Genomic DNA, 44,507 nt, shown 5'->3' with positions numbered 1-44,507 from the left:
CTGTTTTCGCTGCTGACCTCTAATAACCATGCGGGTTTCAGTGTCGATTTCGCCAAAACTCTTGTGGTGGCACGTTTTTGACCATAAAACCGTTATTTGACATGCACTATATGCCTGATAAAGTGACGGCATGTTTGTCAAAGTCACCAAGTCCGGCAGCCGCCGTTACGTTCAACTGGTCGAGTCTTACCGGGGGGAGGATGGGCGCGTCAAAAAACGCACCGTCGCCACCCTCGGACGGCTTGACCAGATTGGCTCGGAGCTCGAGTCCGTCATTTCCGGCTTACTGCGCCTGACCGGTCGTTCCATGCCTGACCATGTCGCACCGACCTTCGAATCGGCCCGTGCACTGGGTGACGTTTGGGCGTTGACCGAGCTTTGGGAAGAACTGGGCTTTGGTCAGCTGCGCAAAGCCTTCCGCCGTACCCGCCACAGCATCGACATAGAAGCCTTGGTTCGGGTGATGGTGCTTAATCGACTGTGCGACCCCGACTCCAAGCTCGGTGTGCTGCGCTGGCTGGAAACCGTCAGCCTGCCTGGCATCGTTGCCGAAGCCATCGAGCACCAGCACCTGCTGCGTGCGATGGATGCCTTGATCGTGCATCAAGACGCCGTCGACCAGGTCGTGTCTGCGTTGCTACGTCCGCTGCTCGATCAGGAACTGGCAGTGGTGTTCTATGACATGACCACCATCCGTGCCGAAGGCCTGTCGCAGCAGGATGGCGATGTGCGCAAATTCGGCATGGCCAAGGAAGGCGTGATCGCCCGCCAGTTCATGCTCGGCGTGGTGCAGACTGCCGACGGCATTCCGCTCTACCACGAAGTGTTCGATGGTAATACCGCCGAAGTCACGACGCTCAAGCCGACCATCGAGAAGGTGATCCAGCGTTTCCCGATCCGGCGTGTGATCGCCGTCGCCGACCGTGGGCTGCTGTCCACCGACAACCTGGCCGAATTGCAGGCGATCAGCCTGCCGAGCGGTCAGCCGCTCGAATTCATCCTGGCGGTGCCGGGGCGCCGCTACTCCGACTTCGTCGAGTTACTGACACCGTTTCAGCAGGCGGATTGCCTGAATGCAACCCAGGAAGTCACCGGTGAGCTTGAATGGGAAGGCTTGCGCCTGATCATCGCGCATAACCCGGAAACCGCCGCTGAGCAAGGCGCACAGCGCGACCGTCTGATCGCCGAGCTGGAGCGGAAGGCAGCCGAATGGACCGGCAAACTCGATGCGCAAGATGCCGGCAAACGTAGCCGAGGCCGTAAGCTATCGGATGGTGGCGCGCGGGCGCGTTTCTACCATGAGGTATGCGAAGCACACTTGGCGCGCATCGTCCGCGTCAATCTCAAGAGTGAGCTGTTCAGCTACGACATCGACGCACAGGCGCTGGCGCATGCACGGCTGATGGACGGCAAACTCCTGCTGGTGACCAATACCGCTGATCTGAAGCCCGACGAAGTCATCGAGCGCTATAAGTCACTCGCGGATATCGAACGCGGCTTCCGCGTGCTGAAGTCGGAAATCGAAATCGGACCGGTCTACCACCGGCTGCCGGACCGTATCCGTGCCCACGCCATGATCTGCTTCATGGCTTTGGTTCTGTATCGAGTAATGCGCCAGCGCCTTGCTGCCAGTGAAAGTAGCCTGTCGCCCGAACGGGCGCTATCACTGCTGCGTCGGATTCAACACCACCGCGTGACCTTGAACAACACTCAGCCAATCTCGGGGATCTCATCGATTAGCCAGGAACAAACCAGCATCCTGTCTGCTTTGCAGGTCAAGAAACCGACCGCCAGCAAGCAGTTGCCCCTTCTGTAGGGTAGCGTTTCAAAACTCACCCTATAAGAATCAATGGTTTGCGCGTTTAACTGTCGAACTCGGGTAACCAAGACACGCGGCGCACGCCCGTGCTTCCTGGGCAGCTTTCGTAGTGGTGTTGGTAGCGTGCCACTGTCAGCCTTACAAGGCTGCCTTTTCCTTGGCATGGGTCGCGGCTGCTTCACGCTTGGCCTGCCACTCTGTTTCCTGAGTAATCAACACGTTGCTGCATTTCCCTGATCTCTGCGTAGGGGCGCCATAGGCATTCGCGCAAATTTAAATAGGTATCGTTATCGTTCTTGTTTGTATTTAGTTCTGCATATGAACAAAGTAGCTTGACTTAAATATTTGGATGATCATTAATTAGTTCATGGACCGAACTAAATAACAACCGACGAGGGCACAAGAAAACATGAGCGGGATACTGTCAGAGTCGGCGCTCGGGCGCCAAGTCAATGGCCAAATGGTTATGGACTGCATCATCCAACACGGGCCGATATCGAGAGCTCAGGTTGCCAAAATGACCGGTTTGTCCAAGCAGACCGTTTCCGAATTGGTATCGATGCTTGAGGAGTGCGATTGGGTACGTCAGGTGGGAAGCGTGCAAGGACGTCTCGGACGAACTGCCGTTACCTATGAACTCAATCCCTGCGCAGGGTATGTGGCCGTAGTCGACCTGGGGGGAACCCAGCTCAAGCTCGGCATTGCCGACATGGCCGGTGAATTTCTGGAGGAAATCCGGGCGCCCCTGACAGATGGTGGAGCTCATGTGGTCGAGCAGTTGCTGTCGAACCTGGCTGAGCTGCTGGAAAAGCACGACATCCCGCGTAGCAAGCTGTTGCAAGTGGTGGTGGGCGTGCCGGGTATCGTCGACCGAAAAACGCGCAGTGTGCATCACGCCCCCAACCTCCCCGCTCTTCCAGGGGGGGGGCTGGAAACGGTATTGCGCGGGATACTCGCCGTACCGGTTCTGCTGGAAAACGAAGTGAATCTGGCGGCCATCGGGGAGTCTTGGCGCGGCAAGGGGCAAGGTCAGGGCAGTTTCATTTTTGTCGCCGTCGGTACCGGCATCGGCATGGGGGTCATGCTCGATGGGATGCTGTGGCGTGGAGCGCGTGGCGGTGCAGGAGAAATCGGCTACATGCCGGTGTTGACGGACGAAGAAATGGACGAAGCAGCGAGACGCCATGGTGCGTTGGAAAGCGTGGCGAGTGGCCAAGCCATCCTTCGACTCTATGGCGAGGCTAGTCAAAACCCCTGTATCGATCTGCCGCAGGTCTTTGATCTAGCGGCTTCTGGAGACGAGCTAGCCCTGCGGGCAATCGACAGAGTTGCAAGAAGTTGCGCCAGGGCGATCGGTGCAAGCGCCAGCGTGTTGGACCCGGAGTTATGCATTCTGGGAGGCAGCATTGGAGGGCGCCCAGAGATGCTGGAGCGGGTGCGTTACTGGCTGGCCGAGATGATGGAAGATCCGCTGCCGGTCGATGCCAGTTCACTGGGCAAACGGGCAGGCTTGCTTGGCGCGCTCGCGCTGGCCCTGCGAGAAGTGAATGGCCGTCATTTTTCACCGCAACTGCCTGAAAGCATCAAACATTCCGAAACTTATTTGAACATGGAATCAGTCATTCAAATGGATTGAATCCCCGTGATTCATGCCATGAGAAATGGCTCGAGGTCGAGCCGCCGCTAATCTCACCCAACCAAGAGAGGCAATATGGCAACGATACGTATTGGCATCAACCCGATTACCTGGACCAATGACGATGTGCCGGAATTGGGGGGCGACACGCCGCTGGAAGTGTGTTTGAGCGAAACCAGACAGGCCGGCTATGCCGGTAGCGAACTGGGGGGCAAATTTCCGCGGCAAGCGGATATCCTGCGCCCGATCGTGAAAGCCCATGGGCTGGAGATTGTCTCTGGGTGGTATGACGGAAGGATTGCCGAGAAGGATGTGGATGAAGAATTTGAGGCGATCTTGCCGCACCTTACCTTGCTCAAGGAGATGGGCAGCAAGGTGGTCGTGTATGCCGACACAAGTTTCGGCCGTCACGGCGCTATCCATGACCCGGCTTCAGTCCGCCCCGAGTTGCCACATGGAGATTGGGCTGGCTATGGCCGGAAAGTAACCAAATTGGCAGAGAAAATGGCCGATTTCGGGGTGCGCATGGGATATCACCATCATATGGGGACGGTTGTCCAGACCGATCAGGAAGTTGATCAGTTGATGCGCTATACGGGCGAGGCTGTCGGTTTGTTGTTTGATACAGGCCATTGTCTCTATGCCGGCGGCGACCCTTATGCACTGGTGCTCAAACATGCCAAGCGTATCAATCATGTCCATTTAAAAGATGTTCGTAAGCCGGAACTCGATAAAGCACTGAAAGAAGACTTGAGCTTTATGGAGGCTGTCATGAACGGCATCTTCACCGTTACCGGCGATGGCATGGTCGATTACGACAATATCTTGAGGGTGCTGGCCGAGCACGATTACAACGGTTGGCTAGTGGTGGAGGCCGAGCAGGACCCCGCTAAAGCCAATCCACTGCAATACGCGACGATGGGATATCGCAATACCAAGGAGCTGGCTGAAGGCGCTGGGTTCACCGTTCAAGCATGAGATTTACGATATAGCAGCAGATTCAGCAGCACAATTTAGAAAAGAGGCAAGGATATGCAAAAGAAATTGCGTGTTGGTGTCTTGGGGGCTGGATTGATTGCTCAACTCGAGCATATTCCCAATATTCTGAAATTGAGTGGTCTGTATCAACTGGTCGGAATTGCCGATGCTTCGGCAACGGTCCGTGAGTTTTTCAAAGACAGGAATTTGCCAGTTTTCGAATCTCACCAGAAGTTGCTGAGCCAGGCAGAGCCGGAAGTCGTTTTTGTTTGTTCGCCGGATTGTTATCACGCGGACATGGTGATTGATGCTTTGAACGCCGGTTGCCATGTGTTTACCGAGAAGCCGATCTGTTACAGCCTGGAGGACGTCGCCCGCATCAAACAGGCGCGCGATGCCAACGGCAAGATTGTGCAGGTCGGTTATATGAAGCGTTTTGACCCGTCTTACCAGTTGCTGCACGACATGTTGCCCGACGATGGCGCAAAACTGCGTATGGTGAGCGTCGAAGTGTGCGACCCGGATTCCTGGCCTTTCCGGGAGCATCAGGGTGAACTGGTGTTTGCCAATGATATTTCCCCGGCCATGCGCGATGACTTCAAGGCGCGCCAGAATGCCCAGATTGCCCAGGCGCTCAATGGACAACCCGACGAAAACAGTTATCGAGGCTTTGCCGGCGCCTTTTGCTCGAGCCTGGTGCACGACATCAATGTCGTCCACGGCTTGCTGCAAAAGATGAATGTCGACACGGAGTGGATCGAAGGAGCGTCATTCTTTGCCAACGGCGATGGCGGGCAGGCCTCCGTACGGCTGAATACGCAAACCGCCCTATGGCAGATGATGCACCTGACCGTGCCGCAGGTAGCCGAGTACCACGAGCGTATCACCCTGTATTTCGACGATGCGGTGTATCACCTCGAATTTCCATCACCCTATCTGAACCATTTCCCCGCTCGGCTCACCGTATGGAAGTCGGACGGGATGCATTCCCAAAAAACCGAGCACCGGGCCAACTACAAGGAGGCCTTCGTCGAGGAGCTCAAGTATCTCTGGGAGACGATCGTCAACCACAGCCAGCCGCTCAATACCCTGGAAGATGCCGAGCGGGACACCCGACTGCTTGTGGCAATGGGACGTGCAGCATTGACCAATGAAACCCGTGCGATTTGAGGGGGAGATATGAAAAAGCTAAAAGTGGCGGTAATTGGTGCCGGCGTGATTGGAAAGATGCACATCGCCAATCTAGCCAAGGGGATTCCCGGGGCGGAACTGGTTGCGGTGGCCTCACCGTCGATTGCTAAGCACCAGGAGTGGCTGTCCGGCCAAGGGGTCGCCAATCAATTTGCCGACTACAAGGAAATGTTGACTAAGGTCGAAGTCGACGCCGTGTGCATTTGTTCGGCAACGACAACTCATCTTGAAATCGTCAAGCATGTGGCCACGCTCGGCAAGGCGATGTTCTGCGAAAAACCGCTGGATGTCGATTATCATCGCAGCAAGGAAATTGCCGAAATCGCCAAGCAGGCCGGCGTGCCGTTCCAGGTCGGATTCAACCGACGCTTTGACACGCAGTTCCGCCAACTGCACCAAGTCGTGAGCAACGGAGAAATCGGCACGCCGCAAGTGGTCAAGATCACCTCGCGCGAAGCTGAACTGCCGCCGCGCGGCGCACTGAAGACGGCCGGCAATGTGTTCATCGACATCCATGTGCACGATTTCGATATGGCCCAGCACCTGATGGGTGACACCATCGAGCGTGTTTATGTCGAAGGCGGCGCAATTGCCGATCCGTCGCGGGCCGATGAAGAGGGGTTCGTCGATACCACTGTGATCACCCTCAAGTTCGGCCGGGGTGGGGTCGGCGTGATCGATTGCTCGCTTCTCGCCGTGTACGGCCACGACCAATTGGCCGAAGTGCTTGGCTCCAAGGGCCTAGCCAAAATCCATAACACGACTCCAACGACGGTCGAAACCTTCACAGAAGATGGCGTGAAGCGAGACAAACCGCATTTTTCCTGTCTCGATCGTTATCCAGCATCGTATGCCAGTGAATTAACTGCTTTCGTGGATTGCGTACTGAATAACAAGCCCATTCCGGTCGGGGCAAAAGAGTGCCTGAACGCCGAGCGTGTAGCACTCGCGGCCGACATCTCTTATCGGGAGCAACGCCCAGTTTACGTCAGAGAAGTTAACTGAGGGTTCTTTCTGTTTGCTTGAAGTCTGGGAAGTCCAATAAAAGGAGGAGATGCATCATGAAGTCACGTGCTAAGAGCTTTCTGTTTCGCGGTGTGCTGGCTGCCTTGTTTGCTTCGTCGGCTGTCATGACGGCTCAGGCGGCTTCTGCTGATAAACCGATTCGTATTGCCTTCGTCACCCACGGTCAGGCCGGCGACTCTTACTGGAATGCTCTGAAAAAGGGGATGGAGGACGCGGCAAAGGAGACTGGAGCCAAGGTCTCTTACCAGGCCCCCGAAACATTTGATCCTATTGCCATGGCACGCATGATCGATGCAGCCGTCGCTTCGAAAGTCAACGGACTGGTCGTGACGGTGCCTGATGCCAACGCATTGCAGAAGTCGATCAAAGCGGCTGATGCAGCAGGCATTCCCGTGATCGTGGTTGACTCAGGTGAGGGCGATGTCAAAAAGGTCGGTGCCAAGTTTTATGTCGGGAGCGCTGCCGAGTACGAAGCAGGCAAACTGGCAGGCGAGCGTTTCAAGGCCGCAGGCGCAAAAAATCCGATTTGCCTCAACCATGAAGTCGGCAACGTAGCGATCGATGACCGCTGCCGTGGCTTCAAGGATGGCATGGGCGGCAATGCACCGGTCGTGGCCATGACCATGGACCCGACCGATGTCACCTCGCGCGTTGGTGCCTATCTGGCCAGCCATCCGAACACCGACGGCATCCTGGCAACCAGCTCCAGCGTGGCCAATGTCCTGATTGGCGATCTGCGCAAGAAGGGAACCCTGAAGAAGTACAAATTCGCCAGCTTCGACGTCTCGCCAGAGCTGCTCGATGGTGTGGCGAAGGGGGATGTCTTTTTTGCCCTCGATGCCCAGCAATACATGATGGGCTACCTGCCCGTAGTCATGCTCAACAAGCAAGCAAAATATGGCTTGCTGCCGCTCAACAATGTCTACACCGGGCCTCTGTTCGTGAACAACAAGCGCGAAGCTGAACAGGTCCTCAAGCTCAGCAAGATGGGCTATCGCTGATTTTATTTCGGTGTTGACCATCACGATGGACAGGTTGCCTGAGTGCCCAGGCAAGGGGGGACTGTTTTCTCAGTTGGGATCTGTTCGTCGTGCGGTCGCAATGACAAGGGGCATGAAATGAGCAAGATGGTTAAGGTTGGTATTGTGGGTTTGGGCCGCATCGGCAAGAACCATGCGCGCAATCTTGCGCGGCGAGTCCGCGGGGCGGAATTGCTGGCTGGCGCGAGCCCGGTGGCCGAAGAGCGTAGCTGGGCGCAACAGGAGCTTGGCGTAAGCCGGCTGTATGCAAACATGGAAGCGCTGCTGGCTGATCCGGACGTGGATGCGGTATGGCTGGCCACGCCGACTTCGTTGCATGCCGAGCAGATCGTCTCGGCGCTGGAAGCAGGCAAGCACGTGTTCTGCGAAAAACCGTTGGCCCTCACCCCGGATGAGTGCGAACGGGTGCTGCAGGCGGCCGAAAAGCATTCCCGTCAGACGGTGATGATCGGCTTCATGCGTCGCTACGACCCGACGTATGTCGAAGCCAAGCGGCTGCTGGACAGTGGTGAGTTGGGGCGGCTGTTCCGGCTGCATTGTGCTTCCCTCGATGCTATCGACACCAACGGTTTCTTTGTGCAGTTCGCGCCGACTTCCGGCGGGCTGTTTCTCGACTGCAGCATTCACGATATCGACGTCGCCCTGTGGATGACCAATGGCGCCAAGCCAGTATCGGTTTCGGCAACGGGCATCCGCGCCATGTACCCCGGCTTGGCGGCCTGCAACGATGTGGATACGGCCACGGCCACGGTGCTGTTCGAGAACGATATTCTCGCCACTTTCCATGCTTCACGTACATCACATCATGGTGATGAAACGTCGCTGCAACTAGTGGGGACCGACAGCTCACTATCTCTCGGTGTCGGTGGCACGCCGACCAGCGAGGTCAATGTTCAGAAAGGCAATGCCAATCACTGTGGCATGGTGGTGGATTTCTTTGCCCGCTTTGAACAGGCCTTCGTGCTGGAGGCGCAGGCCTTTATCGATGCGATCCAGCGCGGAGATACCCTGCGAGAGCGTTTGCTTGAGGCAAGGGAAGCGACCCGAATCGGGGTCGCCATGCGAGAAGCGCTGGAACAGCAAAAGATCATCACTCTCGATCACTAAAGAACGGTTTGCCGCTGTGACTAGCGTCCGCTCCTGGCCGGGTCGGCTAGGAGTGGTCCGCTGCGATGCGACACAGGTATTTCTAAATACCGTGCGGGCCGTACTTCAAAGGAGAAGCAAATGAGCGAAGCAAGTGCTGAATCGTCCAAAGCCATTCGGATCGAAAAAAAGGGGGCAGGCAGCGACGCTAGTCGACTAGCCAAGCAGTCTTGGTTTTCCCACGTGATGCATCGTCCGGAATCGGGGGCCGTATCTGGACTGGTGTTCGTCTATGTCTTCTTTGTCTTGTTTGCTAACGGCAGCGGCATGTTCAGTGCCGAAGGCCTGATGAACATTTTCAAGGTGTCTGCTGAGCTCGGCATTTTGGCGGTGTCGGTATCCTTGCTCATGATTGCCGGCGAATTCGACTTGTCGATCGGTTCAATGGTGGCGCTGGCCGGTCTGATCATCGGTGTCGGGGTCGCCAAGCTGGGATTATCGCTCCCTGTCGCGGTCATGATCGCCTTTGTATTCAGCCTGCTGATTGGCGCTTTCAATGGCTATCTCGTGGTCCGCACCAAACTGCCTTCGTTCATTGTTTCCTTGGCAACCATGTTCATCTTGCGCGGGGTTGCCGTCGCAGCGACGCGGATGTTGACTGGGAAAACGCAGATTTCATACGTCGTCAACGAACTTAACCAAAATTCGTGGGTGGTTTCTCTCTTTTCAGGACATCTGTTCACCGGGCTGTTCCAGACCTTGGCCGAACATGGCGTGATTGATATGCGCCCGGATGGTTTGCCGGCAGTGCAGGGCATCCCGATGTCCATTCTGTGGTGGCTGGCCATTTCCGCCCTGGCCACTTGGATGCTGCTGCGCACCCGCTTGGGGAACTGGATCTTTGCAACCGGTGGCGATCTGAATGCTGCCCGCAACATGGGGGTGCCGGTCGATAAGGTCAGAATCCTGCTGTTCATGTTCTCCGCAGTGAGTGCCACCTTGTTCGCCACCATCCAAGTGCTGGAATCGGGTTCGGCCGATACCTTGCGCGGTATCCAGAAAGAGTTTGAAGCCATCATCGCTGCCGTGATTGGTGGGTCTCTCCTGACAGGGGGCTATGGTTCTGCGATTGGATCGATGTTCGGTGCGCTGATATTCGGTACGGTGCAGATCGGTATGTTCTACACCGGCATCGATACCGACTGGTTCAAGGTTTTCCTGGGGGTGATGGTGCTGTTGGCAGTGCTGTTCAACGATTACATCCGCAAAATGGCCACGAGTAGCCGTTAATCGCGACGGGAGACAAAAAATGGTTCCAGTAATTGAGCTTGCCAAAGTCAGAAAAACGTTCGGCTCTGTGATTGCTCTTGATGGGGTGTCATTCGATGTCTATCCGGGTGAAGTGCATTGCCTGCTTGGAGACAACGGTGCGGGTAAGTCGACCTTGATCAAAGTGTTGTCCGGTGTGCATCAGCCCACCCAGGGCACGATCCGCATCGATGGTCAGGATGTGCAATTCAAGAGCCCGCGTGATGCTTATAAGGCGGGTGTGGCAACCGTCTTCCAAGATCTGGCGATGTTGCCGCTCATGAGCATTACCCGCAATTTCTTCCTCGGGCGTGAACCGACCAAAGGGCGTGGCATATTCCGACGCTTTGACGCCAAATTTGCCGATGTGGTGACGCGCAAGGAAATGGTGCGGATTGGCATCGATATCCGCGACCCGGGGCAGGCGGTGGGAACCTTGTCCGGGGGGGAGCGCCAGGGGTTGGCGATTGCCCGTGCCACCTATTTTGGCGCCAAGGTACTGATCCTGGATGAACCGACATCAGCACTTGGCGTACACCAGGCCAGCATGGTGCTCAAATATATCGACCAAGCCAGGAAAAACGGCATCGGAGTTGTGTTCATTACCCACAACATTAATCACGCGTATCCGATCGGCGACCGGTTCACCCTGCTCAATCGGGGCACCAGTCACGGCACCTTCAAGAAGGCGGAGATTTCTCGTGAGGAGATTCTGCGCGTGATGGCAGGTGGTGAAGACCTGGATGCACTGATGGAACAGTTGCCGGGCGTTGAGGCGTAGTGATTGGGATGGGCTGCCAATGAAAAATTCGATGACATTTGCGCAAGATCGCCCGTTGGATCTGATATGTCTTGGGCGGCTGCTGGTTGACCTTTATGCCACCGATATCGGTGCACGTCTGGAGGATGTGACGCATTTTGCAAAATACTTGGGGGGATCATCGGGCAATGTAGCATTTGGTACGGCCCGACTTGGACTGAAATCGGCCATGTTGAGTCGGGTCGGAAGCGACCAGATGGGGCAGTTTCTGATCGACACTCTGTCGGCAGAGGGATGTAATACCTCACAGCTAAAGCGCGACCCTGCGAATCTGACGGGCTTGGTGCTGCTCGGGATCAAGGATCGCAACAGTTTCCCCTTGCTGTTCTACCGCGACCATTGTGCCGACATGGCTTTGTCGGTCGATGATATCGACGAATCGTTCATCGCTTCGAGCAAGGCACTGGCCATCACCGGCACGCATTTTTCCCGTCCGGGGGTGCATGCCGCTGCCAGTCGGGCGCTTGAGTATGCACGCAGCCACAACGTGCGCACTGTGCTCGACATCGACTATCGTCCGGTACTGTGGGGCCTTACTGGGAAGGGGGATGGCGAGACCCGTTTTATCGCCGATGACGGTGTTACCGCACATTTGCAAGCGATCTTGCCGCAGTTTGACTTGATTGTCGGCACAGAAGAGGAGTTTCAGATCGCCGGCGGTTGCGACGACCTGATCGAATGTCTGCGCACCGTTCGGCGGCTGTCCGATGCGACCCTGGTGGTGAAACTCGGCGCCCGCGGATGTGTGGTGCTGGACGGCGCCATCCCGCAGCAGATCGAAGATGCTGCAGTACAACGCGGCATTCAGGTCGAGGTGCTCAATGTTTTGGGGGCCGGCGATGCCTTCCTGTCGGGGTTCCTGTACGGCTGGCTCCGCGGTGAGGATTATGCAAGCTGCTGCCGTTACGGCAATGCCTGTGGCGCGTTGGTGGTCAGCCGGCATGGCTGTGCTCCGGCCATGCCGACACCGGCTGAACTGGACTATTTTCTCGAGACCAAGCCGAAGCGCCCGGCCGAGGATGCCTGTCTCAACCATCTGCACCGGGTGACCGTAGCGCGCCCGCAATGGAATGAGCTGCTGGTATTCGCCTTCGACCACCGCATGCAATTGCTGGAGCTCGCTCAGCAAACCGGCCAGGCGGAGGAGCGTATTGGCCACCTCAAGCAACTGCTGGTCGAGGCTGTGGCCGAGGTTGAGCGAGACTACGGCTTGGCCGGCAAGATCGGCATCCTGGCTGACGATTGCTATGGCCAGGATGCGTTGAATGCCGCTACCGGCCGAGGCTGGTGGGTCGGGCGGCCGGTTGAATTGCCATTTTCCAACCCGCTCAAATTCGAGTGGGGGCGATCGATCGGCTCGCATTTGCTCAGCTGGCCGAAGGAGCACGTGATCAAGTGCCTGGTGCAGTACCACCCGGATGATCGGCCCGACAACCGACAGGAGCAGGAAGCGCAACTGCTGGCCCTGTATCAAGCTGCCCAGGTTTCCGGCCACGAGCTGTTGCTCGAGGTGATACCGCCCAAGCATCTGCCGCAAGAGCCGGATACCGTCTACCGTGCTTTGCAGCGATTGTACGATCTTGGCATCTATCCCGAATGGTGGAAGCTGGAACAACCCGCAGAAGCCATCTGGCCGGCCATTGATGAACTGATCACATTACGCGATCCACACTGCCACGGCGTGGTGATACTTGGGCTCAATGCGCCGGTTGAAACGTTGCGCCGGGGATTCCGCGCCGCCCGTGCGGCTAAGACTTGCCGCGGTTTTACCGTGGGGCGCACCCTCTTTTACGAACCTACCCGCAAATGGTTTACCGGGGAACTCGACGATGCAGGGTTGCGGCGTGAAGCGGCCGCCAACTTCGTGGCGTTGATCCAGGCCTGGCGCGAAGAAACCGGGAGGGCTGCCTGATGTCTACCATCCGACTGACCATGGCCCAAGCGCTGGTGCGCTACCTGGCCGCCCAGCATATCGAGATAGACGGTGAACGTCTGCCGTTATTCGCGGGATGCTTTGCCATCTTCGGGCATGGCAATGTTGCGGGCATGGGCGAGGCGCTCAGCCAACAGCGTGCCCGGTTCCCGACCTATCGGGCGCATAACGAGCAGGGCATGGCGCATGCTGCCATCGCTTACGCCAAGGCGCACTTCCGCCGTCGCATGATGGCGGTGACCACAAGCATCGGGCCTGGCGCTACCAATATGGTGACGGCCGCGGCACTGGCACACGTGAACCGCCTACCGTTGCTGCTACTGCCGGGGGACGTGTTCGTCTCGCGTGCACCGGACCCGGTCCTGCAGCAGATCGAGGATGGGACAGACGGCAGCGTATCGGCCAACGACTGCTTCCGTCCTGTATCGCGCTATTTTGACCGGATCATGCGACCGGAGCAGTTGCTGACGGCGTTGCCGCGCGCCATTGCCATTCTGACCGACCCGGCGCAATGCGGTCCGGTCACCCTCGCCTTGCCACAGGATGTGCAAACCGAGGCCTACGATTACCCTGAAGCCTTTTTCGAGGATCGCCTCGTGCGCATCCGCAGCATGCCGGCGGATGTGGAAGAACTGGAACTGGCGGTGGCCGCCATCCGTGAGGCGAAGCGCCCATTGATCGTGTCGGGAGGGGGCGTCCTGTACGCCAATGCCAGTGCCGCATTGTGCGCTTTTGCCGAAGCCTTCGGCGTTCCGGTGTGCGAGACCCAAGCCGGCAAAAGTGCCTTGCCCTGGCATCATCCGCTGCAGATGGGGGCCGTGGGGGTCACTGGCTCGCCCGTGGCCAACGAGCTGGCGCGTGATGCCGATCTGGTCCTGGCGATCGGAACCCGGTTGCAGGATTTCACTACCGGTTCGCACAGCTTGTTCGGCCAGGCCAAATTGCTGTCGATCAACGTCAATGCGCTTGATGCACTCAAATGGCGTGGCCAGTCGCTGATGGCAGACGCGAATTGGGCATTAATGCAATTGAATGCGCAGCTCGAAGGTACTTGGCTGGCCGATGCATCCTGGAGCGAACGTGCGCGCCGGCTGGCGCATGGCTGGCGCGAAACGGTGCAGAGCATTACCAACCGGCGCACGCCGCCCGGCCCGGATTACCTGCCCTACGATGGAGAGGTCATCGGTGCCGTGCAACGCTCGCATCCGGACTCCCCTCGGCACGATATCGTGGTCTGCGCCGCCGGTACCTTGCCTGCAGAGTTGCACAAGCTGTGGCGCGCTGGAGTGCCCGGTGGTTACCACATGGAATACGGTTTTTCCTGCATGGGGTATGAAGTGGCCGGTGGGCTGGGCGTGAAGATGGCCCATCCGGAGCGAGAGGTGATCGTCATGGTGGGGGACGGCTCCTATCTGATGATGAACTCCGAGTTGACTACTTCGGTGATGCTGGGTCACAAGCTGATCGTCGTGCTGCTCGATAACCGTGGCTACGGCTGTATCAACCGCCTGCAACAGGCGTGTGGCGGTGAACCATTCAACAACATGTTCGACAGTTGTCTGACCGGACCTGAAGGGGCACCCGAGATCGACTTTGCCAAGCATGCTGAAGCGTTGGGTGCAGTGGCCGAACATGTTGGGGACATCACTGCCTTGGAGACGGCCATGCTGCGTGCCCGGCAGAGCCAGCGCAGCTACGTGATCGTGATCGATACCGATGCACGGCGGACGACGCAAGAAGGCGGCTGCTGGTGGGAGGTCGCCGTGCCGGAAGTCTCGGAACGACCGCAAGTGCAGATGGCCCGAGCAGCCTACGAGGAAAAGCTACAGGCACAACGCCGCTAACTGACGTGCGGGCACCAGCAATAGCCGTGTTTGCATGGCGCACGCATGCAACAAGTTGAGGGCTTTACCATGAGTCTACTAATCAAGGCGGCCAAGAGCGGGCGTGACCGAGTCGAAGTTACATCCGAGTCGGCCGGCTGGCAGCATGTCGGTTTCGCAGTCAAGCGGTTGTCTACCGGTGAGTCGTTTCAATTGCTGGAAACGGCGCGTGAGACTTGTGTGGTCCTGCTTTCCGGGGTCGTATCCATCTGGGCCGGGGAACACCATTGGCCGGAAGTGGGGGGGCGAAGTGGGCCGTTCGACGAGCGGGCTCCGCATGCCGTGTATATCCCCCCTAGGCTGAAGGCCGAAATTTCCGCGTTGGGAGACGCAGAGATCGCCTTGTGCAGCGCGCCTGCACAAGGGACATTGCCGGCCCGACTGATCAAGCCTGACGACATCCAGCGATCGGTGCGGGGCGTGGGGGCCAACACGCGTTATATCACCGATATTTTGCCGGCCAGTGCCGTGGCTGAGTCGTTGCTGGTCGTAGAAGTGAGAACGCCCCAGGGACACAGTTCGAGCTACCCACCGCACAAGCACGATACGGATGCCCTTCCTCACGAAAGTGTGCTGGAGGAAACCTACTACCACCGCATCCATCCGGCCCAGGGGTTTGTTTTCCAGCGTGTCTATACCGATGACCGCAGTCTGGACGAAAGCATGGCGGTCGAGGATGGGGATGTGGTACTGGTGCCGCGTGGTTATCACCCGGTGGTGGTGCCTTATGGCTATGAAAGCTACTACCTGAATGTGATGGCTGGCCCAGTGCGTGAATGGTGCTTCAAAAACGATCCAGCTCACGAATGGTTGCTGATGCAGGAGCCAGCAAAGCAGAATGCCGCGACAGCGGGCTAACCATGAGCATGACAGACGTTGTAGCGTGCCTCGTGAATGGCGTGGGCAAGGTATCGCCTGCATCGAGACTCGACTTGTAGCAGCACACTGCCTAATGCAAGGAATCAACGAAATGAGCAAAATTCTGACTCACTGGATTGGAGGCCAGCCGGCCGAAGGCCGTTCCGGCCGCTTTGCCGACGTTTACAACCCGGCGCTCGGTGAAATCACTGCCCGTCTGCCGCTGGCCAGCGATGAAGAAGTGAACGCCACGGTGACAGCGGCACAAGCCGCCTTCCCGGCTTGGGCAGCTACTCCACCACTGCGACGCGCACGCGTGATGTTCAAGTTCAAGGAGTTGCTCGAGGCGAACGCCGACGAACTGATCGCCGCGATCGCGCAGGAGCATGGCAAGGTCAAGGACGACGCAGCCGGCGAATTGATTCGCGGCATCGAGGTGGTCGAGTTCGCCTGCGGTGCGCCGCACCTGCTCAAGGGCGAGATGGCGGAGAACGTCGGCACCAATGTCGACAGCTACTCGCTGCGCCAGCCACTCGGCGTGGTGGCCGGCATCACCCCGTTCAACTTCCCAGCCATGGTGCCGATGTGGATGTTCCCGATTGCGCTGGTGGCCGGCAACTGTTTCATCCTCAAGCCGTCCGAGAAGGTGCCGAGCGCTTCGCTCCTGATTGCAAAGCTGCTCAAGGAAGCCGGTCTGCCGGATGGTGTGTTCAACGTGCTGAACGGTGACAAGAGTGCGGTAGACGCTATCCTGGCGCATCGCGGCATCGCGGCATCGCGGCATTGCCGCAGTCAGCTTCGTCGGCTCCACTCCGATTGCGCGCCACATCTATACCACCGGCACCGCCAACGGTAAGCGTGTGCAGGCGCTTGGCGGGGCAAAGAACCACATGGTGGTGTTGCCCGATGCTGATCTTGACCAGGCCGTTGACGCGCTGATGGGGGCTGCCTACGGCTCGGCGGGCGAGCGCTGCATGGCGATCTCAGTGGCGGTAGCGGTGGGCGACGATACCGCTGATGCGCTGATTGCCCAGCTGGAGCCGAAGATCCGTGCACTCAAGATTGGTGCTTGGGACCAACCGGGTATCGAGATGGGCCCGCTGGTGACGCGTGAGCACCGCGACAAGGTGAAGGGCTATATCGACCTCGGCGTGGAAGAGGGCGCAAAGCTAGTGGTGGACGGGCGCGGTTTAGTCGTCGCCGGCAACAAGACGGGCTTCTTCCTTGGCGGTACATTGTTCGACCATGTGACCCCAGTCATGCGTATCTACCAGGAAGAAATCTTCGGGCCGGTGCTGGCAGTGGTGCGTGTGCCGAGCTACGAAGAGGCGGTCAAGCTGATCAATGAGCATGCCTTTGGGAATGGCACCGCCATCTTCACCCGTGATGGTGATGCGGCACGCAATTTTGTGCATCGTATCCAGGTCGGCATGGTGGGCGTCAACGTACCGATTCCGGTGCCTGTGGCATTCATGAGCTTCGGCGGCTGGAAGCAGTCGCTGTTCGGCGATCATCATGCCTATGGTGCGGAGGGCATCCGCTTCTACACGCGACTGAAGACCGTGACCGAACGCTGGACGCAGAGCTGCCGCAGTGGAGCTGAGTTTGTGATGCCGACCATGAAATGATGTTGTTGTGTTCTCTCCAGGGCACGTTTTGCCACCCTTGGGGGTGGCTTTTTACTTGGCGCGTGGGAGCGACCAGCACCAGGCCGAGCAGCAGGCGCGCCACGACCAGGAGCAGGCGCAGCGGCAGCAGCGTGAGCAGCGCGAGTTGCTGCAGCAGAAGGTGGCGTTACAGGAACAGCTCGAACAGCTCCAGCAGCAGCGGGAGGCCGAACGGCAGCAAGGAGCGGCGGCAGCGCAGGCGGCGCTGGGCACCGTGCAGCTCGAGCTCGAGCGCGCCGCCTGCTGGACGCACTGCTGCAGCGGCTGCCGCCGGCCAGCGCCTCCACGCCGTGATCGGTCAATTTTTAGGCAGGGCCAAGGGAAGGCGTGTCACGGCGGGGTTTGCCGTTCAAGAGGGGATGGTTATCCCCCGGCTTATCCACCGCGGTGGGGGATAAGGGGGGCGATCGAGCGCTGCCGGATGTTCGTGAAGCGGTGCGGCTTAGTGCCGCTAACAAAACCTACTTGATGCCGACAGCGTAAAGCCCCATCTTGGCAAACATGAAACGCCGTGTCGTCAGTCAGCAGCGCTGGACATCGTTGCAGCCGCGGTTGCCAACCGCGCCTCACTCACGCAAAGGTGGCTGGTCGACTGGGGCGCGATGTTTCAGGCGAATAGCATCAAAGCGTTCTTGCTAGGTTAGCTAAGCTGACCTGCCCTCAACGTGTCACCTTCTATCCTAAAGGGGTTCGGTATGACCACTAATGTCCTCAAGGCCGTGTGCATCGGCAACTACAGCTACGCTCCGGACGAGTTCGAAATATTCGCCCGTGCGAAAGCCTCACGTTTTGGCTTGCAAGGCGCCGAAGCGGACAGCTTCTGCCGCGAGCTTCACGAGGAAAAAGAGGCTTCGGGCAATCTGTACCGGGCGCTGGTGGAGCTGGGCACAAAGCTGGCGCTACACCCCCTTGGCACCGTGACTCAGCGGGACGGATTTGGGCATGCCTATGCCCTGGTGCCGACAGCACAGGAGGGGGTGGCCGCGCTCGTGATGATATTCGGCAGCGGTGCTGACGAAATGCGGTGTTTCGATGATATCGAGGGCCAAAGCGCTGACGATTTGCAGCAATATGCGGAGGCGGTTGCTGCCGTGTCCAATGCACTGACCCTGCGTACCGAGCCTTTGCCGCCAGCGCAGTTTGAGGTCCTGACGGATGAGACGCCCGAGCCTGAAGAACTGGTCGCGCTGTGAAGTGTAATCCGATGCCTCGGGGTTGGATGAGCAGCGATTTCATGCTCATCCAAGTTCCGATGGGTGACTTACCAGGGGGCTGATGTCTAGCGAGGAACTGGCCAAGACCCTGAGGGGAAAGACGAATGGCATTTGATGTAATCGGCGACGTGCATGGCCATGTCGAGGCGCTGGATGCACTGCTGTATAAGCTGGGATACCGTGAACAGCACGGTGCCTGGCGCCACCCTGACCGCACCGCAGTGTTTGTCGGCGACCTGATTGATCGAGGTCCAGGTCAATTGCGTACGCTGGATCGAGTACGGCGGATGGTGGATGCCGGCAGTGCCTTGATGACAATGGGCAACCATGAGTTCAATGCCTTGGCCTGGGCTACGCCTGACCCCGATATGGCAGGCGAGTTCTTGCGTCCGCACAACCACAAGAATCGTCATCAACATGCCGCTTTTCTGAGTGAAATGGCCAGTCAGCCTCAGCTGCTGGCCGAAACGCTCGACTGGTTTATGAGCCTGCCGCTGTGGCTGGAGCTACCCGGTTTACGCGTCGTACATGCCTGTTGGCATCCCGAGGCGCTGGCGGTCCTGCGGGGTAGACTCACTCCCGAACGCACGTTGACAACCGCGACCCTGGTCGAGGCGGCTCGCCGCCCCCATCCTGATGCCCCAGCCAGTGAGCGTCTACTGTTTGATGCGGTGGAATCCGTGCTCAAAGGCCTGGAAGCCACCTTGCCAGATGGACTGCAGTTTTACGACAAGGATGGCCGTGCGCGCCGCCAGGTGCGGATCCGTTGGTGGGATTCGGAAGCCACCACCTGGCAACAGGCGGTGGAAGTCGATGCCACCACCCGTGCGCAGCTTCCGGCCACGCCGCTGCCGGCATCAATGCGGCTGACGTACACCGATCCCGTTCCGGTGCTATTCGGCCATTACTGGCAGCGGGGCACCCCGGCCGTGCACGCCAATGGCTTGGCGGCCTGTCTGGACTATAGCGTGGCCAGAGGTGGCCAGCTGATGGCTTACCGCTGGGAAGGCGAGCCTCGGCTCGATGCGGCCCACTTCGTTAGCGTCCCGGCTCTGGGTTGATGCCGGCGGGACGGACGGGATCGGGAAGGGCGCCACCTTAAAACCCCCGAGCCATCGCTCAGGCGGGAAAGCTGGTGCATGCCTATCAAACTCAGCCCGCGGAAGTCATCCCTGAGGATGGCAGGCATCCCAGTGTCATGCTTATGGCATATCAACAGGGGGTGGCGAGAACGATGGCGAGCCAGGGATGCTGGGGGGCTCGCCGCATGAGTCCGCTTTCCTCAAGCACCGCATTTTCGTTCGGTCTCTTATCCTTAATTTGACCCGGTGCGCGGCAAGCCTCGGCCTTCAGGCCGGGGAAGGGTGTCAAGATTTGTACAATGACTTTGTGGCCTTCTCGTCGCGCCCGTTTACAGCATCAGGGCACTTCCTTTCCGGCGCCGGCTTCCCGGATTCGGTACCAGTCTTCTGCGTCGAGTCGGACCATTAGTGCCGCAACTGCATCCCGGATGGCCTCGATGCGTCCCGACCCGGTAATGGGCCAAGGAGCGGATGGGTGGCGCAAGATCCACGCATAAGCCAGTGTGGTAACGCTGACCCCGTATTTGTGTGCCAGCGCTGCCAAGACGGTGCGAACTCGCACCGACTGCACATTGCTCTCCGTAAACAGGCGGCCGCCGGCCAGCGGAGACCAGACCATCGGCCGCACTCCGAGGTCCAGACACTGGTCCAAGGTGCCGTCGTGCAGCGCGTCAAGGTGCAATGGTGATAGCTCGATCTGGTTGGTCGTTAATGGATAGCGGCCGTGGAGCAACTTGAACTGCGACGGCCTGTGATTGGACACGCCGAAGTGCCGCACCTTGCCTGCCCGCCTGAGCGCGTCAAAAGTCCCGGCCAGTTCCTGCGGGTCCATCAGCGCGTCGGGGCGGTGGATCAGCAGTAGGTCGATGTGATCGGTGTGCAGCGCTTTCAGCGAATGATCCACCGATGCGATGACGTGTGCCCTCGAGGTGTCGTATGACTTGATGGTGTGTTCCGGGCGGTTGCCGGAAACCAGCTTGATGCCGCACTTGGTGACGAGCTGCATGCGATCGCGCAAGCCCGGCGCGGTTGCGAGCGCTTCGCCGAACAGACTTTCCACCCGGTAATCGCCATAGATGTCCGCGTGATCAAAACTGGAAACACCCAGTTCGAAGCATTCTTCAATCCAGCGGATGCGTGCGGCGACGTCCATGTTCCACTCGGCCATGCGCCAGGTACCAGCGATGATGGGGGAAAGACAGGGCCCACCGGCGGACGGCGAGGTGGGGGTAAGGAGGGTGTCCATTTCAAAATCCTTGTCTCGAGTTGTGCACCGTCACACAGGGGGCGGCCGTTCCTCACGGATCTGCCGTCCCCCGCCTATCGGCTTAGCTGGGTGGCTCAGACCCTGACCGGTTCGCCCGAGCGGGCGCTGGCGTAGATCGCGTCGAGGATTTCCATCACGATCAGTCCTTCCTCGCCGGGCGCGGGGTGAGGGTGTCCGGACAGGATGGCCTCGGCGTACTCGTACATCGCTGACGGCGCCTTGATGGTGGGCGGGTGAAGGAGCATGTCAAATTGGGCGCCGTTCTGCTCCATGAACACGTGCGCATCGAAGGTGTAGCCCTCATTCAGGTTCTTTTGTAGCAGGCCCGCCTTCGTGCCCAAGAGGCGTGTCTCCATCAGTTCTGCTTCCTGGATGTTGGCCGCCCACGACGCCTCGAGCGCCAGCGTCGCGCCGTTGTCGAAGCGGATGTGGGCTGCGGCCAGGTCCTCGACGTCGAAGGCCTTGCCCGACTGTTCGGCCAACCCGCGGGCGATCGGGTCGTAGGTGCTGCCCATCACCCAGGTCGGTTTCGGGTAGCCCATCAGCCACAGTGCCAGGTCGAGCCGGTGTACGCCCAGGTCGATCAGCGGACCGCCGCCGGCTAGTGCCTTGGTGCCAAACCAGCCACCGAAGCCTGGCATGCCGCGCCGGCGGTGCCATACGGTGCGGCCGAAATAGAAGTCGCCGAACAGGCCGGCGTCGACCTGCGCCTTCAGCGCCCGCGACTGAGCGGAAAAACGGTAAGAAAAATTGATCATCAGCCGCTTGCCGGCGCGTTGCGCGGCAGCGAGCATCGCCCGGCCTTCGTCGGCGTTCATCGCCATCGGCTTTTCGCACAGCACGTGACAGCCGACCTCGAGCGCAGCCAGCGTCAGCGCCTTGTGATACTTGTTGGGCGTGCACACGCTCACCACGTCGAGCGCTTCGGTGGCCAGCATCGCCTCGGCACGGTCGTAGCGCGCCTTGATGCCGTACTGCTCGCCTACCCGGGCGAGCCGCTCGAGGTCGGGGTCGGCGATCGCCACCACATCTGCGTTCGGGTGCTGCTGCCAGCCCTCGATGTGCAAGCGCCCGATCCCGAGGCCGATCACACCGACGCGCAACCGCCTACCGTACGCTTCGGCCAGCGCTTCCTTCACTTCCACTTGGTAATCGCCGTTCATTCGATCTCTCCCTTGCCCTGCGGCACACCCACTTTTGCAAATGTCACATTCTTCTTGCTGAGTTTCTCCAACGGTGGCGTCTCCGGGCAGCGGTCGACGAGGTTCACGCGCGGCGCGGCCCACTGTACTGCGTTGGCCAGCACGCGCTGGACGTTAGAGTCGTAATAGGTCGGATAGGCCTCGTGGCCGGGGCGGAAGTAGAAGATACGACCGTGACCGCGCTCCCAGCAGCAGCCCGAGCGGAACACTTCGCCACCTTCAAACCACGAGATGAACACGGTACTATCGGGTTGCGGGATATCGAAACGCTCGCCATACATTTCCTCGTACGGCAGCTCGAAATACTCCGGCAGACCGGCGGCGATCGAATGGGCTGGTTCCACCACCCACAGCCGCTCTTTCTCGTCCGCCTCGCGCCATTTTAGTGAGCAGTGAGTGCCCATCAGGCGGCGAAAGATCTTGGAAAAGTGACCGGAGTGCAACACGATCAGCCCCATGCCTTCCAGCACGCGGCGCTGCACGCGCTCGACCACCACATCGCTCACTTCGGCATGGGCCTTGTGGCCCCACCAGATCAGCACGTCACAACCGGCCAGACGCTCTTCGCTCAGGCCATGTTCCGGATCATCCAGCGTGGAGGTGGAAATTTCTAGCGGCAGCGCCCCTGGGTTGAGCGCCGGGGTTTCCTTCAGTGCAGCGGCGATCACCGCATGCAGGCCGTCCGGATAGATAGTACGAACAGCCTGGTTCTCGCGCTCATGGCGGAACTCGTTCCACACAATGACAGAAATCTTGTTTTTCACAGCTATCCTCTTGAGAGTGGTGGACGGCGCCGATCTAGCGCCGAGATGCCGGTTACTGCTGCAACCAGCCCCGCTAGCAATTAAGATGCTAGTGGCTACCTGGCTACCGTCTCAATTGGATTCGCTGCGACAAAACTGCAAACAATGCTAAAAAACCTGGATACTCGCCTACATGCCGCTGATGCCCACGGCCAAGTGAACAAAGCCCGCTTATCTGCGCCGGATTTGGCGCACCACATGCGTAGGGACTTGGCCAATGCGCTGCATGATCTGGCCGTAGGCAAGCCGCCGGTGAAGCAACCGGTGGCGGAAGGCGAATGGGTGGAACGCGGTGCTGGCCACTTCCATCTGGCGCCGGAACTGTTCGTGCAACTTTCCGGCTGGAGCCTGTTCCGCTTCCCGCAAGGCGAACTGCGGTTGCAGGCCGGCGAGCTGTTGTTGTTACCACCCAAGTTACAACATATGGAACAAATCGGCAGCGAGGAAGAAACGCCATTCAGTAACTTGGTAATCTATGCCGAGCACAGCGCCTTCTCCTGCCATTTGGCAAATGAGAAGGCTCCGGGCGAACCCGGCATCCTTCATCTGGAGGCCGGTCACCATCCGGAGGCACAGCACATCCAGCATTGGCTGACCGACGCGGCTAGACTCGGACGGCAGCTCCGCAGCATTGAACAAGCAGGCTGGCGCGCTGCGCAGATACGTGCGTTGGTTTTGGCGGCGGGTGCCGGGGTGATTCGCGCGCTGGATGATCTGGCGGCAGAGCCCCGGCTGGAGCCGCCACTGATAGCACGGTTGCGCGTCCTGATCCACAACCAGTTGGGCGACCACCAATTGAGTGTACGTGGCCTAGCTACCCAACTTGGCTGTACAGCCGATTATCTGTCGCACTTGTTCCGCCAGCACGGCGGCGAGGCGCTGGCCGGCTATATCAACCGGCAGCGAATGGAACGCGCCGCCCATCTCTTGTGCGAAACGCGACTGGCGATCAAGGAAGTAGCCTGGAGCTGCGGTTTCGACGCGCCGAGCTACTTCATCCGCATCTTCCGCAGCCACTACGGGATGACGCCGAAGACGTGGCGCGAGGGCAGGAGGGCGGATGGGCGGTAGTGAGGGGGCAGTGACGACTATCTGGCGCTGTTCTCTTCTCCCTCGTCATCCATGTATTTGAGCACCATCAAATCCACCTTGCCCTTACCGTCCACCACGTTGATGCCGACATCGCTTTCTTCATCAAATTGTACGGGATACCCCTGCCTTCAGGTCGGGAAGGGATAGCGCGCCGTGGGTACTCGAGCGCCTGCAGGTCAAAGCGCACCAGCTCGCTGGACAGTGCCGTCACTGGGGCCCAGCGCTGCAGGCGCTTTACCACGCCAAGGTGGTATCGACACGGTATTGCAGCGACGGTGCCAGCCAGCCAGCCAGCCTGTCGGGCGGGAAACCGCAGCCCGGATCGCCTGTGCAGTGAACGGTGCAGCAAGGCCGTCAGCAGCAGGATCCCGCCGAAGTGACTCAGGGTCGGCTCCATGCCGCGACTGAGCGCCGTAGGAATCTCCACCCTTTAGGGAGGGGAGGATGTCAACGAAAACGCCATGACGAAAGACTCGTACGGCGCCAAGCTCACCCGCTCATCCAAGCGGTGGCGTAGCGAGTAGTTACCGATCAACCCCTGGCCCTCTATACCGGTCAACTCTGTCGGCAGGTCCAGTTCCACCGGCTGAGCGCTGAAGTTATTGAGCACCAACAATCTCTGCTCACCGAGACGGCGCTGATAGGCGAACACCTGCGGATGCTCCTCCAGCAGCTGCTGATAATCGCCATACACCATCACCTCCGATTCCTTGCGCAGGCTGATCAGGCGCTGGTAATGGAAGAAGATGGAGTCCGGGTCGGCCAACGCCGCCTCCGCATTGACTTGGCGGTAATTGGGATTGAGCTTTAGCCATGGTGTACCGTCCGAAAAACCGGCGTTGAAACTATCATCCCACTGCATCGGTGTGCGCGCGTTATCGCGGCCGTTGGCGTAGATCCCTTCCATCATGTCGACGTGCGGCACGCCGGCGTCAGTGCGCTCGCGATAGAAATTGAGCGATTCGATGTCCTGATAGTCATCGATCGAATCGAAACGCACATTGGTCATGCCGATCTCTTCGCCCTGGTAGATATAGGGCGTGCCCTTGAGGCAATGCAAGGCGGTGGCCAGCATCTTGGCCGACTCCACCCGGAACCGGCCTGGATCGCCATATTTGGACACAGCACGCGGCAGGTCGTGATTATTCCAGAACAGCGAATTCCAGCCGCTATCGGCCAACTCGGTCTGCCATTTGGCGATGATTCGCTTGAATTCGACCAAGTCGAACGGGCGCGGCTTCCATTTGCCGTGCTCGGGGTCCCACGTCTGCGTGACGTGCTCGAACTGGAACACCATCGACAGTTCCTCGCGCGCCGGGTCGGAATACATCCTGGCGATCTGCGGCGTGGCGCTCCAGGTTTCGCCCACTGTCAGCACGTTGCGCGGACCGAAGCTGGCGCGGTGCATTTCCTGCAGCAGTGGGTGCAGACGCGGACCGTTGGTGAGGATCTTATCGTCCACCTGCTTGCCGATCAGATCGATCACGTCCATGCGGAAACCGCCGATACCCTTGTCCAGCCACCAGTTCATCATCTGGTGCACTTCCTGCTGCACCGCCGGATTTTCCCAGTTGAGGTCGGGCTGGCGTTTCGAAAACAGGTGGAAGAAATACTCGCCGCTGGCTTCATCGAATTCCCAGGCGCTGCCGCCGAAGAAAGAACGCTGATCGTCCGGTGGCGAGCCATCCGCCTGCGGCTTGCGCCAGATGTAGTAGTCGCGGTAGGGGCTGTTCGGCGAGGACTTGGCGGCGAGGAACCAGGGATGCTCGTCCGAAGTATGGTTGACCACCAGATCCATCAGGATGCGGATATCGCGTTTGGCCGCCTCGGCGATCAACCGCTCTATTTCGGCCAGGGTACCGAATTCGGCGGCTATATCCTGATAATCGGCAATATCGTAGCCATTGTCGTCCATCGGCGATTTATATACTGGCGACAGCCAGATCAGGTCGATGCCGAGCTTTTGCAGGTAATCCAGCTTGCCGATGATGCCGGCCAGATCTCCGATGCCGTCGCCGTTAGCATCGCAAAAACTACGTGGGTAGATCTGGTACACCACGGCGTCGTGCCACCATTGTTTGTTCAAAGTAGTAGAAACCTTGGTATTCACAGTCTTTTTCTCTCCTATTCGCCGGTGTATCAATCATCTTCCTGGATAACCCGTATCAACGAGAAAATGCTAGCGCCAGACGAGCGGCAGGCTCAATGAAAATTGCTGCGAAAAAACTGCAAATAATAATAAAAAACCTGGATTTATGATTTTTACCAAAAACAGCATTAGGCGCCGCAATACGCCATATGGTGGCGGACCAGTTGCAGAAGAATTCTTCCGTTCCATTGAACATTTGCCCGCGTATTCCCCCTCCTAGCCGCTTCCTCCTGAGCGCCGCGAAATCGAGAGGAGGGGGTCAAGCGGGCGGGATGGTTTGGCCTTTACATGGTCACCGACCCAACCTGTCGCTCATGGTTAAACCCTCGCCGAAACCCGGCTTGTGTCCTGATTCTTTGTCGCTCTCTTTTCTCCCTCCTAGTGGTCCGCTGTCGAATGTTTCGATTGTTAATGCCGGTGCGGGTTTTCGAAATTCCGGGTTAACAAGCAAGCGGTTTGATGGCAGCGCCAGATAGGGCGCATGCCCTGCTGCGTTGGCTACTCGGTTTGGCGACATGGCGGTCCTAAAACAACAAAAGACCACAATTGCAAGGACATGGAGATAGAGAATGGAACTGAAGTTGGCTTGTATCGCACTCGCTGGCCTGTGCTCCAGCGCGGCTTTCGCCGATGTTTCGATCACAGGCAAGATTTCCGGTGCCTACGCCTGGAGCAAGAGCGTGAACGGCACCTCACTCAACGGCGTGAAGGATGCCGAGTCGGAAATCGACTTCGCCGGCCGCGAGGATCTTGGCAATGGCCTGAAGGCCATCTGGCAGATGAACAACAATGTGCATATCGCAGACTCACCGCTTGGCACCAGCGCTAGTAACGATACCTTTGCTTCTGGCGATACCTGGCTCGGCCTGTCCGGGGGATTCGGCGCTGTCAAGCTCGGCCATGGTGTCAACGCTTATGGCGATGGCTATTGGAACGGTTATTTCTATGATCTGGGTGACCACGGCCCGGACAAGGGCGTAGGTGGAGTGATCGGAAAAGGCGATGCCGGCGGCCAGAAGGGCGCGATCAAGTATGAAACGCCCGCGTTTGGCCATGTCAATGCCGCAGTCAGCTATGCGACAGCGGAGAATGCTGGCTCCAGCAACGGTAATGCCTGGGCGCTAGGGGCCAACTGGGAAGAGGCCATGTTCGGCGTGCATGTCGGTTATACCCGTCAGGCGCTGGTGGATGGAAGCCAGAACGATGCCGGCCACGTAACCGACTGGGTGTTGGCGGGCAAGGTGATGCCGTTTGCCGGCCTTATCCTGAGCGCGGAAAATGATCACTCAATCCTGTCCAGCAATGCACTGACCGGCTCGGTGTTGTCCTTTGCCGTGCCATCCAGCAAGGGAGCGCAAAACAGCCTGTCCCTACGTGCCGAATACAAGCCGAAGCGGCTGGCGCTACGTGCAGGTTACATCCACACCCACAACTACGAGTATGACTGCAATGTGAAGCACAACGAGTATCTGCTCGGCGTTAGCTACGACCTGTCCAAGCACTCCAGCATGTTTGCCGAATACTTGCACAGCAAGGTGGACAGCAACGCCCAAGCCAGCGAAGGAATGGAACTCGGCCTGCGGGTTACCTTCTAAGCGCCATCCATTTCAAGGTGGTCATCCCCACAGCGATAACCTCCCTGCTGCATCAATGCACGAGAAGGACAGAAGGGATGTGACAGGAATTGCTGAAAAGGTTTGAGCGGCAGGCGCCAGCGAGCGTGATGGCACCGCATGGTGCTGGAGTAGACGCTACCCCCACACTGGATTGATGGGTGTTAGAGGCTAGCCGCCAGCGTCAGTACCTGCTCGAGTGGCTGATGTCCACCGTAGTGGAGTTGATGTTGTTGGTGACACTGGCGCCGTGTCCATCGCTGCACGCGGCCGTGCGCAAGATGCAGAGCAGTTGCCGGTCTCGCTGACGGCTCGTACGAGAAGGTCAATCGAACCGAGCCTTAGATACTGCGTGCGCTGGTGTAAGGCAACGCCGCGCGCCTGGTGCCGCGAGGACATCGGGGTGCAGCCATACCGGGGCACACGCTGGTGGTCTGCGACCCCGACCGCACCCTGGCCACCGACATCCTGGCCTGCGAGGATGCGCACGAGAGCGAACGCGCGGCCCGGCAAGCAGTGGACCGCCGACCGTCGCTTCTGCACCAGGGCGCTGAATTCAGCGTGCACGAGCATGCGACAAGCCATCCCGCCGTGCTGCATGAGCAGCCGTGGCACGAGGCAGGCCGCTGCGACACGGGCGCACTCCAGGAGTAGGCCATTGGGGTTGACGAAGCCCCTGCCTAGGGGCGCATCCGGCTGCAGCTGGACACGCCCCACACGCCCCCTGAGTCGGACGAGACCCACATCACGCTGTGGGGCAACCTGCCAGAGGCGGTCACGGCTGTGCAGACTGCCCAGCTGTACCGCAAGCACTGGCGCATCGAGGGGCTGTTCGGGCGCCTGGAGTCGGTACTCAACAGCGAGATCCGCATTCTGGCCATCCCAGGGCTGCCTTGCTGGGCTTTGCCACTGCGGTGCTGGCACTGTTCGAGCACTTCGTCCAGAAGGCCCAGCGCGAGGAGGCACCGGAGCTTGATGTTATAGACCTGTCACTTAGCGGTGCATGTCGCCGGCGGCTATAAGGGCAAGCTCACTGCGCTGTCACCGCAGGCGGGGCTGCCGTGGCCCGAGGCAACGCCCCAACACGTGGCGCACGAGCTACTTTGCTTGGCCCAAGCCATCTCATCGCGCAGCGTCGCCACGTCCAAGCGTGGTCCCAAGAGGGACAAGCCCAAGGACTACGTCGATACCGCCCTCGTGCGTAAGTAGGTCTCCATGGCCCGGCTACCAAGCAGCGCGAAGGCTCAAACACCTTGAAAGGGATGATTCTAAGCCCGCGGTCAGACGTCTGTTTTCCCGGTGAAGTTTGTGCCAGATCCTGGCGGCCAGGCGGTTGTTCTCGATCCCCTGTCGGTTTTGTTTCAATTGTTAACGGCGGCAGTTGTTTTTGAAATTCGCGGTTAATCCGGCGGAGGTGTCATCGAAGGGCGACAAAGCCGGAGAGGCAACATGGATACCTTGTATATTGTGCTGACTGAATGAGAGCGGCTGATCGATGACACCCGGCAGATGGCCATGCTGATGCTAGGGGGAGCACGTGATGGCCTGGTGCTAGCGGACTACGCCGGTTTCGTTCGCAATCGCTCCTAAATCAGTAAAATTACAAATAAAACGCTGAGAACGTCAACGCACAAGGAGAGACTGGGCCGTGGGGGAGAAACATCGCATTCTGATTCTGGATGATGATCTGGATGTACGCGAATGGCTGCAAGGTGTCTTCGAAGAGGCCGGCTTTGCAGTGTCCGTCGTGGCGGACGGCAAGGCTATGCAGGAGAAGCTGCGTTCCGCGCCGCACTCGCTGGCCGTGCTCGACCTCAAGCTCAAAGGGGAGGATGGCTTGGCCATTGCGCGCGAGCTGCGAAGGAGTTCGGCCATCCCGATCATCATGATCAGCGGCCAGGGCGACGAGACCGACCGGGTGCTAGGCCTGGAACTGGCCGCCGACGATTTTATCAACAAGCCATTTTCCGCGCGTGAGTTACTAGCACGGGTGCGCGCCCAACTGCGCCGCACCACAGAGCTGTCGATTCCGCGTCCGGCCTCGACCTCCGGAGGCGGGCCGCGCTTCAGTTTCGACGATTGGGTGCTAGATCTGAGCGCTCGCACGCTGACGCGAGGCGGCGGTGAGCACTGTCCGCTGACACAGGGGGAGTTCGCCTTGCTCGCTGCCATGGTGCAGTATCCTTGCCGCATCTGGTCGCGCGATCAGTTGCTGGAGCAAACGCGCGGCTTCGATGCCGATGTGTACGACCGCACCATCGACGTGCTCATCCTGCGGCTGCGCCGCAAGATCGAGCCCAATCCCCAGCAACCCTCCTATATCCGTACCGAGCGCGGCATGGGTTACGTTTTTGCCGCTCCGGTTACCCGATTGTGAAACGCCTGACGCGCTTTTTTTCCTTACTCGGCCTAGTCAGTGTGCGCAGCCGGCTGATCGCCACCTTTTTATTGCTGTTCAGTATCACGCTTGGCGTGGTGGCGGTTGGCGTGCTCGGCCTGCGGGCCAACCAGAAGGCGCTGGACGAGTACGAGGCCTATGTGGTGCCGGAAATCGCGCGCGTGCTCGAATTATCGGAGAAAGTAGCGCAACTGGCGGCGGTGGCACCCGGGATGACCCTGACCGAGAATTCCACCTTGCTGCATGATGATACTGCCTTGCTGAAGGGCTTATTGGGCGATATCCGCCGGCTGTCGCTCGACCTGACCGACAAGGGGGGGCAGCGGCTGGCGATTTCGGAAGAGCTCGACGGCATCGACAATGACCTGACCCGCTTTCTGGTGTTGTCTGGCAAGCAGCGCCAACTCAGGGCTGAAATGGGCGATCTGGGCAATGCGGCGGAACAGATTGGGGCCGGCATCTACCGGCGCCGGGCCGAGATTGCGCAAACCGCCCCGACGCTGCTGAACGTGTGGGTCAATACCACGCTCGGACTGCAAGCGGGCGACCGTGCGGCGCTCGGTATGGCCGAAGGCGATAACGAGGCCCTGTGGCTGCAGGTGACCGCTCGGGGCGAGCAACTGCGCCAGCCACAGTTGGCGGCGGCGCTGAGACAGCTCGATGAAGGCCCGCGCAATGTGTTCGACTTGCGTCGGGAATTCCTGTCGACCGAGGATCAGATCAGCTATCTGGTGGCCCTGATGCGCAGCCATGCCGAGCACCTTAGCAGCAACGCCGCCCATTATGTGGACGAGTTGCGTAGCGTGGCGCGGCAACGGCGCGAGGCCATGCGCCAGGTGGCCATTTCCAGCCAGTACGGGCTGTGGGTGCTGGCCATGGCCGGTGTAGCGCTGGCGTTGGCCGGCATCATCTACGTCGGCCGGGTGCTGCACAAGATTCAAGCGATGACGCGTATCATGGCGCGCCTGGCTTCCGGCGATACCTCGCACCGGATTCCGTCGACCGACCGACCGGACGAGATCGGCGAGCTAGCTCGTGCCTTCGAGGTGTTCCGCAGCAATTTGCTGGAAAAGCATCAGCTGGCGCAGTGGTTGGAGGCACAACGCCGACAGCAGGAAACGGTGTTCAATTCGATGAACGATGGGGTGTCGGTGCACGATGCCCAGGGTTGCCTGGTGGCGTGGAACCCGACCTTCGTCAAATTGCTCGGGCTGCCGGACTCGGCGTTGTGCGTCGGCATGTGTCTGGCCGAACTGCGCCGGGCGGTACCAGCGCCGGCTCGCTGGCGGGCGGTGTCCAGACAGACGGCTACCCGTATCGCCGGAGGCGCAACGCGTATCGCCAGTTCGGCCGAGCTGCACTTGGCCGACCAGCGCATTCTGGAGTTTCATTGCCAGCGCTTGCCAGGGGGCGGATGGGTGGCAGTATCTCGCGACCTGACCAGCCGCCGGGCGGTAGAAGCAGAACTGCGCCAAGCGCAAAAAATGGACGTGCTCGGCCAATTGACCGGCGGCGTGGCGCACGACTTCAACAATTTCCTGGTGGCCATCCTGGGCAATCTGGAGTTGCTGCAGCCTCGCTTGGTGGATAGTCCGGAACTACAGGTCATGGCCGAGCGGGCGCGCCGGGCTGCGGAACGCGCCAGCCGACTGACCCGGCGCCTGTTGGCCTTTGCCCGCCGCCAGCCGTTGCAGGCCGAGGATATTTCGGTTCCGGAGATGCTGGCCGAGATGCTCGATCTGGTCGAATATGCGGCCGGCACAAATATCGAGGTGGTGCTCGCGCCTTGCTGCGAGCCACTGTGGGTCCACGTCGACCGTGGGCAGTTGGAAAACGCCATTCTCAATCTCTCACTCAATAGTGCCGCTGCGATGCCGGCCGGTGGAAGGCTTACGCTGGCGGCCGAATGGGTGGAGGCGCCACCATGCTTGCCTGGGGTGGAGCGCGCGGTAGTGTTAAGCGTGAGCGACACCGGCACCGGCATCCCGCCCATGCTGCTCGACAAGGTGATGGAGCCGTTCTTTACCACTAAGGCGCCGGGCGAAGGCAGCGGGCTCGGTCTGAGCAGCGTATATGGCTTCGTGCGCCAGAGCGGCGGTGATATGCAGATTCACAGCACGTTAGGGCAGGGGACGAGGGTAGAGCTATGGCTTCCGGCTGTTAGCCTGCCGGCCGTTCTGTCTCCGGTCCGACCTAAGCTGCAGGCGCCACCACCACCGGGCGCCCGCGTGCTAGTGGTGGAGGACGATCCAGAGGTGCGCGATACCACGCTGAGCCAGCTTGCCGCACTCGGCGTCGCGGCACAGGCAGTCGACAGCAGCACGGCAGCGCTGGAATGGCTGAGCGCATATGGCCCGGTTGCCTTGGTGTTGTCGGATATTTCGCTCGGCGCTGGCGGCAATGGCATCGCCTTGGCGGCGCAGGTCCGCCGGAGTTGGCCGGGCCAGCGTGTCGTACTGACTTCGGGCTTACCGCAGGAGGTGCACCAGAGCCATCCCGACTGGCGCCAGGACCAGCTTTTCTTGGCCAAGCCGTTCGATCTGGCGGCGCTTGCCGGTTTGCTGAGCTGAGTGTGTGGCACCGCTAGCGGAGAAGTGTTTCAAATGTTAATGCATCCCGGATTTTTCGAAATTGCCGGTTAACTCGCCTGCGGTTTGATGAGATGGCCTGATTGGCCAATTTCAACCGCTCGTGCGGGCCGTCCCCCAGTGTACGCCTGCGTTAACGAGATAAGAGGAGAATCAAGGGATGAAGATCAAGAATGGCATACTGGCGGTAATCGCAGCACTGGCGGCGGGTCATGTTTCGGCGGCAACCCTGCGACTCGAATGCGGTGCGCCGGGGCCGGGCCAGGATGTGTGCATGACCTCGGCCAAGGAATGGGCCAAGAAGACCGGCAACGAAGTGCAGTTCGTCGCCACCCCGAACGATTCGAACGAACAGCTGGCGCTGCTGCAGCAATTGCTCGGCAGCGGCTCGGACAAGATCGACGTACTGCAGATCGACGTGGTGTGGCCCGGTATCCTAGCCAACCAACTGCTGGATCTGAAGCCCTACAGCAAGGGGGCGGAAAAGCAGCACTTTGCCAGCATCGTCGCCAACGACACCGTGGGCGGCAAGCTGCTGGCCATGCCGTGGTACATCGATACCGGCATGATGTACTACCGCAAGGACCTGCTCGATAAATACCACCTGAAGGCGCCGACCACCTGGGACGAGATGACCGCCGCCGCCAAGAAGATGCAGGACGCGGAGCGCACGGCCGGCAACGACAAGCTGTGGGGCTACGTCTGGCAAGGGCGTGCCTATGAAGGCCTGACCTGCGACGCGCTCGAGTGGGTGTCGAGCTTCAATGGCGGCACCATCGTCGACCCCAAGGGCAAGGTCACCATCAGCAACCCGAACGCGGCCAAGGCGCTCGACACCGCCGCCAAGTGGGTGGGCACCATCTCGCCCAAGGCGGTGCTGAACTTCTCCGAGGAAGAGGCGCGCGGCGTGTTCCAGTCCGGCAATGCGGTGTTCATGCGCAACTGGCCGTACGCCTGGTCGGTGATGAACCAAGACGGCAGCCCGGTCAAGGGCAAGGTCGGCGTGATGATGCTGCCCAAGGGCGGCAACGGCGGCCGTCATGCCGCTACGCTGGGTGGTTGGCAGCTCGCTGTGTCGCGCTACTCGAAGAACCCTAAGCTCGCGGCCGATCTAGTGATGTACCTGACCAGCGCGCAAGTGCAGAAGTATCGCGCCATCAAAGCCTCGTTCAACCCGACCATTCCGGCCCTGTATCAGGATAAGGACATCATCAAGGCCAGCCCGTTCATGGCCGAACTCTATCCCACCTTCGCCAGCGCGGTACCGCGCCCGTCCACCGTGACGGCCTCCAAGTACAACCAGGTGAGCAACCAGTTCTGGAACGCCACGCACGACGTGCTGTCGGGCAACGCCAAGTCGGCCGAGGCCCTGGCGCAACTGGACGGCGCGCTCAAGCGCCTCTCGCCGAGCGGCAGCTGGAAATAAATCCCCCTCAAGCATAAAGCTCTCGCCGCCGTGGTGCGGCGGGAGCGGTGGAGGTATCTCATGTCGAGCGAATCCCTTTCGCTGCACGGGCGTGCCCGTCGTCGTCCGGCGGACGCCGCCGAACCCGTTTCTTCCTTGCTGCGCCAGCGCCGCCGCCAGGCCTGGCTGTTGGTGCTGCCGGCGCTGCTGGTGCTGGCAGCCATCGCCGGCTGGCCGCTGCTGCGCACGATCTGGTTCAGTCTGACCAATGCGCAGTTGGCCGACCTGACGCAAAGCCAGTTCGTCGGCCTGGACAATTACATCGGTGAAAACGGTGTGATGCGCGATCCGGCCTGGTGGAGCGCGGTGGCCAACACGCTGGAGTTCTCAGTCGTATCGGTGACCCTGGAAACGCTGCTCGGGCTCGGCGTGGCCATCCTGCTCAATACCCCGTCACGTGTGCGCAGCCTGTTGCGTGCCGCCGTGCTGGTGCCATGGGCGATACCGACTATCGTATCGGCCAAGATGTGGAGTTGGATGCTGAACGATCAGTATGGTGTGATCAACGTGATCCTGCAGCAGCTAGGGTTGATTGACCATCCGCTGGCCTTCATCGCCGATCCGGATCTGGCTTTCCCCACCATCATCTTGGTGGATGTCTGGAAAACGACCCCCTTCATGGCTTTACTGATGCTGGCTGCATTGCAGATGGTGCCTTCCGATTGTTATGAAGCCGCACGGATCGATGGCGTGCCGCGCTGGCGAGTGTTCCGCCATATCACGCTACCGCTGATCCTGCCTGGCGTGCTCGTGGCAATGGTTTTCCGCGCGCTCGACGCGTTGCGTGTGTTCGATCTGATCTACGTGATGACCTCCAACAGCCGGCTGACCAAGAGCATGTCCATCTACGTGCGCGAGCAATTGGTGGATTTCCAGCAAGTCGGCTTCGGCTCGGCCTCGGCAATCGTACTTTTCCTGCTGATCTCTATGTTCACACTTGGGTACATGGTTTTCTCTCGTCGCCGCATGCAAGGAGTGTGAGATGAAAAAGCTTTCTGTGGGAACGTTGCTGTACTACGTGTTGGTGGCGGTGGTGCTGGTGATCTGTCTGTTCCCATTCCTGTACACGATCGGTTCTTCGCTCAAGCGCGGCAACGAACTGTTCACCACATCACTATGGCCGGCGCATCCTTCGCTCGGCAATTACGCAACGCTGTTTCATGACCAGCCGTTCGGTGCTTATCTGTTGAACTCTGTTCTAGTGTCCGGCGGCGCCGTCGTGTTGTCGTTGCTGGTTTCTGTGCTGGCTGCCTATGCGCTAGGGCGGGTGCCTTTCCGCGGCCGCGGCGTGCTGATGATGTGCATCCTCGGTGTGTCGATGTTCCCGCAGGTGGCTATCCTGTCCGGCCTGTTCGAACTGGTGCGTTGGCTCGGACTGTATGACCGCCTCGGGGCACTGGTGCTGACCGACCTGATCTTTACGTTGCCCTTCACCATCTGGGTGCTTGTCACCTTCATGCGCGAACTTCCCAAGGAACTCGAGGAAGCTGCATTGATGGATGGCGTTGGCGTGTTCACGTTGATCTTCCGCATCTTCATGCCTCTGCTGCTACCGGCCTTGGCGGCCACATCGCTGCTGGCCTTCATCGGTGCCTGGAACGAGTTTCTGTTTGCGCTCACCTTCACTATTTCGCCCGAACAGCGAACCGTGCCAGTGGCTATGTCTATGATCTCCGGCGCCTCCAGCTTCGAGCTGCCGTGGGGCACCATCATGGCGGCCTCGGTGATCGTGACCGTACCGCTAATCTTTCTGGTGTTGGCTTGCCAGCGCCAAATCGTGTCCGGCCTGACTGCCGGAGCTGTCAAAGGATAAGACCCTATGGATAAGCAACAACAAGAATGGTGGCGCGGCGCGGTGATTTACCAGGTGTATCCGCGTAGCTTTCAAGACAGCAACGGCGACGGCATCGGCGATCTGCCGGGCATCACCGCACGCTTGGAACATATTGCCCGCCTGGGTGCCGAGGCGGTATGGATTTCACCGTTTTTCAAGAGTCCGATGGCTGACTTCGGCTACGACGTATCCGACTACTGCGATGTTGATCCGATGTTCGGCTGCTTGGCCGACTTCGACGCGCTGTTGGCACGCGCCCATGAGTTGGGCCTCAAAGTGCTGATCGACTTAGTGCTGAGCCATACCTCGGACCAGCATCCGTGGTTCCAGGAGAGCCGCGCCAGCCGCGATAACGCGCGGGCCAACTGGTACGTATGGGCCGACGCCAAGGCCGACGGCACGCCGCCCAACAACTGGTTGAGCGTGTTCGGCGGCTCATCCTGGCAATGGGACACGCGGCGCGAACAGTACTATCTGCACAACTTTCTGGCCAGTCAGCCCGACCTCAACTTCCACAACCCGCAGGTGCAGGAGGCGCTGCTCGACGTGGCGCGCTTCTGGCTCGACCGCGGCGTGGATGGCTTCCGCCTCGATGCGATCAACTTCGGTACCCACGACGCCCAACTGCGCGACAACCCGCCGCTGCCGACTGAGATGGAATGCCCAGGCGCACCGCGTAGTAACCCGTACACGCACCAGCGGCACCTGTACGACAAGACCCAGCCGGAGAATCTGCTGTTCTTGGCCCGCCTGCGCAAGTTGATCGACCAATACCCGGGCGCGGTGACCGTCGGCGAGATCGGCGACGATCTGCAATACCCCACGTTGGCGGCTTATACGCGCGGCAACGAGCACTTGCACATGGCGTATGTATTCACGCTGCTGACCGAGGAATGCCGCGCCCCCTACCTGCATCGGGTCATGGCCGAGTTTCTAGACGAGGCCGGCGATGCGTATGCCTGCTGGTCGCTCGGTAACCATGACGTACCGCGTATTGTCAGCCGGTGGGAACAGCTCGGCGGGTCAGCCGAGCTGCGGGGACGGTTGCTGTTGGCTTTCCTGCTATCGCTGCCAGGTGCGGTATGTATGTACCAAGGTGAGGAGCTAGCGCTACCGGAGGCCGAAGTGCCATACGAGCTGCTGCAGGATCCGTATGGCAAGGTGATGTGGCCGGAATATAAGGGGCGCGACGGCTGCCGCACGCCGATGGCGTGGGACGCTAGCGCTAATGGCGGTTTCAGCGACGGCATGCCGTGGCTGCCGGTGGCGGCGGAGCATATCGAACGGGCGGTGGCCGGGCAGGAAGCGCAAGTCGATTCGACGCTGGCATTTTATTGCCACCTGATCGAATGGCGCCGCGCCTACCCTGTACTGCGCCATGGCAATCTTCACTTGCTCCCGGCACATGAGCAAGTGCTGGCATTCGAGCGCGAGCATGACGGCGAACGCGTGCTCTGCGCCTTCAATCTGTCCGACCGTCCGGCCCGTTACGAGCTGCCGCTGCGTTGGCAGCTGGAACATCTGAACGAAGCTGGTTTCCAGGCCGAGACCGTCCTTGGCGCCATCGAACTGCCGCCGCTGCAGGCAGGCTTTGCCCGCATCGTGGAAGGAGTGTAAGTATGAGCACGATCCAATTATCCGGCGTCCAGAAAGGCTTCGGTGCCACGTCGGTGCTGTCCGGCGTCGATCTCACCATCGAGCAGGGAGAGTTCTGCGTATTCATCGGCCCGTCCGGCTGCGGCAAGTCCACCCTGCTGCGTATCATCGCTGGTCTGGAAGATCCGAGCGACGGCGACATCCGCATCGGCGGTGTCCGCGTTAATGACCTGGAGCCGGCCAAGCGCGACGTGGCCATGGTGTTCCAGAGCTATGCACTCTATCCGCACATGACGGTGAAGCAGAACCTCGAGTTCGGCCTCAAGCACCAGAAGCTGCCGGCGGCCGAGATCGACAAACGGGTGGCTGCGGCAGCAGAGTCGCTGCACCTGACCCCGCTGCTGGACCGCAAGCCAGGCGCGCTATCCGGTGGCCAGCGCCAGCGCGTGGCGATCGGCCGCGCCATCGTGCGCAAGCCCAAGGTGTTCCTTTTCGACGAGCCGCTGTCCAACCTGGACGCCGCGCTGCGCGTGAAGACCCGGGTGGAGATCGCCAAGCTGCACCGCGAGCTCAACTCGACCAGCATGATCTATGTGACACACGACCAGGTGGAGGCGATGACTCTGGCGGACAAGATCGTGCTGTTGCGCCCGCTCGCCGGTCAGGAGCACTTGGTCAGTATCGCCCAGGTCGGTTCGCCGCTGGAGCTTTACCACCATCCGGCCAACCGCTTTGTGGCCGGCTTCATTGGCTCGCCGTCGATGAACTTCATCGCCGGCAAGGTGGCTGCACTGGGCGATGGTGGAGTGGTGACAGATGTGGCCGAGCACAAGCTCAACGTGGCGGTCGTGCCGGGGGCGCTCAAGGCCGGTGATGCGGTGACGCTGGGCATTCGGCCCGAACATATCGAACTCGGCAGCGGTTCGCTTAGCGGGGAGGTGGTCCACGTTGAGCATCTGGGCGAACACGCCTACGTTTATCTCAATACCGCGCTGTCCAACCAGCCGCTGGTAGTCAAGAGCGCTCGCCACGACATCGAACTCGGCTCTCGGTTACGGTTCAGCCTGCCCACCACCAGCCTGCACCTGTTCGATCGCGACGACGTGGCGTTGCCGCGTTTGGTTGGCAAAGGCCGAATGGCCGCCCAGTTGATGGAGCTGTCGGCAGGTAAATAACTGCCCGTCCGGCGGATTCGGATGGATCGCCCTCTTGGGATGGTCCATCTAATTGCTTGGAAAGGCCATGGCTGTGCGCCGGTTGAATGATCTTTGCACATGAGGAGAGCCTGATGTCCAACTATAGTTTGGCATCGCTGCGAGTTGAGATCGATTCGATTAATGAAGAGATCATTCGTCACTTAGCCAAACGCTTCCACTGGCGGCACAGATTGGTGTGTTCAAGGCTCAGCAGCATCTGCCCCCAGTTGATTCCGAGTGTGAAGCACAGCAAGCCAATGTACGCAGAGCCGCAACATGGTGAAGGTCGTGACTCGGCACGTGTGGGAAGGCTTTACGATACCAACCGCTTGAGCGATGCCGGTAAGCGGATCTATGCGTGCCGGAAAGAAACCGTCGAACGCAGCTTTGCAGACGCCAAGGAACTTCATGGGCATCGCTATGCGCGCTTTCGTGGGTTAGCGCCAAGGTAATGGGGCAGTGCCTGCTATCAGCGACCTGTCAAAACATGAAGCAGATACCGCTGCTGCTGGCCCGCCGAGTGGTGGCTTTACTTGGAAGAATCCCGGGCCTCAAAGTGCCGATGAGGGAGTTGGCGTGGTTGCTGACGCAAATCATCCGGCATTGCTTCGCAATCCCGAGAAACGTCCGGTTGGCCTGATGAATCAGAAGGCAGCCAAAAAGACTGCCCCCCACCAAAAGTCGGGGGTACATCAACGGTCTGAAGCCGCCTAGCGGCGGCTTTCACAGTTGGCTGTGGGATGAGGGATTACTGACCATGCTGATGCATGGCGTGCAGGTATGCCTCATCAGCATTGCGCAGGCATACATCCTTCTGAAACTTGCTCATGTTGTCGCAGGCAAGCTTGGTAGCGATGTACTGTTCAGTCGCCTGATGCATTCCACCCGCCTGCTGGCACCCAGCTGCAACCGCCGGCCCCGCAAGCAAGGCACTGATGATCAAGCCGAACATTAGACCCTTGGTCATGGTGTGCTCCTTGGTTGATGATATGGGAATGGGTAATGACTTAGGCATAACTAACCGGTTATCAGCACTCTATTCCCGTGTTAGTTCGCATTTCAATTAAATACCATCTGGGGGCGCTAAATAAAGTTCGTGGCGGCAATCCGCGCATGCTCACGCGAAAGGGCTTTGTTATGTAATTCAAATTCGTTGCTTGAATCGAGCTTGATATACGAAAAAATTGCGCGCAGAGTGGCGAGATTTACCATCGTAATTGCTTTGTTTTGCGCATTGTTATGCCTTTGTGCAACAAAACTCTCCACCATCATCCACGCCATCGAGGCCAATATGCCGGCGGTGATTTACGGCAATGTGCTGAACGACGCTTTGATCGATAACCTGCCGGCCGGTTGCTGCGTGGAAGTGCCATGCCTGGTGGACGGCAGCGGCGTTCGCCCAACCCGCGTCGGCAAGCTGCCGCCGCAACTGGCTGCGCTGATGCGCACAAACGTCAATGTGCAAGAGCTCACCGTAGAGGCGGTGTTGACCGGCAAGCACGAGCACGTGTACCACGCAGCCATACTCGACCCGCACACGGCGGCTGAGCTGGATGCCGGACGCATCTGTGAGATGGTGGATGCTCTGCTGGAGGCGCACCAGCCGTATCTGCCGCCGGCATTTTTTGCATGAGCCCACGCCGCCCAGCCGCTGCAACAGCCGGGCGGCTGTTCGGGGGCAATAAGAAAGTTCCAAATGTCCAAACCGACCGCCACTCCGGGTCTTTTTCGGCTGACCTGGCCGATCCTGATTGAAACGCTGTTACACGTAGGCACTGGTACTGTCTCCACCTTGATGGTGAGCCGTTTGTCCGACCAGGCGGTTGGTGCGCTCGGCGTTGCCAATCAATTGCTGGCTATGGCCATCACCTTGTTTCAGGTCGTGGCAATCGGTTCGGTGGTGGTCGTGGGACAGCGTCTTGGCGCTGGAGACCGGGCTGCCGTACAACGCGCGGCGACGGTCGCTCTCGCTATCAATGCCTTGCTTGGGCTGGTGGTCGGGCTCGTGTTGGCCGGTATGGCGCCGAGCCTGTTGGCGTGGATGAATCTGCCAACCGCCATGCAGCCGGAAGCGGGGCTTTACCTGCGAGTGGTCGGAGCGGGCATTGTGACGGAAGCGCTCATGTTGTCTCTGTCGGCTATTTTGCGCGCACATGGCCATGCTCGTGACGGGATGGTGGTGACCTTTGGCGTTAATGTGCTGGTCATGCTCGGGAATGCATTGCTGATCTTCGGCTTGGCTGGGTTACCCAAGCTCGGTGTCCTGGGCGCAGCCTTGTCGACCCTTGGTGGACGTGCCGCAGGCCTGATCGCGTTGTATTGGCTATTCCGCCGCCGGCTCGGCTTTGCTCCATCACGCCGCTACATCGAATCGGACTGGCGTAATCACCTTGCCCGGATTCTGGCGATCGGCTTGCCGGCTGCAGGCGAAATGTTGTCGTGGAGCGGAATGTTCGCGCTGGTGACCAGTTTTACCGCGCGGCTTGGGCACACCGCGCTGGTGGCGCAATCCTATACCTTGCAGATCGTATGGCTGATGGTGACCTTCGTGCAGGCGCTCGGAGCGGCCACCGAGATCATCACAGCTCATCTGGTGGGGGCCGGCAATTTGAACGAAGCCTATCGCCAACTTTTGCGCAGCCTTCGGCTGGGCTTAGGCGTGACGCTCCTACTGGCCGGGCTGGTCACCATCGGCGGGCGTACCTTTATCGGCTGGTTCAGCCAGGATGGCGAGGTGATTGATTTGGCCGGCCATGTATTGGCATTGTCGCTGCTGCTGGAAACCGGGCGGGTTTTCAATATGATCGTTATCGGCGCACTGCGCGCCGCCGGCGATGCACGTTTTCCTTTCCACATGGGGTTGGTTTCTATGTGGGGAATTGCCGTGCCATTGGCCTGGTTGTTTGGTTTAAAGCTCGGTTGGGGACTGGTGGGGATCTGGCTGGCTCTGGCGGCAGACGAATGGATACGTGGTTTGACCATGCTAGCGCGCTGGCGTAGCCGGGCTTGGGTTGGGAAGGCTTTGGTTCATGGGCAGGGGTGATTTACCTTGCTGGCAGAGAGTCCAGGCCCTGCCGGCTTCTAGCCTGATCCCCCGGTCTCCAGGTTGGTGATGAGAGGTCTTGTTGATGCAAGTCACACCCTGCTTGATGTGACCATAAATCGTCACTTTCACATATTGCCGGGAAGAGTATTTTATATTTGAGGTAAAAATGATGAATTCCTTACCTGTTTTCGTCTCTGCTGGCGAAGCATTGTCAGACATGATCCGCACGGGGGCTAATACCTGGAAGAGTAAGGTGGGCGGTGCCCCCTGGAACGTGGCACGTATCATGGCCAGTTGGGGCGTTCCTTCTGGATTTGCCGGAGCGGTGAGCCTCGATTGCTTTGGCGAAGAACTGGCAGCCTGCAGCCGTTCGGCCGGTTTGGATACTCGCTTCCTCCAACAGGTCGATGCGCCTCCGCTTTTGGCCATGGTGCATAAGGTGCATCCTCCAGAATATTTCTTCATCGGGGAGAACAGTGCCGACCTGCACTTCACACCCGAAGCATTGCCATCAGGATGGATGGAATGTGTGCGTTGGGTGCATATGGGGGGCATTAGTTTGGCTCGTCCTCCCCTCTCCAATAAATTACTGGAAATGGCACATGCCCTGAAAGCATCGGGGGTATGTATCAGCTACGACCCGAACTTCCGTACAGTCATGGATGAGCGCTATGATTTCGTATTCCAAGAAATGACGAAATTGGCCGATGTGATCAAGGTTTCCGACGAAGACCTGCATGGCCTATTCCGACATCATGATGCGACTGCTGGGCTGGCTACATTACGCACTTGGAATCCTGAAGCGATGGTGTTGTATACGCTAGGTGCAAAGGGAGCCCATTTGTATACCGCGCAAGCAGCCGCATTTATGGCACCGCCCAGCATTGAGGTAATCGACACGGTGGGTGCCGGCGATGTCAGTATCGGCGGGTTGCTATTCAGCTTGCAACATCACGCCGACCGCACGCTAGAAGAGCATTTGGCTTTTTCGGTCGCATCTGGCGCGGCTGCCTGTTTGCAAGCGGGGGCGAATGTGCCAGATATGAAGGTTGTCGAGCGGCTGTTTGCCAGCTTGATCCAGGAGTCAGTCGAAGGGCCGGATAATCAGGGCGTCCGCACTCGGGCGTCATAAAGCAGTAAGCCCGAGCAGCCTCGCCCGGGTATCGTCATCCCAAGCTGCCGCCTTGCGCTTCAAGCGCATGCTCATCTTGCCGTTTCTCCCCATCGGCACCGGCCGGACCAGGTTCAGCACGATCTTCCTCAGTAAAGACAGGTTCTGCGGTGCGTGGTCCTTGCGCACCGTGCAGGCATCCTCGCCAAAGCCGACGTCCATCACCCAGTGCAGTTGGTTCTCGATCCCCCAATGGGCACGCACCACCTGCGCCAGTTCTTTGGCATTCAGCTCGCGGGAACAGATGTAGTAACGACGTTCCCATTGCGTCGGCTTGTCGCCGACCTGTCGCCTCGAGTCGATCACGCCCACCGTCCGACACCCCGGCCACGCCTCGGTATCGACCCAGCCTGCTGCTGGAATGACCCGCGCCAACTGCACGACCTGACGGCCATGTGAGGTATCGACAGTCTGGTGCGGCTCCCGTTTGTCGCCGCACTCGATCACCGCCGCCTCCACCGCCTGCAGCAACGAAGGCTGGTTGCCTTTGACTGACAGCAAATAGTCGCCACCCTGCTGACGGATTTGCGCGGCGATATCGCGCTGGCAGCCCATGGCATCGAGGCTGACCAATAACCCCTGGAGATACAGGCTTTCCAGAAGGGTCGGAATCGCCGTGATCTCGTTGCTCTTGTTGTCGACCTTCTCCTGACCTAGCACCAACCCCAGCCGGGTCGCAAAGGCGCTAACCATGTGGATGGCCTGCTCTTTGCCACTTCCAGAACCCCGCAGGGTCTTGCCGTCGATGGCGATCGTGTCACCATGCAGCGCAGGCAGGATGCCAGCCGTCCAGGCCCGAAATGCCGCCTCGAATTGCCTGGGGTCGATCAGCCGGAAGAGGCGCAGAAAGGTGTCTTCCGACGGGATGCCATTCTTGAGCTTCAGGAAGCGGCGCAGCCAATCCTGCTTGTAGCGTGCCCAAGCCACGATGTCCTCAAAGGTATCGACATCTGACAGAACGGCACAGATGGCGATGACCAGAATCTCGCGCAAGTCATGCAAGGTGCCATTGCTTGGGTTACGGGGATCTTCAATTTGTTCAAGGGCTTGCATCAGGCTGATTCCGGGCGCGTTCACGTACTGGCGAGACAAAAGCCGTGAAGTGAACACCAGACGCTGTCGCCGAGCAAGGCGAGTCGACCTGGTTCAGTCATTTATGTCATCCGAGTGCGGAGGCCCTGGCCGGATAATCAGGTGCAGATTGTGGTGTAGCAGGGAGCTAACAACTGTTACTTGAAATTTGCTCCTAGTTGTTTATAACTGCCCACTATGAGCAATCAATATCGAATCAATGAGTTCGCCAAGCGTATCGGTCGAGCGACCAGCACGGTTCGCCGCTGGGAACGAGAAGGCAAACTGACGGCTAAACGGATGCCGTCGGGACACCGTTATTTTGACGAGTCGGATGTTCGCACCATACTAGGTGGTGCACCGGAACGTCGGCTGACGGTGGTGTATTGCCGGGTGTCCCGCGCCGGTCAAAAGGATGATCTGGAATCTCAGATCAAGGCGATGGAAGCGTATTGTCTGGCCGGGGCCATTGCTG

General features: G+C 59.4%; 36 protein-coding genes and 2 pseudogenes. 30 read left to right on the top strand and 8 right to left on the bottom strand.

Annotation, left to right across the window (positions count from 1 at the left end):
* Positions 1–130: 130 nt before the first annotated feature.
* The 13 genes and pseudogenes from QU481_RS16670 to QU481_RS16610 all read left to right on the top strand — a co-directional run bounded on the left by QU481_RS16670 (position 131) and on the right by QU481_RS16610 (position 17,206).
* Complete coding sequence (locus QU481_RS16670) at positions 131–1,816, top strand: IS1634 family transposase (RefSeq protein ID WP_289831079.1); 1,686 nt, start codon at positions 131–133, stop codon at positions 1,814–1,816.
* 412 nt (positions 1,817–2,228) lie between these two features.
* Positions 2,229–3,455, top strand: a complete 1,227-nt coding sequence (locus QU481_RS16665; protein WP_346432448.1) for an ROK family transcriptional regulator — start codon at positions 2,229–2,231, stop codon at positions 3,453–3,455.
* 75 nt (positions 3,456–3,530) lie between these two features.
* Complete coding sequence (iolE, locus tag QU481_RS16660) at positions 3,531–4,433, top strand: myo-inosose-2 dehydratase (protein WP_289831157.1); 903 nt, start codon at positions 3,531–3,533, stop codon at positions 4,431–4,433.
* Between the two features lie 54 nt (positions 4,434–4,487).
* Positions 4,488–5,603, top strand: a complete 1,116-nt coding sequence (locus QU481_RS16655) for a Gfo/Idh/MocA family protein (protein WP_289831156.1) — start codon at positions 4,488–4,490, stop codon at positions 5,601–5,603.
* A gap of 9 nt (positions 5,604–5,612) precedes the next feature.
* Positions 5,613–6,629, top strand: coding sequence for a Gfo/Idh/MocA family oxidoreductase (locus QU481_RS16650; RefSeq protein WP_289831155.1), 1,017 nt, complete (start codon positions 5,613–5,615; stop codon positions 6,627–6,629).
* Between the two features lie 56 nt (positions 6,630–6,685).
* Entirely contained in the window at positions 6,686–7,651 is a 966-nt protein-coding gene (locus tag QU481_RS16645) for a rhizopine catabolism ABC transporter substrate-binding protein (RefSeq protein WP_289831154.1), read from the top strand.
* A gap of 117 nt (positions 7,652–7,768) precedes the next feature.
* Entirely contained in the window at positions 7,769–8,797 is a 1,029-nt protein-coding gene (locus QU481_RS16640) for a Gfo/Idh/MocA family oxidoreductase (RefSeq protein WP_289831153.1), read from the top strand.
* Positions 8,798–8,917: 120 nt separating this feature from the next.
* A complete protein-coding gene (locus QU481_RS16635) occupies positions 8,918–10,066 on the top strand; it encodes an ABC transporter permease (protein WP_289831152.1) in 1,149 nt (382 codons plus the stop codon).
* 19 nt (positions 10,067–10,085) lie between these two features.
* Positions 10,086–10,865: an ATP-binding cassette domain-containing protein gene (locus tag QU481_RS16630; RefSeq protein WP_289831151.1), complete on the top strand. Its 780-nt coding sequence runs from the start codon at positions 10,086–10,088 to the stop codon at positions 10,863–10,865.
* Between the two features lie 19 nt (positions 10,866–10,884).
* Positions 10,885–12,816, top strand: a complete 1,932-nt coding sequence (locus QU481_RS16625; RefSeq protein ID WP_289831150.1) for a bifunctional 5-dehydro-2-deoxygluconokinase/5-dehydro-2-deoxyphosphogluconate aldolase — start codon at positions 10,885–10,887, stop codon at positions 12,814–12,816.
* Between the two features lie 20 nt (positions 12,817–12,836).
* Complete coding sequence (gene iolD / locus QU481_RS16620; RefSeq protein WP_289831149.1) at positions 12,837–14,681, top strand: 3D-(3,5/4)-trihydroxycyclohexane-1,2-dione acylhydrolase (decyclizing); 1,845 nt, start codon at positions 12,837–12,839, stop codon at positions 14,679–14,681.
* A 45-nt stretch (positions 14,682–14,726) separates the two neighbouring features.
* Positions 14,727–15,578 (top strand): 5-deoxy-glucuronate isomerase, encoded by an 852-nt coding sequence (gene iolB, locus QU481_RS16615; protein ID WP_289831148.1) that lies wholly within the window; start codon positions 14,727–14,729, stop codon positions 15,576–15,578.
* A gap of 112 nt (positions 15,579–15,690) precedes the next feature.
* Positions 15,691–17,206: pseudogene (locus tag QU481_RS16610) on the top strand (CoA-acylating methylmalonate-semialdehyde dehydrogenase).
* A gap of 166 nt (positions 17,207–17,372) precedes the next feature.
* Here the strand turns inward: QU481_RS16610 and QU481_RS16605 are convergent.
* Positions 17,373–17,498, bottom strand: coding sequence for a hypothetical protein (locus tag QU481_RS16605; protein ID WP_289831147.1), 126 nt, complete (start codon positions 17,496–17,498; stop codon positions 17,373–17,375).
* Positions 17,499–17,940: 442 nt separating this feature from the next.
* Between QU481_RS16605 and QU481_RS16600 the strand changes: the two genes are divergently transcribed.
* Together QU481_RS16600 and QU481_RS16595 are read left to right on the top strand one after the other, a co-directional pair.
* Entirely contained in the window at positions 17,941–18,438 is a 498-nt protein-coding gene (locus QU481_RS16600) for a hypothetical protein (RefSeq protein ID WP_289831146.1), read from the top strand.
* A gap of 125 nt (positions 18,439–18,563) precedes the next feature.
* Positions 18,564–19,520, top strand: a complete 957-nt coding sequence (locus QU481_RS16595; RefSeq protein WP_289831145.1) for a metallophosphoesterase — start codon at positions 18,564–18,566, stop codon at positions 19,518–19,520.
* A 358-nt stretch (positions 19,521–19,878) separates the two neighbouring features.
* Here the strand turns inward: QU481_RS16595 and QU481_RS16590 are convergent, their stop codons facing one another.
* From QU481_RS16590 to QU481_RS16580, 3 genes are all read right to left on the bottom strand, one after another.
* Positions 19,879–20,787, bottom strand: coding sequence for an aldo/keto reductase (locus tag QU481_RS16590; RefSeq protein WP_289831144.1), 909 nt, complete (start codon positions 20,785–20,787; stop codon positions 19,879–19,881).
* A gap of 95 nt (positions 20,788–20,882) precedes the next feature.
* Positions 20,883–21,971 (bottom strand): Gfo/Idh/MocA family protein, encoded by a 1,089-nt coding sequence (locus QU481_RS16585; protein WP_289831143.1) that lies wholly within the window; start codon positions 21,969–21,971, stop codon positions 20,883–20,885.
* Positions 21,968–22,774 (bottom strand): ThuA domain-containing protein, encoded by an 807-nt coding sequence (locus tag QU481_RS16580; RefSeq protein WP_289831142.1) that lies wholly within the window; start codon positions 22,772–22,774, stop codon positions 21,968–21,970. The genes QU481_RS16585 and QU481_RS16580 overlap by 4 nt, the downstream gene beginning before the upstream one ends.
* A gap of 237 nt (positions 22,775–23,011) precedes the next feature.
* Here QU481_RS16580 and QU481_RS16575 point away from each other — a divergent pair, with 237 nt between their 5' ends.
* A complete protein-coding gene (locus tag QU481_RS16575; RefSeq protein ID WP_289831141.1) occupies positions 23,012–23,884 on the top strand; it encodes a helix-turn-helix transcriptional regulator in 873 nt (290 codons plus the stop codon).
* Positions 23,885–23,951: 67 nt separating this feature from the next.
* On the opposite strand, the gene QU481_RS23905 is transcribed toward QU481_RS16575, so the two are convergent.
* Together QU481_RS23905 and QU481_RS16570 are read right to left on the bottom strand one after the other, a co-directional pair.
* Positions 23,952–24,302 carry an RRXRR domain-containing protein gene (locus tag QU481_RS23905; RefSeq protein ID WP_353962192.1) on the bottom strand — a complete coding sequence of 117 codons (351 nt, stop codon included), beginning with the start codon at positions 24,300–24,302 and terminating at the stop codon, positions 23,952–23,954.
* Between the two features lie 33 nt (positions 24,303–24,335).
* Positions 24,336–25,991 (bottom strand): glycoside hydrolase family 13 protein, encoded by a 1,656-nt coding sequence (locus QU481_RS16570; protein ID WP_289831140.1) that lies wholly within the window; start codon positions 25,989–25,991, stop codon positions 24,336–24,338.
* A gap of 632 nt (positions 25,992–26,623) precedes the next feature.
* Between QU481_RS16570 and QU481_RS16565 the strand changes: the two genes are divergently transcribed.
* From QU481_RS16565 to QU481_RS16520, 10 genes and pseudogenes are all read left to right on the top strand, one after another.
* Positions 26,624–27,649, top strand: a complete 1,026-nt coding sequence (locus tag QU481_RS16565; RefSeq protein WP_289831139.1) for a porin — start codon at positions 26,624–26,626, stop codon at positions 27,647–27,649.
* A gap of 447 nt (positions 27,650–28,096) precedes the next feature.
* Positions 28,097–28,321, top strand: coding sequence for a hypothetical protein (locus tag QU481_RS24005; RefSeq protein WP_435382746.1), 225 nt, complete (start codon positions 28,097–28,099; stop codon positions 28,319–28,321).
* Positions 28,322–29,315: 994 nt separating this feature from the next.
* Positions 29,316–30,044: a response regulator gene (locus QU481_RS16555; protein WP_289831138.1), complete on the top strand. Its 729-nt coding sequence runs from the start codon at positions 29,316–29,318 to the stop codon at positions 30,042–30,044.
* Positions 30,041–32,635 carry a PAS-domain containing protein gene (locus tag QU481_RS16550; RefSeq protein ID WP_289831137.1) on the top strand — a complete coding sequence of 865 codons (2,595 nt, stop codon included), beginning with the start codon at positions 30,041–30,043 and terminating at the stop codon, positions 32,633–32,635. The genes QU481_RS16555 and QU481_RS16550 overlap by 4 nt, the downstream gene beginning before the upstream one ends.
* Positions 32,636–32,813: 178 nt before the next feature.
* The gene (locus QU481_RS16545) at positions 32,814–34,079 is read left to right on the top strand and encodes an ABC transporter substrate-binding protein (protein WP_289831136.1); all 1,266 of its coding nucleotides are present in this window, start codon (positions 32,814–32,816) and stop codon (positions 34,077–34,079) included.
* 60 nt (positions 34,080–34,139) lie between these two features.
* Positions 34,140–35,099: a carbohydrate ABC transporter permease gene (locus QU481_RS16540; protein ID WP_289831135.1), complete on the top strand. Its 960-nt coding sequence runs from the start codon at positions 34,140–34,142 to the stop codon at positions 35,097–35,099.
* Between the two features lies 1 nt (position 35,100).
* Positions 35,101–35,931 (top strand): carbohydrate ABC transporter permease, encoded by an 831-nt coding sequence (locus QU481_RS16535; protein ID WP_289831134.1) that lies wholly within the window; start codon positions 35,101–35,103, stop codon positions 35,929–35,931.
* 6 nt (positions 35,932–35,937) lie between these two features.
* The gene (locus QU481_RS16530; protein WP_289831133.1) at positions 35,938–37,569 is read left to right on the top strand and encodes an alpha-glucosidase family protein; all 1,632 of its coding nucleotides are present in this window, start codon (positions 35,938–35,940) and stop codon (positions 37,567–37,569) included.
* 2 nt (positions 37,570–37,571) lie between these two features.
* Positions 37,572–38,723, top strand: a complete 1,152-nt coding sequence (locus tag QU481_RS16525; protein ID WP_289831132.1) for an ABC transporter ATP-binding protein — start codon at positions 37,572–37,574, stop codon at positions 38,721–38,723.
* A gap of 273 nt (positions 38,724–38,996) precedes the next feature.
* Positions 38,997–39,384, top strand: a pseudogene (locus QU481_RS16520) (transposase); the annotation flags it as partial.
* 108 nt (positions 39,385–39,492) lie between these two features.
* Here QU481_RS16520 and QU481_RS16515 read toward each other — a convergent pair.
* Positions 39,493–39,711, bottom strand: a complete 219-nt coding sequence (locus QU481_RS16515) for a hypothetical protein (protein WP_289831131.1) — start codon at positions 39,709–39,711, stop codon at positions 39,493–39,495.
* A 201-nt stretch (positions 39,712–39,912) separates the two neighbouring features.
* Here QU481_RS16515 and QU481_RS16510 point away from each other — a divergent pair, with 201 nt between their 5' ends.
* The 3 genes from QU481_RS16510 to QU481_RS16500 all read left to right on the top strand — a co-directional run bounded on the left by QU481_RS16510 (position 39,913) and on the right by QU481_RS16500 (position 42,922).
* Positions 39,913–40,377, top strand: a complete 465-nt coding sequence (locus QU481_RS16510; protein WP_289831130.1) for a family 4 glycosyl hydrolase — start codon at positions 39,913–39,915, stop codon at positions 40,375–40,377.
* A 63-nt stretch (positions 40,378–40,440) separates the two neighbouring features.
* Positions 40,441–41,787: an MATE family efflux transporter gene (locus QU481_RS16505; RefSeq protein WP_289831129.1), complete on the top strand. Its 1,347-nt coding sequence runs from the start codon at positions 40,441–40,443 to the stop codon at positions 41,785–41,787.
* Between the two features lie 169 nt (positions 41,788–41,956).
* Entirely contained in the window at positions 41,957–42,922 is a 966-nt protein-coding gene (locus tag QU481_RS16500) for a carbohydrate kinase family protein (protein ID WP_289831128.1), read from the top strand.
* Here the strand turns inward: QU481_RS16500 and QU481_RS16495 are convergent.
* A complete protein-coding gene (locus QU481_RS16495) occupies positions 42,917–44,014 on the bottom strand; it encodes an ISAs1 family transposase (protein WP_289831127.1) in 1,098 nt (365 codons plus the stop codon). The genes QU481_RS16500 and QU481_RS16495 overlap by 6 nt on opposite strands.
* A gap of 216 nt (positions 44,015–44,230) precedes the next feature.
* Between QU481_RS16495 and QU481_RS16490 the strand changes: the two genes are divergently transcribed.
* Positions 44,231–44,507 (top strand): MerR family transcriptional regulator (locus tag QU481_RS16490; RefSeq protein WP_289831126.1); only part of this gene is annotated, 277 nt, incomplete at its 3' end.

The sequence above is a fragment of the Crenobacter oryzisoli genome, from assembly GCF_030385785.1.
Taxonomy (GTDB): Bacteria; Pseudomonadota; Gammaproteobacteria; order Burkholderiales; family Chromobacteriaceae; genus Crenobacter_A; species Crenobacter_A oryzisoli.
Note: the sequence above shows the minus strand (reverse complement) of the source record. Positions and strands in the feature narration are given on the sequence as shown.

Bases quoted from the DNA above. Each gene is read 5' to 3' on its own strand.
- QU481_RS16575 (WP_289831141.1), top strand. From the start codon at position 23,012: ATGCGTAGGGACTTGGCCAATGCGCTGCATGATCTGGCCGTAGGCAAG.
- iolE (WP_289831157.1), top strand. From the start codon at position 3,531: ATGGCAACGATACGTATTGGCATCAACCCGATTACCTGGACCAATGAC.
- QU481_RS16600 (WP_289831146.1), top strand. From the start codon at position 17,941: ATGACCACTAATGTCCTCAAGGCCGTGTGCATCGGCAACTACAGCTAC.
- QU481_RS16665 (WP_346432448.1), top strand. From the start codon at position 2,229: ATGAGCGGGATACTGTCAGAGTCGGCGCTCGGGCGCCAAGTCAATGGC.
- QU481_RS16495 (WP_289831127.1), bottom strand. From the start codon at position 44,014: ATGCAAGCCCTTGAACAAATTGAAGATCCCCGTAACCCAAGCAATGGC.
- QU481_RS16500 (WP_289831128.1), top strand. From the start codon at position 41,957: ATGATGAATTCCTTACCTGTTTTCGTCTCTGCTGGCGAAGCATTGTCA.
- QU481_RS16505 (WP_289831129.1), top strand. From the start codon at position 40,441: ATGTCCAAACCGACCGCCACTCCGGGTCTTTTTCGGCTGACCTGGCCG.
- QU481_RS16565 (WP_289831139.1), top strand. From the start codon at position 26,624: ATGGAACTGAAGTTGGCTTGTATCGCACTCGCTGGCCTGTGCTCCAGC.
- QU481_RS16535 (WP_289831134.1), top strand. From the start codon at position 35,101: ATGAAAAAGCTTTCTGTGGGAACGTTGCTGTACTACGTGTTGGTGGCG.
- QU481_RS16635 (WP_289831152.1), top strand. From the start codon at position 8,918: ATGAGCGAAGCAAGTGCTGAATCGTCCAAAGCCATTCGGATCGAAAAA.
- iolD (WP_289831149.1), top strand. From the start codon at position 12,837: ATGGCCCAAGCGCTGGTGCGCTACCTGGCCGCCCAGCATATCGAGATA.
- QU481_RS16595 (WP_289831145.1), top strand. From the start codon at position 18,564: ATGGCATTTGATGTAATCGGCGACGTGCATGGCCATGTCGAGGCGCTG.
- QU481_RS16640 (WP_289831153.1), top strand. From the start codon at position 7,769: ATGAGCAAGATGGTTAAGGTTGGTATTGTGGGTTTGGGCCGCATCGGC.
- QU481_RS16630 (WP_289831151.1), top strand. From the start codon at position 10,086: ATGGTTCCAGTAATTGAGCTTGCCAAAGTCAGAAAAACGTTCGGCTCT.
- QU481_RS16530 (WP_289831133.1), top strand. From the start codon at position 35,938: ATGGATAAGCAACAACAAGAATGGTGGCGCGGCGCGGTGATTTACCAG.
- QU481_RS16650 (WP_289831155.1), top strand. From the start codon at position 5,613: ATGAAAAAGCTAAAAGTGGCGGTAATTGGTGCCGGCGTGATTGGAAAG.
- QU481_RS16585 (WP_289831143.1), bottom strand. From the start codon at position 21,971: ATGAACGGCGATTACCAAGTGGAAGTGAAGGAAGCGCTGGCCGAAGCG.
- QU481_RS23905 (WP_353962192.1), bottom strand. From the start codon at position 24,302: ATGGAGCCGACCCTGAGTCACTTCGGCGGGATCCTGCTGCTGACGGCC.
- QU481_RS16670 (WP_289831079.1), top strand. From the start codon at position 131: ATGTTTGTCAAAGTCACCAAGTCCGGCAGCCGCCGTTACGTTCAACTG.
- QU481_RS16540 (WP_289831135.1), top strand. From the start codon at position 34,140: ATGTCGAGCGAATCCCTTTCGCTGCACGGGCGTGCCCGTCGTCGTCCG.
- iolB (WP_289831148.1), top strand. From the start codon at position 14,727: ATGCAACAAGTTGAGGGCTTTACCATGAGTCTACTAATCAAGGCGGCC.
- QU481_RS16655 (WP_289831156.1), top strand. From the start codon at position 4,488: ATGCAAAAGAAATTGCGTGTTGGTGTCTTGGGGGCTGGATTGATTGCT.
- QU481_RS16545 (WP_289831136.1), top strand. From the start codon at position 32,814: ATGAAGATCAAGAATGGCATACTGGCGGTAATCGCAGCACTGGCGGCG.
- QU481_RS16645 (WP_289831154.1), top strand. From the start codon at position 6,686: ATGAAGTCACGTGCTAAGAGCTTTCTGTTTCGCGGTGTGCTGGCTGCC.
- QU481_RS16625 (WP_289831150.1), top strand. From the start codon at position 10,885: ATGAAAAATTCGATGACATTTGCGCAAGATCGCCCGTTGGATCTGATA.
- QU481_RS16515 (WP_289831131.1), bottom strand. From the start codon at position 39,711: ATGACCAAGGGTCTAATGTTCGGCTTGATCATCAGTGCCTTGCTTGCG.
- QU481_RS16590 (WP_289831144.1), bottom strand. From the start codon at position 20,787: ATGGACACCCTCCTTACCCCCACCTCGCCGTCCGCCGGTGGGCCCTGT.
- QU481_RS16525 (WP_289831132.1), top strand. From the start codon at position 37,572: ATGAGCACGATCCAATTATCCGGCGTCCAGAAAGGCTTCGGTGCCACG.